Raw genomic sequence first — 56,460 nt, 5'->3', positions numbered from 1 at the left:
CGGCGAACGGCATCACTACGTCATCACCGTCAAGCGCGAAGCGCAAGGACGCGGAGGCTCGATCAGCCTGGTCGACGAGGCTAGAGAGGGGCAAATCCTTTCGGCGACGATGCCCGATAACGCATTTGCGCTGGTCGACAATCCCGACAGTCTGATTTTCATTGCTGGGGGAATCGGCATCACGCCTATCCTGTCGATGATTCGCTCTTTCGGCGAGCTCGCCCCGTGTCCTTGGAAGCTTTATTACCTGAGCCAGGCACCCGAGACCACCGCATACTTGGACGAGTTGACTCACCCCGACATCAAGGCGCACGTCAAGATTCACCACGATTACGGTGATCCCGCGAATTCGTTTGACTTGTGGCCCGTCCTGGAAAAGCCCAATCGGGGGCACGTCTACTGCTGTGGTCCACGCGGCCTGATGGAAGGCGTGCGGGACATGTCGGGGCACTGGTCACCCGCGCGCATCCATTTTGAAAGTTTCCTGGAGGGTGGCGGAAAAAAACCCGACGATCAGCCATTTCGCGTCGAACTGGCCAAGTCCGGTCGAGAGTTCGAAATCCCGGTGGGCAAGTCGATTCTCTCGGTCTTGCTCGAGGCCGGCGTCAAGGTCAGTTATTCATGCGAGAGCGGCACCTGTGGTTCATGCCGGACCCGGATGCTGCAAGGATCGGCCGATCACCGCGATATGGTACTGATGCCTGAAGAGCAGGAAGCGGAAATCATGGTGTGTGTCTCGCGTGCCACTTGTGAAAAACTGGTGCTGGACCTTTAACCAACAGAAAGCCTGGACATGAATACACCAACATTGAGATTAGGCGTGGCCGGGCTGGGACGGGCGTTTTCACTGATGCTCCCCACCTTCCTGAACGACAGTCGCGTGCAGTTGGTTGCGGCAAGCGACCCTCGACCAGAAGCGAGAGCGCGATTCGAACGAGATTTCGCCGCGCCCACCTATTCGGATGTCGATGCGTTGGTCGCCAATCCCGACGTTCAGGTGGTCTACATCGCCAGCCCGCACCAGTTGCATGCCGAACACACGCGCATCGCCGCCGCTCACGGAAAACACGTCCTGGTGGAAAAGCCGATGGCACTGTCTTTGGACGAGTGCGACAGCATGATCCAGGCTTGCAAAGCATCGGGTGTCACGTTGCTGATCGGACACTGTCACAGCTTTGATACCCCGTACCTGAGGACGCACGAATTGATCTCGGGTGGAGAATTCGGATCGGTACGAATGGTGCACGCCTTGAACTACACCGACTACCTATTTCGTCCCAGACGTCCGGAAGAGCTCTCGACCCAGGACGGTGGCGGCGCCGTGTTCAGCCAGGCCGCTCATCAGGTGGACATTGTCCGCATGCTCGTGGGCGCGCGACCGGTACGGCTGCGCAGCGCGCTCGGACGTTGGAACACATCCCGGCCAACCGAGGGAGCGTATAGCGCCCTGCTTTGGTTTGCGTCAGGCGCGTATGCGTCGTTGAACTACAGCGGGTATGCCCATTTTGATTCAGACGAATGGATGGATTGGGTGGGAGAAATGGGCAATCCCAAGTCGGCACAGGATTATGGAGCCGCCCGGAAAAAATTAGCCGCGATCGCCAGCCCCGCTGCAGAAGCGACCCTGAAGGCAGCAGGAACCTACGGGGGAAGCGCATACGCCAGAGCGGCCGCACAGACCGCATTTGCGGAACCATCGCATCAGCATTTTGGCTCCCTCATTGTGTCATGTGACCATGCCGACCTGCGGCCCATGCCCAACGGAATCCTCATTTATGGCGACACGGGGCGCGAATTCCGGGCGCTGCCCGCACCGGTGATTCCGCGTTTTGAGGTCATCGATGAATTGCATGGGGCCATTTATAACGATCGCCCTTGCCTGCACGACGGCGCGTGGGCCAAAGCCACGCTCGAAATTTGTCTGGCCATGCTGAAATCGGACGATCACGCCGAGGACGTCTTGCTCAACAATCAGGTCTAGGCGGCCGCCACGGTCACCGGAGGGGTTGCCACCCGGTGGGAGTATCATTTCGGGCGATTTCGTGACTTTCTAATCTGCACCGATGACTAGCAAAGAAACCCTGAATGTGCTGGATCACTGGCGTGAGGCCGTGCCTGACGATCGTCTCGCGCACCTGATCAAGGACGCCACCCGAGCACTGGTACGAGGCCTGCAAATGCGGCTCGCCGAGCACAACGTGTCATTTGGCCACTGGACCTTTTTACGCATCCTTTGGGAACAAGATGGGCTGACTCAGCGCGAGCTGAGCGAGCAGGCCGGCGTCATGGAGCCCACGACCTTTGCGGCGATGCGGGCGATGGAGCAACTCGGCTATATCGAGCGCAAACACTTGCCCGGCAACAAAAAGAACATCCACGTGTTCTTGACACGCACTGGGCGCGCCCTGAAGAAAAAACTGGTTCCACTGGCCGAAGAGGTCAATGCTATCGGCACGCGTGGTCTCAAGGCGACGGAAATCAAGACCGCGCGCAAGGTGCTGCTGGCGATCATCACCAACATGGCAGAGGACGAGGCCTCGGAAGAAGGCGCCGAACGACGGATTCCGTCCACCCGCGAGCTATCTCGACGGATTAACGAAACATCTTGACCGGTTAAGGCGTCGGTACCCCGCTCATTAGGACCGCCGACAGCCCCAAAAGGGTGCAAGGGCCTACACTATCGGTTAATTCAGCTATTTGCGGTTTTTACCACCCGCCCTATTGTGACTAACACGCCCTTCTCTACCCTGCCCCTCTTGCCCGCCTTGCTGGAAAATCTGCAAAGCCTGGGTTTCGAAAAAATGACGCCGATCCAGGCGCAGAGCCTGCCACTGATCCTGGAAGGCCGCGATCTGATCGCGCAAGCCAAGACCGGCAGCGGCAAGACCGCGGCCTTTGGCCTGGGGGTGCTGCAGAATCTGGACGTGAACCGTCTGGTCCCGCAAGCGCTACTGGTCTGCCCTACCCGTGAACTAGCGGACCAAGTCGCCCAAGAACTGCGTCGGCTGGCTCGTCTGATTCCCAACGTCAAGATACTGACGCTGTGCGGGGGGGCCGCCGCACGCCCTCAAGTGGAATCGCTGGCACGTGGGGCACATTTGGTCGTGGGCACACCGGGTCGCCTGCAAGACCATCTAGAGCGCGGCAGCCTGGACTTGTCGGGCCTGAATACACTGGTGCTAGACGAGGCCGACCGCATGGTGGACATGGGGTTCTATGACGATATCGTCGCCATCGCCTCGCACTGTCCCACCAAGCGCCAAACCTTGCTGTTCTCGGCCACCTACCCCGACAACATTCGCAAGCTCAGTGCGCGCTTTCTGCGCAACCCGGCCGAGGTGAAGGTCGAGGCCCAACATGACGCCAGCCGCATTGAGCAGATTTTCTACGAAATCGACGACGCAGACAGGCTAAACGCCGTGGTCACGCTGCTGGCCCATTTCCGCCCGGCATCGACGCTGGCCTTCTGCAATACCAAAATCCGCAGTCACAATCTGGTCGAGCGCCTGCAGGCCGAGGGCATCAGTGCCCAGGCCCTCAATGGCGACCTGGAACAGCGCGAGCGCGACGAAATCCTGATCCAGTTCGCCAATCAAAGCTGCGCCGTACTGGTCGCCACCGACGTCGCCGCTCGCGGTCTGGATATCCAGAACCTGGGTGCGGTGATCAATGTCGACGTGACCAAGGACACCGAGGTCCACGTGCACCGCATCGGCCGCAGCGGTCGCGGCGACCAAAAAGGGTTGGCGCTGAGCCTGTGTTCGCCCAACGAAACGCGCTGGGCCAACCTGATCGAGGAATATCAAGGCACCCCATTGAAATGGGCCGATATCAAATCGCTGCGCCCCAAGGCCGACCGCCCCCTGCGCGCGCCGATGATTACCTTGTGCATACAAGGCGGCAAAAAGGACAAGCTGCGCCCCGGCGACCTGCTGGGCGCCCTGACCGGCGATGGCGGCCTGACATTCGAGCAGGTCGGCAAGATCAATATCACCGAATTCAACGCGTATGTGGCGTTGGACCGCCAGATTGCCAAACAGGCGTTTTCACGCTTGTCCAACAGCAACATCAAGGGACGCCGGTTCCGTATGCGCTTTCTGGAAGAGTTCTGATCGGCTGCTGGTCCATATCCATACTGGTGGTGCTTGAATCAACGTCCGTGCTTCGCCAGGGGTGATCAGACGGCCGAAGGGGTGAAATTGTTGGCCATCCAGTCGTGGCGTGAAAGGCCAGTAAGGCCCACCGTGCTGTTCGCTAGCGGCATGAGCGTTCGAAGAACGCCAGCACCTGTTCACCCAGCCACTGCTCGGGCGTATTGAAATGAGCCACGATCGATACATGATTGTGATCTGGCAAAGCGATGTGCAAAGGCGCTGATGCGCTAGCTTTGCCTAGCGCCAAGGCGAACTCAAGGCCATAGATGTCCAGCAACGGGTTTTCATATTCGGCGTTCACCACGAGCACCGGCACGCGCGCACGCGCGGCATGGGTTAGCGGCGACCCGCTTTCGTAGTGCGAGGGGTCATTGCCAAAATACGCCCTGACACCCGCTGCGTTGGGATTCACTGCAAGGATGTCTGCCTTGAGCCGTGCGGAAATCAGCACGACACCCTGCACATTGAGCGGCGCCGATCCGTAAAGCGGATCACAAGCCAATGTCGCGACATGTGTGCCCCCGGCGGAATGACCAATCAGGCAGATTCTATCGGGATCGCCATCAAACTCGTGGACATGGCGGGCGACCCATTCGCATGCCTGTGCTACGTCAGCAGCACCGCCGGGATAGGGAGCATCCTGCGCAAGCCGGTATTCCACATTGATGCCGATGTAACCCTGGCGCGCGAACCATGTCAGCACATTGCCGTACATCTCTGCGTTGATATTCTTCGCGCCCCTGATAAAGGCACCTCCATGCACGAAGAGAACCACTGGTGCGCGATGCGCGCCTGTAGGCCTATACACGTCCAGAATTTGTCGTGGGTGATCGCCATAAGCCAGGTTATCGATGATATCGACGCCTGCCTTGGGCGCCTGCGCCAGCAAGGGCACGTAGAGCGCCTTAGTCTCATCGCCGCCTTTGCGTATATCGTGCTGCCATCGCACACCTAGTTCGCGCAGTCGCTGCGTAAGCCGTTCAGGACGTTGGGACATCGTGCAGTCCGGATCAGGCGGATGCGGGCAGGAAGGCGATGCCCTCGATTTCTACCAACCATTCAGGTCGGGCCAGTGCTTGCACGACCACGACGGTGGATGCCGGCCGTGATTCACCGATGAATTCGGCCCGAACTGGGCCCAACTGCGGCAGATCCGACTGTCGGGTCAGGAACGTGCTGACTTTTACCAGATGCTCAACCCGCATACCGGCGCCCGACAAGACAGCCACCAGGTTAGCCCACGTCTGGCGCGCCTGTGCCTCAAAGCCATCCATCAGTTGGCCGCTTGGATCCACACCGACCTGGCCGGCGATATGCAGCCACGTTCCAGAACCCACCGAGGCGATAGCCAAGCTGTATGGACCTAATGGAGGGGCCACCTCGTTGGTAGCAATGATGCGATTCGACATGGAGTGGCTCACGATATGCAGTCGTCGATTTCGGACACACGGGGAATCTCGACCCCATACACACCCACATCCTCACGGATCTGGTTCAAACCCTTGCGAATAATGGCGATCTCGTCGTCCGGATGCGTCGCACCTAGACCGTATTCCGCGGCCAACGCACGGTTGCGCCCCGACCGGGCACGCTCTTCGTCCGGCAGATTAACGACCGCGTAGACGCCATTGAGCAGGCTGCCCTTGAGTTTCTTCGCTACCTTTTCCCCGATGGTGCGTTTCTCTGTCGCCGGTAGTTCGGAAAAAAAACGGCGCATGATAATGCGGCCAAATTGAATATGGCGTGCCTCATCGCGCAGGATGAGCCGACAGGCTTCGCGAATCGATGCGAACTTTGCATTTTCGTAGCGTGCTTGAAGCAGTTCGCCCGAAAGCTGTTCAAACAAGGTATTGACCGACAAGCTTGCATAGAAGCTCATTTCCTTTTCGTCTTTCTCGTCGTGAAAGCGCGGGATAATGTCTTTGAAGTAATCTGCCCGCGGGATGGCCTCATAGCCATGCAAATGGTCCGCGATTCGGAAACTGGCCTCGTGATGCCTCAACTCTTCGGCAATGAAGTTGGTGATGTGCTGCTTTATCTCGAAAGGTTGATGCGAAAAAATCGCTTCGCGCAGGCGTTCGGCGCCATACGGCGTTGCGCCGTGTTCCATCCAGGCACGCAAGCTCCACCATTCCGCTCCCGCGACGCGCACCTCATCGGGAATATCAGCGTCCTTCAATTCCGAATAATCAATGTCCACAACGGGATCCCAGGCCAACTCCCGCGCTTGCGTGCACAGGCGCCAAACTTCTGGATACTCAATCTTCGCAACCACCGGATACGGATTGGGAACTTGGGGGATTTCTTCGAGTAAGGACGGTTGCATCTGATCGGATCCTCAAGTTAGAACAAAGAAAGGGATTGAATATGTTCATGCTAGGGGCGCCACCTTGATACATCCAATACTATTTACATAGCCCCGTGATTCGTGTCAGATATTGCCAATCTGACTTCGCATAGTGGGTGACGCTCATGTTTGAACTCCGTCTGGTCCGCCAGTTTGTCGTGGTCGCTGAAGAATTGAATTTCCGCCGCGCGGCCGAGCGATTGCACATGTCGCAGCCGCCACTATCGACCGCAGTAAGGAATCTCGAGACCGATATCGGCACGACGCTGCTCGATCGAAGCAAGCATCACGTCAGGCTGACACCGGCCGGACAGGTCTTCTATAAAGATGCGGTACGACTACTACGGTTCATTGAACAGGCGCGCGAACGCGCCCGTCGAACGAATTGCGGCCTTGAAGGCACGTTGCGCCTATCTTTCGTACCCAGCGCGGCACTCGACGTACTGCCGGAAATCTTCAAACGATTCCAGCACAATTACCCGACCGTGCACCTAACGCTGACAGCGGAAACCACGCGACGGCAACTCGAAGATCTCCAGAATGGGCATACCGATCTGGCGCTGTTGGTCGGACCGGTTTATGACTCGCGCGGGCTGGAGCTTGTCGAGCTACGCCCCCAACGCTTCGTGCTTGCCGTTCCGAGCGGACATCCACTGGCCAAGCGCGAGAAAGTGAAAATGAAAGAACTGGCGGCAGAATCGTTTGTCTCGTTTCCCGCGGCCGAAGGAATGGGCTTTGTCAACGCGCTGCTGAGGGCTTGTCAGACGGCGGGTTTCATGCCCAGAGTCGTCCAGGAAGCCTCGCAGATGCAAGCCATCTTGACTCTGGTCGCAGGGGGACTAGGTATCGCCCTGGTTCCATCCGCCATGCGCCGCCTGCATATGGAAGACGTGTGCTTCCTCGACATTTCCGATACGAAGAACCCACCCACCTATCAACTGGTATTTGCCTATGCAAGTGGAAATGACAACCCTGTCATTCCCGCTTTCTTGGCAAACGCGTTGGGCTCAGCCCACCCCTTACATGACCGGAATGAACGCACTAAGTCAGTGCGAAAAATGCCCGAAACGGTGTGATTCGTCGGACGTATCAACACCTACATTGAACGGTATTAGACAAGCAGGTATTAACTTGGGAGCATCTGGAACGAACGACGGTCCTCGCCCAGCAATGGAAGCCCACCCATGATGGATAAATTGCATGCACCCACTGTGCCGACTCATTGCTCCTGTGGCGTCCTGTATCCTGCTCGCCGCGGCGGGACAGGCAACAGCTCAGGACTTTCCCACCCACTCTGTCACCCTGGTGGTTCCTTATCCAGCCGGGGGCTCCGCTGATATCCTGGCTCGCGCCATCGGGAAAATGCTGGGGGAAAAACTTGGCCAGCCAGTTGTCGTCGAAAATAAGAGCGGCGCAGGAACGGCCATTGGTTCGCGCTTCGTTGCAAAAGCACCCGCCGACGGCTACACCCTACTCTTGGGCACCGTCAGCTCGCACGCCATCAATCCGGCGATTACAAACGTCGGCTACGACCCGCTCAACGACTTCGCGCTGGTGGCGCCCGTGGCATCGACCCCCTTCGTTCTGGTGACACCCGTCGGGTCATCCCTTCGCACCTTAGCGGACGTCATCGAGGCAGCGCGTCAACAGCCGAACACGCTGGATTACGCCTCTGCCGGCCCTGGAACATCCAACCATCTGGCGGGTGAGATGCTAGCCAACGCCGCCAAGATCCAACTGGTGCACGTTCCGTATCGCGGCAGCGCACCCGCACTGGTCGATGTCATGGCCGGCCATGTGCCACTGATGTTCGACCTGCAAACCACGTCGGTTCCAAACATCCGCCAAGGTACCCTGCGCGCTTTGGCTGTCACCAGCCTGCAGCGCAGCACGCTGCTGCCCGATATACCCACGGTGGCGGAAAGCGGTATACCCAACTTCGAAGTCAGCGCCTGGTTTGCCGTGTTCGCGCCAGCGAAAGTTCCTCCACCGGTATTGAAACGCTTGCAAGACACGATGATCGCCGTCATGGAATCAGCGGACTTCAAGCAGCAACTTCGCCAGATCGGCGCAGAGCCAGACTCACGATCTCCGGAGGAGTTTTCCGTCTATGTGGAACAAGAAGTCAAAAAATACACAGGGGTCGTAAAAGCGGCTGGCTTGGCCGCCCAGAAATAGTTTTACTCCCTTGCGGCGCACCCATTTGCGAGCACCGAACGACGCAGTCAATGACGTAACAAAATCTGCAATTTTTGTTCCATTTTGTATGTCGAAATTGCGTTGCCCTGGGCGTCGGCGCTAGGATTAGGCACTTGGTTCAACCGCGGAACATCATGGCATCTGGCATCAGCAACGATCATCGAATTGACATGCATTTGAACAACGGCATGCTCAATGGACGCCCGCTTTATATTCATTACACGTCGCATAACGGCCACGCCAACATCATGATGCATCGGTGCATTATGGCCAGACCCAACGCGGACCGCCGGGGCACCAATGCCAAACCGGGCGTCTATCTCGCCTTAGCCAAAGACGCCATGAACAGCACGCTAGCGCATTACACGCTGTTTCTAGGCGAAGAGCGGTACGCTCAGAGCGCGACCCATTGCATCATTTTCACTTTCCACACGCATCCCTTCCTGGAACAGCAACTCGTTACCGAGGGCGGCATCGTGCATGAAGCCATTCATCGTGGAAACATCCCCTTTCACAGCATTGACGTGCTGTTCGATGGCCCGAACCCGTTTATTTGAACGCACAAACGGATATGACGTCAGTCCTGCATCGGGGCTGAGACAACCATAGACCTCGCGGTTACGCCGCTCGATCTATAGCGATCACTTGCTCATAGATCCATCAGCCCGGCTCGATCAGATCCAGCACGACGCCATGCACTCAGTCCGCCGCCACATCATCCTCGGCGATCACCAGCAGAACCGAGGCGGGCCGCGTGCCGATCGAGGTGATCTTGTGTGGAATGCTGGAGTTGAAATGCGCACTGTCGCCAGCGCGTAGAGTTTCGTTGCGCCGGGCAAGCTGCAAATTGACACTCCCCTTGAGCACGAACAGGATTTCTTCCCCCTTGTGGTGACTCATGGGATGGTTGCGGACCGGTTCGCTCGTAGGGGTCATCACGAACGCGACCATCTTGTGTCCCGGCAAGGTACCTGAGACGAGGCGCGGCATGTGGCCGGTGCTTCGATTACCGGGCGGCGCACGATTGATCACAATGGGATCGCCGTCGTGCGACTCGGAGAACAACTCCTCCACTTTGACGTCCAGGGCTTTCGCAATCCGCAATGCGGCGCCGATCGAGGGCGTGGAAACACCGCGTTCCAGCTTAGACACGTAGCTACGTGTGAGGTCTGCTTGCTGGGCAAGCTCCTCCAGCGTCAACCCCGCCTGCACACGCAACAATTTCAGTTTTACAGCCATTGCTTCCCTTTAGGACACTTGTGTCCTAGAATAAACTTGTTTCCTAACTCGAATCAAAACCTGAATGGGCTGCCACCCGTTCTTCACGTGGAGATCTGCTATGTCTTTGAGAGGACGCGTCCGCGCATTTTTCGCTATTGCTCTATGTAGCATCACCGCCGCCGCCCCGCAAATGGCATTGTCCGCTGATGCCGACTATCCGAACAAACCGATTCGCTTGATCATCCCCTTCGGGGCGGGCGGCATCACTGACGTAGCTGGGCGATTAATTGGACAGTATCTGGGCGAAGCACTTTCCCAGCAGATTATCGTGGAAAATCGGCCAGGCGCTGGCGGCTCCATTGCGGCCCAGACCCTGGTAAGTGCAAAGCCAGACGGCTACACGCTATTGCTGGGAACCGTCGGCACGCAAGTCGTCAACAAGATGCTTTATCGAAAGCTCAGCTACGATCCGGCGGTAATGACGCCTGTGTCGCTGGTCAGTAATTCTCCTTATGTCCTGGCGATCAACGGCATCGAAGGCGTCGAAGACCTCCAGGGGCTGGCCGCCTATGCCAAGCAGCATCCAGGAAAATTGAACTTTGGGTCAGCAGGCAATGGTAGTTCTCCTCACCTTGGCATGGAACTATTCAAGCTCTCTACCCAGACTGACATTGTTCACATCCCGTTCAAGAGCGGTGCCGAAGCCGTGAATGCGGCGGTCGGCGGCCAGGTAAATATTGTGATTGACGCATTACCCGTCATCAAGCCTCAAGCCCAGGCGCAACGTCTGAAAATGCTTGCCATCGCGGCACAGACGCGCAGCCCCGCCGCCCCGGATCTGAAAACCAGCACGGAACAAGGTCTGCCAAAATTTCAGATAGGCTCATGGAATGCGCTGGTCGCCCCGCCCGACACTCCCACCGCCTATATCGACGTGCTGAACAAGGCGCTGGCCCAGGCCATGGCTCGGCCCGAACTGCTGTCCCGACTGGCCGAGATGGGGATTCAGCCGCTGCCAACCGGTGTCGCGGCCTACCAGCAACATATCGCCAGCGAAAGCGAAAAATGGGGCCAGGTCATCCAGGCCGCAGGAACCCAACTCGATTGATTTTCGGTGCCAACATGTTGAAACTGTACGATACCCTGCGCTCGGGCAATGCTTGGAAGGTACGGCTGCTGGCCAGCCTGCTGGGCATTCCCCTGGAACGCCAAACACTGTCGATTGATCGCGGCGACTTGAAGCAACCTGAATTTTTGCGAATCGCGCCGATGGGCCATGTCCCGGTGTTGCAGTTGCCCGATGGCAATCATCTTGCCGAATCGCTGGCCATTCTTCATTACCTCGCCCAAGGCAGTGACTGGTGGCCGCAAGACACCTTGGCACAGGCGCAGGTATTAAGCTGGATGTCATTTGAACAAGATCGACACATGAAGCCGCTGGCGCAACTACGGCTGCACCTGGCGCTGCACGGGCATGGCAACCCTGACAGTGAACCCTTTGTCGGCCATGCCGCGGCGGCCCGGGCAGCACTACAGGTGCTGGACTCGCAGTTGGAGCGCCAGGGCGCGCGGGGATGGGTGGCAACGCTCGCCAAGCCCAGCATCGCGGACGTTGCGCTATATCCCTATACGCGCATGGCGCCCATGGGAGGCATCGGCTTGCAGCCCTATCCCGCTATCCGTGCCTGGCTCGAACGCATCGAGTCCTTGCCTGGATATCAATCACTTTTCCCGGGACAACCGGAACGTAATCTATCTACCGCTGAACTCGCGTGAGGCCCAGTCATGACTCAACCTGATACTTTTCAACTCGACAAAGCCACTCTGGTGTCGCAATCCACCAGCCAAATGGACCGCCAATTCCAGGACAGCGCCTACTCATTGCGCCAAAAGCTGGCGCTGACCTGCCGAATTCTGTTCGATAACGGCCACGATTCCGGATTGGCCGGCCAAATCACCAGCCGCACCGATACACCGGGGCAATTTCTGACGCAGCGGCTGGGTATGGGATTTGATGAAATATCCGAAGACAACCTGCTGCTGGTGGACGAGGACCTGAACGTCGTGGCGGGATCTGGCATACCCAATCCCGCCAACCGGTTCCACTCCTGGGTCTACCGTGCTCGGCCAGACGTGAATTGCATTATTCACACGCATGCCGCTCACACCGCGGCCCTGGGTATGCTCGAGCAGCCGCTCGTCGTCTCGCACATGGACAACTGCGTCCTCTACGACGATGTCGCTTTCGTGGCCAAATGGCCCGGCATCCCGGTCGGCAACGAAGAGGGGGAATTCATCGCCAGCGCACTAGGCAAGAAACGCGCGCTGATGCTGTCGCACCACGGCCTGTTGATCGCCGGCTCCACAGTTGAAGAAGCCTGCGTACTCGCCATTGCCTTCGAGCGGGCCGCGAAAATGCAACTACTGGCAATGGGGGCCGGGGAAATTCAGCCTATCGACCCGGTACTCGGTTCTGAAGCGCATGACTGGGTGCTCCGACCCAAGCGCAATACGATCGCGTTCGAATACTATGCTCGCCGTTCGCTCAAGAATCCGAAGAACGATGATTGTCTTACGCAGAAAGCGTAACGGCTAGCATACAGGGGCCAACGTCCATTGCGGCTAGTTCGGCCCCTGTACGCCTGCCGCCTCTGCTCGATCCACTACGAATTTCCCGTTATCTATGGCCCAACGCTCGAATTCGCCAGAGGATTTCATCGGGGACACTTCATTGCCCGCCGCCAAGAGCTTGGCTTGGACCTTTGGATTATCCAGGGATTCCGACACAGCCTCGAACAGCTTCTCCTGCACGTCTTTGGGGAGATTTCCCGGGCCGAAAAGACCATACCAAAAGCTGAATTCATAGCCTGGTATTCCAGTATCGGAGATCGTTGGCAGTTCGGGGGCAACAGGACTTTTTTGCTTGGTGGAGACACCCAGCATCCGCACAGCGCCCGCCGTGCCGAGCGGAAGCACCGATGCAGCTGTGCCAAACGAGAAGTCGACCTGCGCCGCCGCCACTGCCTGCAGCGCAGGCGCACCGCCTTTATACGGGATGTGGGTAACCTTGACCCCCGTCGCTTTCTCGAAGATCAGCCCGCTCATGTGTGGTGAACCACCGATACCGGACGACGAGTAATTCAGCTCTCCTGGACGAGCCTTCGCATAGGCAGCCAGCTCCGCAGCGGACTTGATAGGTAACTTTGGGTTGACCGCCAGTATCAGCGGCGAGATGGTCAATCGGTTGATGGGAGTAAAGTCTGTTCCCTTGTATTTCACCTTATAAAGATACTGATCAATACCGAATAAGGTACCGGATGCGAGCCCCAGCGTGTAGCCATCGGCTGGCGCATTCGCCAGCAGGTTCGACGCCAGCGTGCTTCCGGCGCCAGGCTTGTTTTGCACAATGATCGGCTGACCCAGCCTCGGGCCCAGATCGTCGGCCAGGATTCGCGCTATCAAATCTGCCGCTCCCGCGGGGCTATAGCCCACGAGCAGTTCAATAGGCCGATTGGGATACCCTTCGGCAAAAGCGCTGACCGCACCCGAGCTGGCACATACACAGGCGGTCAACAGAGCAAGTGTTCTACGGTTCATCTTTGTTTCCTTAAAGAGAAAACTCAACGGCCGACAAAGTTGGGGGCTCGCTTTTCTTGCCAGGCCGCGCGGCCCTCTTGCAAGTCTGCAGATGCGGCGGCCGCGGCAATATCGCGCTGTAGATCGGCCATATCGACGGTGCCACGAGCGATACGATTCAGGTGCTTCTTCATGGCCAGCAGCGGCAGTGGCGCCATCCCGGCAATCATTGCAGTGAGTTGCTCATCCGTCGCAGTCAACTCGTCCGCTGTCCCCAGATGGGTCAGGTAGCCGATGCGGAACATTTCAACGGCATCGATGTGCTCGGCCGTCAGAAAAAGCCGCAGCGCCGCGTTGATCCCCAAGCGAGCCACATACCGCTCCATACCACTCACGTAGTAGTGCAGCCCTAGACGCGCGGCGGGCATAAACATGTTCGTTGCCGGCGTGCCAATGCGGAAATCACACGCCAACGCCATATCCGTCGCGCCACCATACACACCACCATGAACCAGTGCAATCGTGACAGGTCGTGCGGCCTCTAGCGCATCGACGGTGCTCTCGAAACTGACGGCCCGGCCCGCGCCGATGCGACTGATGTCATAACCGCTGCAGAAATACTTCCCAGACGATTTCAGCTTCAAAACCAGAACCTCTGGCATGGCATTGACCGTCTCGATGTGGTCATAGATCGCGGCCAGATCATCGGGGCCAAGGCGATTGGCCTGCTCCGGGCGCTGTAGCGTGATGGTAGCCACCCGCTCCTGCACGCTGAGTTCTGGAATGGTCCCGGGCTTGTTTGCTGTCGAACTCATGCCACCACCTCCTCAGCCTTCATCCTATCGATCTCGTCATCGCCGTATCCCAGTTCGCGCAGCAGCTCAGCACTGTGCTCCCCAGGATCCGGACCCGCATATTGAAAATGCTCCGGATGCGGAAACGCCGATAGATTGATCGGCGAACGCACCAACTCCATATCGCCCATCACCGCGTGGCGGGCCGTCCGCGTCATGCGCAGATGCCGGGTCTGAGGATCCTCAAAGGCCTGTCCTATGTCATAGACCGGACCACAAGGTACGCCGACCGGGTTCAGGCGAGCGACCAGTTCCTCGACAGTAAAACCAGAGGTCAGCGTATTGATTTCGGCGTTCAACTGATGCCTATTTTCAAAGCGCGCAGTGCGGTCAAGGTATTCCCGCCTTTGCATCATGTGTGGCGCACCTAGCGCCTGGCAAAGGTTTTGCCACATGCGTTCTGTGCTGGCTGATAGATTCACCATGCCGTTGTTCGCGTCATAGGTCCCCATCGGCGCCAACGTGGGATGAAAATTGCCTTCTTGCACCGCCACTTCGCCCCGAGCGGTGTAGCGCGCCGCCTGGAAATCGAGCTTGTTCAGCATAGACTCCAGCAGCGAGGTGTGCACCCATTGGCCTCGCCCCGTATTCGTCCGGTGCAGCAGCGCCAGCAAAATACCTTGACCCAAGAACATTCCGGCAGAGGTATCCGAGATAGCGATGCCCACACGTGTTGGCTTGGTGCCTGGTTCGCCGGTCACCGACATCAGACCGCTCATGCCCTGCATGATCTGATCCACGCCAGGCCGTTCGCTATAGGGGCCACTCTGCCCAAACCCCGAAATACTGGCCAGGATAATGTCCGGCTTGACCTGACACAGTTGCTCGTAATCAAGCCCCAGGCGTCGTTTGACGACCGACCGAAAATTTTCCACCACCACATCGGATTGCATGACCAGTCGGCGTAGTACCTCGGCACCCGTCGGGGTCTTGAGATCCACGCATAGACTGCGCTTGTTGCGGTGCATGTTTTGCTCGTCGGGCGCGCGCCGCTTTCCCGTGACTGATCCTCGATCTTTCTTGGGAGGAGGCTCAATGCGAATGACGCGTGCTCCCCAATCTGAAAGCAATCGCACCGCGACGGGACCCGCTCTCGCGATAGACAGATCGAGAACGGTGTAGCGAGAAAGCGGTGCGGGTGGCGTATCGACGGTGCAAGCCATGCTACTCCTTGGAAGCAGGTTATAGGACACATGCGTTCAAAATCAGCTGTTCAGGCAGCCGTAGCCTTAACCCTTGACCGAGGCTACGCTCGAAATTGTCTCCAATCAGATATATTTATTTAAACAACTGATATTTTATGTAGATGCAGCACTACCTCGAACGCGAGGCATTTTATGCTGACGTGAGCAAGTGTAGTAGCGCGTCAGTCATATAGGAAATTGATTGTTTTGATCTACTTATAAATTTTCCGACCGTTGCCCGTTGCTGGAAACCAGTCGTGCCTTCAGTAGAAAGATGAAGCGTTGAGCCGCTATCGAAAGCGCCCGACAGCGTAGTGAGGCTGCATAGATTCGTCGTTCGACGACAGGCTCCATCAACCTTGAGGCGCGCAACGTTTGGGTCTGATGCAACTCGAGGGCATAGTGCGGTACCACGCAAACGCCCCTCATCGCGTGGGTCATCGAGACAACAGTCAGCCAGTGATGAGAACGCATCAGCGGTTGTAAACGCGTTTGGCATACCGACCACAACGTATCTTCCACCAACCGCCCGACGCTGCTCTCGCTAGCCATGCTGATAGGCCGGTGCTTGGCGAGTTCGGCCCATGTCATCTCGCCCGCCAGTCCCAGTGAGGGATGAGACAACGCAATCAGAGCATCGTCAAACAATGGTTCCAAAGCGATGTCTGGAGCCTTGCTGTCGAACGTTCCGATGGCTATCTCGATATCCCGTAACGACAACAGAGACAACAATTTTGTTGTCGATGCGTCTTCGAGGCGCAAGTCGATCTCGGGATAGTCGTCGTGAAATTGCGCAATCAGATCCGGGATCAGTATGCTGCCCAAGAGGGGCGTCACACCGATCGACAACTGCCCTCTTTCCAGCCGACCGACCGCCTGAACGTTGTGCACGGTCGCATCAAGCTCGTCGAGCAGCCGCCCGACGGTCTCAGAAAACTCCGTGCCAACCTCAGTCAGAGTGACCGTCTTGGTACTGCGATCAAAAAGGCGTACGCCCAGCAGCTTTTCGGCCTCTCGAATCGTAATGCTGAGGTTCGATTGCGTCGTGTTCAGCCGAGCCGCTGCAATCGTGAAGCTCTGAGCACCTGCCAATGTCTTGATCGCGGACAGTTGCTTGATCGTGAGCTTCGTCATCAGCGCACCCAGTCAACGATCAACCGACTATTCCAAACCATCCTCCAAGCTCCTATGCGGGCCATCTCGCGCTCTGCTGGGCTCAGGGCACCAGAATGCAGGCACCCGTCGTGCGGCGCCCTTCCAGCGCCTCGTGTGCGGCCCTCGTCTCGGCTAGCGCGAAACGCTGACTCACTTCGGGTGTGATCGCGCCACTGCGCACCGCGGCGGCAAAGGTGGCCACCGAGCCATGTAGCTCGTCGGTGCTAGCAATAAAACTCTTGAGCGTTGGACGGCAGACGGACAACGACTTGGCGTGCAAGCGTTGCAAGTCCACCCCTTCGACATCGCCAGACGCCGTGCCATAGCTGATCACTACGCCGCGCGTGGCCATGCAATCCAACGTCGGAAAAAATACGTCGCGGCCCACAGCGTCGTAGGCGACGTGCACGCCCGCAGCCCCGGTGATATCCAACACCTGCTGCGCGAAGTCGTCCTGTCGATAGTCAATGACATGGTGGCAACCATGGGACAGTGCCGCCGCGCGCTTGGCCTCGGATCCCACGGTGCCGATAACCTCGGCGCCCAGCGCACGTGCCCAGGCCGAAAGGATTTGTCCCATTCCCCCTGCAGCGGCATGTACCAGCACTCTGTGGCCGCGTTGCACGGCAAACAGGCGGTGCAATAGGTATTCGGCCGTCATGCCGCGCAGCAACGTGGCAGCCGCGGTCTCCAGAGTCAACCCCTCGGGCAGCGGCACCAAGCGTGCGGCAGGTACCAACCGTGCCTGCGCATAAGCACCGGGGTGCACATAGGCCACCGGCTGGCCTACGGAAAAACCCTGCACTTGCGGCCCTAACGACTCAACCACGCCCGCGCCCTGCGAGCCCAGAATGATCGGAAAAGGCTGCGCGGCATGCGGCCCGTGCGATCCACGCCGCTGATACACGTCGGCGAAATTCAGGCCGATGGCCTGTTGCACGATGCGCACCTCTCCGGGCCCGGGATCGGGAACCTCGATTTCGCCGTAATCCAGCACCTCGGGACCACCATGACGATGAATGAGAACGGCCGATGTGCGCAAAGCTGCCATATTCAGTACCCGAAAGTAAGGATGAAACGAATGAGTGTTTGTACGCCGTCAGTTGAATATTAATACCTAGAATTGATATATTAACGCGATGGATCTGGACCTGTCTCGCGAACCCTCCGCGCCTGCCTCGAGCAGTATGCAAGACCGAATACGCCTCTCGCTCGAGAAAGAAATACTCTCCGGCAAGCGGCCGCCGGGCAGCGCAATCGACGAAAAGGCACTCGCCGCCCGCTTTCAGGCCTCGCGCACTCCTGTACGCGAAGCACTGCTGGTGCTGGCCACTCAGGGATTGATCAGTATCGTGCCGCGCTCCGGTATCTTCGTACGGCGCGCCACCGCGGGCGAACTCATCGCGACGCTGGAAACGCTGTGCGAACTAGAGGCGGCCCTGGCGCGTTTGGCCGCCCGTCGAGCCACGCCCACACAGCACCGGGAACTGAAGGCCGCACTAGCCAAAGCCTCTGACCGCGCCGTCGCCGCCGATCGCCCCGGCTATCAGAAAGCCAACGCCGTCTTGCACGAAGCCATCTACCGCGCCAGCGGCAATAGCGTGTTGGTGGAACATGTGCGTAACGTGCGCCGCGCGTTGGCCGCCTACCGGCAGCGCGGCTTTGACCAGCCAGGCCGACTGGCAGCGTCCAATGCCGAACACCGCGAGATCGTCGCGGCAATCTGCGCCGGCAACCAGACCCGCGTGGATGAGGCGATGCGCCGGCACATCAACGTGGGCGGCGACGCCATGACCGCGCTGGTCATGGCGGCGGAGGCTGGAGCAGTCGCCTCGACATCCGGCGGCGCCCGTCGGCAAAAAAAGCCCGCCTATTGAAAGTATGAAGGCGTATCGTCACCGCAACGACAATACGCCTTTCCTTACGAACCGGCAGGACGCTGCGCAATACCGCTATATTTCTTCGCCGCCTGCTCCAGATAGCTCCCGAATGCTTCGGGACTATCGCTGACTTTCACTTCGATCCCCTGCCCGCTTAATTGGTCGCGAAGCGCGGGCTGCGACAGCACTTTGGCGATGGCCTTGTGCAACTGCGCCACGATAGGCTCAGGCGTTCCAGCCGGTGCCAGAATGGCATTGAAAGTCACATCCTCGTAGCCCGGTAGACCCGACTCCGCCACCGTGGGTACGTCCGGCAGCGACACCGCGCGGGTGGAAGTCGTCACGGCAAGAGCACGCAACTTGTTCGCCTTGATATAGGGGCCAGACGTACTGACCTGATCGAAAATCATCATCACCTGCCCGCCGACCACATCGGTCAGTGCCTGGGCATTCCCTTTGTAGGAAACGCTCAGCATCTTGATACCCGCTTGCCGGCTGAACAACTCTGCCGCGATGTAACCCGTAGAACCCACCCCGGACGATCCAAACGAGACCTCGCCAGGATGAGCGCGAGCATACTCAATCAGCGCCTTGACCGTATGCTGCGGCACCGAAGGATTCGCCACCAGCACCATGGGGATCTGGCATGTCTGCGTCACGGGCGCAAAATCTTTCAATGGATCATAGCCAGCATTCGGCACAAAGGCAGGCGCCGATACAAAGGTATTCGCCACCGCCAGCAGCGTGTATCCGTCGGGGTTGGCCTTCGCCACGTCACGCGTTCCGATCAGCCCGCTCGCGCCGGGCTTGTTCTCGACGATGACGGACTGCCCCAACTCTTCAGCGAGCCCTTTTGCAATCAGTCGCGACACCATATCTACCGTTCCGCCTGCGGCCAAAGGCACCACGATGCGAATCGATTTCTCTGGATAAGCCGCGGTGGCCTGCAATGGACCCACGGCACAAGCTGTACCCACAACCAAGGCTCCCAACACGCGTAGACGCATGATCATGATTTTCTCTCCTTGATGTTATAGATTTTTAATACGACGCCTATCGATGATCAGAAGCCATACAACCGCTCAGGGTTATCCGTCATGATCTTGCGCACGCGTTCTGGCGTTTCTGCCCACTCCAGGCAACGAGACAGCGCACGACGATTGTCTTCCTGACGAAAAGGCGTAATGCCATCAACGGATAGCGGGCCGCCTGCGGCCGAACCGGGATGCGGCCAATCTGTTCCCCACAGCACGCGATCAGGATTTGCATCAATGAGTGCACGAGCCAGCGGCGTCACGTCGGCATAATCCGGCTCGCGCGAGATGCGATAGGGAGCCGACAATTTCACGTACACATGGCCAGCGGCCACGGCGTCGAGCAAGCGATCCATGCCAGACTGAGCCGGGCCCAGACTCGCCTGCGCCCGGCCAAAGTGATCAACGACCAGCGCGGTGGGCAATTCGGACAAGCTATCGGCCAGCGCGGCGAAGGTAGCCAGGTTGGTAAAGGTTTGCACGTGCCAGCCCAGCGGCGCCACACGCTCTGCCGCCTGCCGCAGCTTTCGTCGCGCCACCGCCGGGTCGTGTTCACCCGCTGTTTCCAGATTGACACGCACGCCCCGTACACCGGCACGGTGCATGTCAGCCAACGCGGCATCGCTGATCGTGTCATCGATCACGGCCACGCCTCTGCCGGCATCACCCAATTCAGCTAACGCGTCCAGCAAGCAGCTATTGTCGGCGCCGTAGGGGCTCGGTTGCACGATGACGGTACGACTGATGCCCAATTCGCGGTGCCGCGAGACCAACTCCGTCAAGCTTGCATCCGCAGGGGTATAGGTGCGCGCAGGATCGAAGGCATACTGCCGTGCAGGGCCAAACACATGCACATGGCAGTCGCACGCGCCTGCCGGGATATCTAAAGGCATAAGCATCGTCTCTGGAAAGTCGTTAATGCAGGTTATCAACGGGTATATGGCGGATAGCCACCCGGCTCGGCATCCAGCAGACGCAACATGGCGTGCCATTCCAGCTCGCCATACGGTCGGCGTGTACCCGGCTGGTACAGATGAGCAGAGCGCTCCAGCACCCGCTCATCAGGCAACCGGACCTGATCGATGCCGGCCGCCATCGCGTCTACCTGTGTGCGGCAGGCCATTTCAAGTTGGTACATCAGGTTGAAAGCCTGCGCGATCGATGCACCGCACACCAGCAGTCCGTGATTGCGCAAAATCATGGCATTGTGTGTGCCTAGATCCGCGACCAGGCGCTCCTGTTCGGCCAAGTCGACGGCAGGCCCCTCGAACTCGTGATAGGCAATGTGACCATGAAAGCGCGAAGCGGTTTGCGTGATCGGCAGCAGCCCCTCGCGCATGGCCGACACCGCCATGCCCGCGCGCGTGTGCGTATGGATGACACAATGCACGTCTGGGCGGGCTCGGTGAATGCAGCCATGAATGACATAACCCGATTTATTGATGCCGTAGTCGGTGTCTGGCTTGCGGCAGACATTGCCGTCATAGTCGATATCGACCAGGCTGGATGCCGTGATTTCTTTGTACAACAGACCGTACAAGTTGATCAGCAGATGGTTGGGCTTGCCCGGAATCTGGGCGGTGATGTGGTTGTAGATCATGTCCGTCATGCCATAGCGGTCCATGAGCCGATAGCATGCCGCCAAGTCTTTGCGCGCCTGCCATTCGGCTTCGTCCACGTGGCTCTGCAACGATGGAAACTGAGTGCTGTATCGCATATTCACCTGCATACTCCTCGTCAGGCATAATTAAAAAAACAATCCATGAAACAACCTGCGTCTGTGCGGGAGTACGGTCATGAATCCGCAATTGCCTCCCCTGAATCCCCTACGTGTATTTGAAAGTGCCGCCCGACACCTGAGTTTCACTCGAGCCTCCCAAGAGCTGCACATTACGCAGGGCGCGGTCAGCCACCAGATCAAGGCGCTGGAATCGTGGCTCGGTTTCAACCTATTCGAGCGACGAGCAGGCCAATTGCAGCTCACTCGCGGCGGCGAACTGTATGGCGCGGCACTCAGTGGCGCCTTTGCGCAGATCGTGCGCGCCACGCAAGACTTGGTATCGACAGGTTCCAAGCAGGTGCTTACCGTGCGTGGGCATACCACGCTGTTTCTGCGTTGGCTGATCCCGCTACTACCCGCCTTCCAATCAGCGTATCCCGACATCAACGTGCGGCTGACCGCCAGCGTCGAGGGGGTCGACTTCAAACGCGACAACGCCGACATCGGCATTGTGTACGGCGACGGTCCCTGGGATGGCCTACGCGATGATCTGTTGTTCAGTGACGAGCTGACACCGGTGATGGCGCCCGAACTCGCCGGACGCCTGCCACGCCCCTGTACTACCGAGGCACTATTAGAACTGCCCTTATTGCACTCGAATCGGCGACCGCAACATTGGCCCGACTGGATCCAGTTGGCGGGTGCCTCGCGAAAATTAGCGGTGGGAGACATGTTCTACGAAGACCTCAGTGTCATCTATCAATGCGCGACCGAAGGCCTGGGTGTCGCGCTAGGCCAACTGCGGTACCTGGAAAAAGACTTGATCCAAGGCCGGCTGGTAGCACCACATCCGCTGGTGCTGCGCCGACGCCGGGGCTACCACCTGGTTTGCCCCGAGCCGCGCGCGGACGACGGCAAGATTGTCTGTTTTCGTCAATGGCTGCTAGCGCGCGCTACTGTGCCCGTACCCCTCGTTCCTGGATGATCCTGCCCCATTTGGTTCGCTCGTCTCGAATGAGTTGACCGAAAGCTGCTGGCGTCATCCCCGCCGGTACCGCCCCCATATCCGCCAAGCGTTCGCGCAGCGCAGGATCCTGCAACACCTGCTGCACCGCCGCATTGAGCTTGTCAATACGATCGGCGGGCGTACCCGCAGGTGCGGCCAAGCCGAACCAGTTGGTAAAGTTGTAGCCCGGCACCCCAGCCTCGGCCAGCGTAGGCACATCGGGCAGTAGTTCCGATCGCTGATTAGCCAGCACGGCCAGGGCACGCAGCTTGCCATTCTGTATATACGGCAGTGACTGCACCAGACTGTCAAACGTCAGTGACACCTGCCCGCCAAGCAGATCCGTGAAACTGGGGCCGCTACCCTTGTACGGAATATGCATGAGTTTCACGTCAGCCATATCATTGAATAACTCTCCCGCCAGATGCGGTGCCCCACCGACCCCCGACGATGAGTAGTTAATTTGATTCGGCTTCTGTTTGGCCAGCGCGATCAGCTCTTTGACGTTGCGCGCTGGAAACTTGGGATTGGCGACCAACACGAAATTCACGTCGACCACGTTCGATATGGGTGCCAAATCCGTAGCCGGATCCACACCCATCTTGTACAAATGGGGATTGATCGACAGGTTACCGAGCGTCGCCATAAAAATGGTATGGCCATCTGGCGCCGAACGTGCGGCGATCTCAGTACCTATCACGCCACCTGCCCCGCCGCGGTTGTCGACGATAACCTGCTGACCCCATAGCGTCGTCAACTTCTCAGCCAGCAAACGCGCCACAATGTCAGTCCCACCGCCAGCCGGAAACGCCACAATCATCCGTACCGGTTTTTCCGGAAAAACGGCTTCGGCCTGTACTACCGAAGCACAGGTCCAAACGCACGCGGCAAAGACCAGTTGCCCCATTCGCCGCAGTAAGAAACGGCGGCTGGCAGTCATGCCGCCCCCTCTGACTGAGTGGCCAGGAACGCCTTGGCAGAATCCTCATCCAGCAAGGGATAAACATCGAAATGCGCGGGAATGATGTCCGACCATTCGTTCATGAAACGATGCAAAGTCAGGTTTGAGTCGACATCGAATAACGCGACGGCGCCGCGACCCGCACGGGCATAAACGGATTTAGCCTGACCCGACTGCAACAATGGACGCATCCAGTCCCAATAACGACTACGTGAATCGACGAGAGAGGACGGATGATCGGGACGCGGGGTGCTGATGACGAGAAATAACATGGTGTCTCCTACTGTTGTTTTGCACAATAGTAGGAGCATGCTGCCTTTTGAGACAGCGACGATATCTCAAGTCGTCATGAAGAAAAATAATAGGGTCAACAACCCCCTCGGTTGATCATGTCGCTTCCGATTCTCACGGTTGCAGAAGCAGCGATACATCCAGATGGGTACTGCGATCCAGGTCCGCGGGCGCAATCACATATTCTGTGGATTGCGCCAGAGCGCGTTCAAGTTTGGATGCAGACAATTGCTCGGAAGCATCGGCCAGCAGCAACGACAATGATGAGCAAGGCCCGTGTTTACCGCCGGAATCCAGGTTGTATCTCATTGATGGGGCGGCACCCGCATAGGCCCCTATGCTGATAACGCGGCCCGTTTCTCCGCGCAGCAGTAAACGTGAGTCGACCGCGTACAGACGATAGATGCGCCACGGCGACTGCATGGGGTCTCTATGGCGTGACGAGGGCGACGACGCCGAGCCCCTACTATCCCGTGGGGGGTCATTGGCGTGCGGCAGCAGCTTCACGAAAACGTTCAGCACGCTTGCTAAGAAGCGCTTCAGGATTTTCATGACTATTCCCGCCTTGATGTATGTAGTCTGGCAACAAAAAGTGCACCGTACCGTGCACGCTTGCACTCAGCTTACTCCTGCGGCGCAGAAACAACGATAACTACCGGCGATGCAAAAAAGGCCGGATCCACATAAGCGGTTCCGGCCTTGCGACTCGCTACCAAATTGCTTGCCGATAAAGCAAGCAGCCTGGCTATTAAATCGGCTTAATCATTGTTGCCTGAGGACCTTTTTGTCCTTGACCAGCGACGTAGGAAACGCGCTGATTCTCTTCAAGGGACTTGTGCCCGTCGCCCTGAATTTCAGAGTAATGCGCGAAGAGGTCTTTGCCACCTAGCTCCGGCGAAATAAAGCCGTAGCCCTTGTCGTTGTTAAACCACTTCACAATACCAGTTTCGATCTTCAATGTAAGTCCTAGATAAACAGGGAAAAAGATATCCCGATCGCGACTATGGGCGCTTGGGCAGGATAAAGATACTGCTGTTTCAAAATAATACATTTATCAATGGGTGCATCGCTGGGCAACGGGCCGCTATAGTTTTTCCATATTGTTCTTTTCCACCACCTCAGTCCATTTCTGAACCTCGTCGGTAATCAGCTTGGAAAACTGCTCAGGCGTGTTCGGCGTATGCATCGCGCCCATGGTGGCCAGTTGCTTCTGGATGTCGGCATCGTCGGTGATGATGTCGGAAATGCTCTTATTCAATTTATTCACAATATCCGTGGGCGTACCGGCGGGCGCCAGAATACCGAACCACGCTTGTACCTCGTAGCCCGGCACCCCCGATTCGGCAATCGTGGGGACGTCCTTGAAAGAAGGCCACCGCTGCGGCGTCGTCACACCCAATGCCTTCAGATTGCCTGACTGGATATGCCCCGCGGATGAGGGCAGATTGTCGAAAGCCACGGGAATCTGTCCGCCAATCACCGCATTCAGCATAGGGCCTCCACCCTGAAATGGGACGTGCACGATATCAATACCGGCCTGCGCCTTTAGCAACTCACCCGACATGTGAGGGCTGCCGCCCATGCTGGTCGACCCAAAGTTGACTTCGCCGGGATGCTTGCGCGCGTATTCCAGAAACTCCGCAACCGTGTTGTAGGGCGCATTTTTATTCGCCACCATGACATTGGGTGTGGAGGCGATGATGACGACCGGATTGAAATCCTTGACGGTGTCGTACAACACGTTTTTGTACACGGCCGCATTGGTGCCATGGGTGCCGATGGTCCCCATCATGATGGTGTAGCCATCGGGCTTGGCTCTCGCCACGGCCTGCGTACCTATCATGCCTGACGCGCCAGGCTTGTTCTCGACGACAAACGTCTGACCTAACTTTCCGGTGAGTTTGGCCGACACGATACGGGCCAGAATATCGGTAGTTCCCCCTGGAGGATAGGGCACCACCACCGTGACCGCGCGATCGGGATAAGCCGCATGCGCAGCACCCGCGAACGCAATCAACAAACCAGCGCCCATCAAGCTCAGCGTCATTCTTTTTTTCATGTCCCCGTACTCCACTTTTAGAAAAATATTATCGGGCCTTGAACCTATGCGGAATAGCAACGCAGACACTCAAAGCAAGGGTTTTCCGTGCAATTTTTCGGTCAAATGATCCGGGACTTCCAGTTCGAATCCCAGAATGGCAGCAGAGAGTGCCTTGCCATAGTTGTCCAGGCACAAACTGCGCGATACTCCCCCGCCCAAAGCCCCATGCGCCACAAAATTCAGCGCATGAATGTTGTCGACCTCATACCTTTCGACTTTTCCCTGGATGGCCTTTCGATAAAACGCCTTGAAAGCATCGGCGGTCAATTGCTCTTTGATCAAGCCATAGAATTCAGGCTCGTAGGCAAAAACCGAGATATTGGATGTATTGCCTTTGTCGCCCGAACGGGTATGGGCAACATGCTGTAGTCGTACTTTCATCTCACGCCTCCAGATAGGTGATCGTGGCAGGCACATGCTCGCGCGGCACCAATGAAGACCACACACCGATGATCTCGCGTGTACGCTCCTGATGGGGCACACGTTTTCCGGTATGGCCGACACCCGATACCGCCATGCCGTCAACCTCCCGCCCTACCTTGGCCGCCTCTTCTCGCGTCGCGGTCCGCGCCGCCACGCGTACAGCAATCTCGTAGGGTTCTGGTGCATTATCCGGGGTGGCATCACCATGAATCGCATTCAATCCCAGAAAGTCGATACGAATCTCTTCGGCATCAAGTTTGACGATTTTGAATCGCTCTTCAAGAATACGTTTGGCCAACTGCGCGCGACGCAACGCGCCCGGTCCGGCATAGAAAAACATATCCTCGCCGATAAAACCCTCGGTACAACCGATCGAGACTTTCAGGGTAGGCGTGCGGGGCTTTCCCGTCAGGCCAGTCACACGCACGCGGTCAGGTCCGACTTGTTCGAGCTGGGCCTGGGTAAAGTCAACCACCACATCGGGCGTGATGTAGTTCGCCGGATCATGCACCTCGTAGAGCATTTGCTCTTTGACCGTCCGGATATTGATCGCCCCGCCAGTCCCCTCCACTTTGCATAGCACCGCCGAGCCATCGGCCTGTACCTCAGCAATGGGGAACCCAAAATTCCATGGATCGGGTACGTCTTTAAACCCGGGGTCCGTAAAGTATCCGCCGGTCACCTGGGCGCCACACTCAAGCAGATGCCCCAAGCCATTGCCGCTGCCCAACAAATGATGATCCAGCGGATCCCAGCCAAACTCATACATCATGGGTGCCATGAAAATAGAAGGATCCGCCACACGGCCTGTCATGACAATTTGCGCGCCCTGCCGTAATGCCTCGACAATCGGCTCAGCCCCCATATAGGCCTCGGCCGAAATCATGGTCGACTTCAGCGTATGGGTGGGTTCGTCATTCTCCAGAATCCGATCCGTCAGCTCCAGGACGTGTTCCGTAATGAGGCTGCCGTTGACAGCGGCCACCTTGACCCCGCTGATGCCCATTTCGCCCAGCAACTCCACAACGCGTTGCGCTGCCCCCTGGGGATTGATCCACCCCTGATTCGAAATGATTTTGACGCCCTGCTTCATGCAATGCGGCAACACGGCGCGCATGCGGTCGTCCAGGTAGGTGTCGTACCCCGGAAAGGACGGATCGCGGCGACTACGCACCTGTGCCGCCGATACGGTGGCTTCGGCCATGGTTTCGAAACATAAATAATCAAGCTGGCCTTTTTCGGCATTCAGCGCAGCCGGCTCTACACGATCGCCCCACCACGCTGAACCCGACCCCACGCGGATCGTTTTATTCATGGATTTCGTCTCCAGTTAGTCAAATTATTTTCCGTCTTCTAGTCTATTGACGCTTTCCTTGTATGCCCATACCCTGCCAGGAACAGGGGATGTGAATTTCATTCACAATCAGACACCATGGACAAGTACACCCAAATACAGGTCTTTCTGGCCGTCGTAGAAAATGGCAGCTTCTCGGCCGCGGCCCGTAAGCTGGGGCTCACTCCCTCGGCGGTCAGCAAGCTCATTTCCCGGCTAGAGACCCGTCTTGCGACACGCTTGTTCGATCGCATCGGCACGACCATCCGGCTCACCCAGGAAGGCAAGGCCCTGCAAATACGTGCCCAGCGCGTCGTCGATGCCATGCAGGAAGTCGAAAATGCGGTGATCCCCGAAGAAGACCAAATAGCAGGCCTGATCCGGGTACATACCAGCCTGACCTTCGCAAAGTATCAGCTTGCGCCCCTGCTTTCAGAGTTGCTGAATCATTTTCCAAAGCTGCGTATCGAATTTGTCATCGGCACAGATCGGGGCAGCTTTCTGGAGAGCGACATTGACGTCGCCATCCACAGCGGCAACCCCACGGAAATGTCGCTGATTGCAAAGCCCTTGTTTCTTCGCAGATGGGCGATCGCTGCATCACCAGCGTACTTGAAGCAGCATGGCACGCCACGATCGCCGGATGATCTGCTTCATCACCATTGCTTGAATTTCACAGTACGCACGCACTGGAATACGTGGTCATTTACCGAGCAAGGCACAAGCCGCGTGCTCACGATTCCCGAGGGCCCGGTGGGCGCCAACCAGGGCGAGCTCCTGCACAGTCTGGCCTTGCATGGCCTGGGTATCGTTCGCTTGGCCGAATTTCATATCGGTGCGGATATTCGGCAGGGAAAACTGGTGGAACTACTTAAAGCGTTCGAACCCAAAACCCAAGACACCATGTATGTGCTGTATCCGAAGGGGCGCTCTCTTGCCCCTCGTATTCGCGCGTTTTTATCGTTTATTGAAGCGCACTTTTCCAACTGCTAGTTTTTATCGTTCGCCGCTCGCCCAAGACTAAGGTAATAGTCCAGCATGGCAACGATGTCCTGCCCTCTGCGCCCACCCGCCATTCCCACCGAAATCATCTCCCGGACCAATGACGCGGCGGGCGTGGGTTGCGAGAGCTTGCGCCCCAGTTCGATACCCAGCGCGACATCCTTCTCGCCCAACTCGATCTTGAAACCTGGCGCGTAGTCTCCCGCGACAGCTTTGGGAAAGCGCTTGAGAAAATGGTGAGATCGGCCACCGCTCTGTGAGAGCACATTGAACAAGGTATTCGGGTCCACGCCTGCCGCGGTTCCTAAGGCAAAGGCTTCAGCGGCAATCACGATGTTCCCCATCGACATCATGTTGTTAACCAGCTTAACGGTTTTACCGGTGCCCACAGCACCCGTCATATGGCGCGAACTCGAGAGTGCGTCCAGGACGTCGCCAACCGAATCTATGTCCTCTTGCGTTCCGCCCGTCATCAAAACAAGCTGGCCGCAAGCCGACTCGACCGGCCCCCCACTCACTGGCGCGTCCACCATGCGCACGCCCTTTTTCTCTGCCTCGGAGGCAATCCTGCACATGGTGTCGGGATCGATCGAGCTCAGCTCAATACCGACGGCGCCTTTGGCCATATAGGTCAAAATACCGTTCTCGCCTAGCCAGGCCTCTAGCGCAATTGCCGAGTTCGGCAGACTGGTCAGCACGACGTTCCGCCCATGGACGGCGTCCCGCAGACTCTCGGTAACCTGAACACCCTCTTTGGCCGCCAGGCTACGACTAAGCTCGCTGGGGTCATAGCCCGTTACCGAAAAACCCGACCGCACGAGGTGAGCTGCCATCGCCCCACCCATTTGACCAATACCTACGAATCCTAGCTGCTGTTTCATAATGAGTTCCTAGTTGATTTCAGCGCAGCTGTAGACAGTCGCGCGTGATTGCATGCAACATGCGATCGCCAAAGCACAAACAAAACGGCCCGACCCGATTAGACTCGCTGCAGCGCTACGCCCTTGTTTCGATAAGCTCAGGTCTTCGCGGCGAACGGGTCTCGGTCTTCTCCCGAAAAATCCACCATAACGTTCTTGAGTACGCTGAATTCGAGCAACCCTTCGTCGCCTCTCTCTTTTCCGTACCCGCTGCCCTTACGACCGCCGAATGGCGCTTGCGCCGAGACCATGCGATAGGTGTTTACCCACACCACCCCCGAGTCCATGGCACGGATCATTCTCATCGCTCGCGAAATATCCTGCGTCCAGACGCCCGCTGCGAGGCCAAGTTTGGTTCCATTGGCGATGGCAATGGCCTCCTCCTCGGATTCGAAAGGGATGACGGACAGTACCGGGCCGAATATCTCGCTTTGCGCGACGCTCATGTCCGGATGCACATCACTGAAAATTGTCGGTTTTATGAAGAGGCCATTTTTGAGCGTGGGGTCCGTGGCGCCCCCTCCCCCTGCCTTTAAATTGGCCCCCTGCGCTTTCGCCTCGTCGATCGCGGCGATAATCCGCTCAAATTGAGGGCGATTCGCAGCCGTTCCCATCTCGGTGGCAGCATCCAGAGGGTTACCCAGTACGATTTTGTTCGCACGTTCCACCAATTGCGTCACAACCGTGTCGTAGACAGAACGTTGCACCAGCAGGCGCGATCCCGCGATACAGGTTTGCCCGGTCGCCGCGAAAATTCCAGCCAGTGCGCCGACGATAGCCCGCGGCAAATCGGCATCGCCAAAAATGATATTTGGCGACTTTCCTCCCAACTCGAGCGTCACGGGGATCAGCCTTTGCGCGGCAGCAGTCGCGACGCGCCTTCCCACACCCGGGCTACCCGTAAAACTTATCTTATCCACGCCCTCCAGTTCGGTCATGGCCGCGCCCACCTTGGCATCGCCGGTGACCACATTGATGACGCCCGGTGGAAAACCCGCCTCCTCGACATATCGGCAGAACTCCAGCGTGCTCGCGGAGGCGTGCTCGGAAGGTTTGATTACCACGCAATTGCCTGCGGCCAGAGCGGCCGGCAATTTGTTGGCCAGGAGCGCGATGGGCGAGTTCCAAGCCGTGATCAAAGCGACAACACCGTATGGTTCACGAAGGGTAAAGTCAAGAATATCAGGATTGTCCAGCGGAATGGTGCTGCCACGCAGTTTGTCCGCCAGGCCCGCAAAATACCGGAACACGCGCGCGGCATAAATCATCTGGGCACTCGTTTCCCGAATGACTTTTCCATTATCCGTCGATTCGATCACTGCAAGTGGCTGCGCCTCACGTTCGATGATTTCGGCCAGCCGTGTCATCAGAGCAGCGCGTTTCAAACCCGGCATACGACGCCATACCGAGTCGAACGCACCCCGTGCCGCCGCAATCGCGCCGCGCACGTCCTCTATCGAGGCCTGAGGAATAGACGCCCACGCCGTCTGCGTATAGGGGTTGAGCGTGTCGAATCGCTGCCGGTCGGACCCGGACGTCCAAGTGCCATTGATGAACATCTCATAGGATTTCATACTCGTCCTCTCTAATTATCGGTGGCGACAACTTGTACGTGGCTGCGGCCGTTCCATAGAACAGCGCCGAGCGCTCGGTCGGCGTCGCGGCCGCTGCGATACGTTTGAACGCATTCCAGAGCACGACATATTGCCCGACGCTTCGGTCCACAGGAAAATTGCTCTCGAACATGCAACGGTCAGCGCCAAAAGCGTCTATGCACGGCTCGATGTAGGGACGCCAAAGATCCGCGAGTTCCTCCGAGGTAGGCGGTCGAGCTGCTTTGGAAAAATCGAATCCGAATGTCGCGGTGCCGAGACCGCCCAGTTTGACCTTAACGTTCGGGCAACGAGCCAGAAGCCTCATGGCCGGTAACCACTCGCGACGCGCGGCCGCATCATCATGCGCATAAGGGCCAACGCCCAACACGCCACCGACGTGATCCAGAATCAGGGGAATATCAGGGAACGCCTGAGCCAACGCCACGACTTCCGCAATCTGCGTATGATAAATCCACGCATCGAACGAAAGCCCATACTTTGCCAGCCGGGCATAACCCTTCCGAAACGCCGGGTCGCGATATAAGCCCAGCGGCGGCCGCGGAAGAACGCCATGTTTGAATGCTTCATGGCGCGCGGCCGCATGCCGGATACCCTTGAACCGGCCCGATCCCGCGGCCACATGAGCCGAGAGAACGTCGTCGACCCCATCGCCCAGCGTCAAATCTGCGAAGCCAACGATGCCCGCAACCGCAGCGCCGTCCGTCTCCCCCAACGAACTCGCTTGGGCGACGACATATTCCGTCTCACCCACCGGCTTTAAATGATCAGGCCCGGTATTCCTGTACTCGTGTCCGCATTGGATATAGACGGTGGACAGGACCGCGTGGCCCGCATGCATGTCCTTGCAGAGATCCTTGATGAAGTACCCGCCCCAGTGCGCTGAGAAATGATGGTGCGGATCGATGATGGGCAGATCTGGATCGATAGCGACTTCGGCATACGACGCTCCGTTAGCAGGAAGACCCGCGTGCGGAATGACAAGCAAATCTTCTTCCGGGATTTCAGGCATTGCGACACTCCATTTCGGTCTGCTGGTCTCTCTACATACACGCACGTCTGCGGCTGTTCGAGGTGTTCATGGCCTGATGCGCTAGACAGGTTTTGTCCCGCGTATCTGGACCCTATGCATAAGGCGACGCTGGCCTTGATAATCATCTAGCGCTAGATGTTGCAAGCACCGGTTATCCCAGAACGCCACTGAACCCGGCGCCCAACGAAAGCGACACGTGAATTCTGGACGCGTGGAATGATCGTATAGGTACCGCAATAACGGGGCGCTTTCGGCAATCGTCATATGTTCAAAGCGCTCGGTATGCATCTCATTGACGAACAACGCTTTGCGGCCCGTCTCGGGATGCGTGCGGACAACCGGATGTATGGCGGACAGGGTCGTTTTATTGCTACCGACACCTTGCCCCTGCGCCAAGACATCATCGGCCTCGAGCGAAGAAAGAATGCGGCCATTGGAGTGAATGGCGTTCAACCCATTGAGCATGTTCTTCATACCGTCCGAAAGCGTTTCATAGGCAAGATACTGATTGGCAAAAAGCGTGTCTCCTCCTACCGTCGGCAATAACTTTGCCGCTAGCACTGAACCGAGTGGTGGAATTTCGAGATGAGTCGTGTCTGAATGCCACTCCCATCCGAACACGAGTTTTGTCTCTGGCTTCTTGTCGATGACCAATAATTCGGGCAGCGATCCGGGATGTTGACGATGCGGCGGCAAGACCGCCAATTCGCCGAAGTATTTGGCAAAACGCGCCAGGTCAAGATCCGACACTTGCTGATCCCGAAAGAAGATCACACCGAATCGATGATAGGCCCGTTTCACCTCTTCGAGTGTCTCATCGTTTATCTGTTCAGACAGATTGACCCCGAATACCTCCGCGCCTGCCGCTCCCGACAAGGGCAGGACATGAATGATTTTGAAATCCAGATGTTCACAGGATGGTTGAGTCATTTGTCGATCCATAATTTCGTTCACATAAGTGTTCGGGTTCAACGACCTTGATCGCCAAGGCGGCGCACTCACTAGAAAACGCGGCCCATGACAGGCCGCTGTCGCGGCCCGACCGCGAACAAGCGTGCAGATCAACGCGCCGCAATGCCCTCCCGCGCAATAATCTCCTTGTTTATCGCCGTTTCTTTCTTGATCTTCTCGGCGAATGCCTTGGGTCCGTTGATCTCGACACGGCCGATCGCCTCCAGTTTCTTGCGCAGCTCTACATTCGTAGATAGCCCACTGAGCGCATCATTCAGCTTGCTCAACACGTCAGGTGGTGTGCCCTTCGGTGCGAATACGCCAAACCACGGACTGATGTAAATCGACGGCAATCCCACTTCATCCATTGTCGGCACGTCAGGCAAATCTCGCCACCGCTCATGCTCAGTGACGGCCAAGGCGCGAACTCTGCCATCCTTTACGAGAGGTACGGTATCCAATGTATTAAAGGCGAAATCGATCTCGCCCGACAACAAGGCAACCCGCATAGGCGTGCCGCCACGATAGGGAATATGCGTTGCTTCTATGCCCGCTTCCTTAACAAACAGAGCCCCCGCAATATGAAATAAATTACCGATTCCCGCCGACCCATACGTCAATGGCTCTTTTTGCGATTTGGCCAGTTCCACGAGGTCTTTGACTGTCCGTACGTTTTTTGTTTTTTCAGCCGTTGCATTGATAGTCAGCACCAGCGGATAGCCCAGGAGAGTCGTGATGGGTTCGAGGTCCCGCTCCGGATCATAGGCAATATCCTTGTTAATCAAGGGGTTTACCGTAATTGAACTGGTATTCGATACCAGCAGGGTATATCCATCCGGCTTGGCCTTCGCAACCGTTTGTACGGCAAGCGAGCCGTTGGCTCCCGTTTTATTCTCCACAACGGCGGGTTGTCCGAGCTGCTCAGTCAGAATTTCACCCACAATGCGTCCGGCGGTGTCATTGCCGCTGCCGGCAGAGAATCCGACCAAAAGTTTAATGGGGTGATCGGGATAGTTTTCGGCGTACGCGTAAGCCCCCACTGTCGTCGATATTGCCAGCAAAGCCAACGAGCACACATACGTCATTTTGCGAGTTGATGCGCCAATCATTTTGTGTCTCCTAGTGTATTTACTTATATTCCCACTGCACCAATGTGTAGGGGACCGGCCCTTCATCATGCGGTTCGAACACGGCCTTGACCTCGGCACCCATTCTCACCTCCTGCAGTGGATCCCCCAGCAAGTTGCCCACCATTCGGACGCCACCGGCATGAGGCAAATCCACCAGGACGGTCAAATAAGGAACGCTCTCCTTTAACGTGGCCATGGGGGGATGCCACGTTCGTTCCCAGCTGTAAATGCGTCCTTGCGATGTGACTTCCTCCCACGCCACGTCGAATTTCCGGCAACGATGGCAGATCCATTCGGGGCCCCATTGCCATGTCTCGCAGTGCTTGCATCGTTGGATCATTAGGCGACCCTCGCGCGTACCCTTCCAGTAAGGTGCGTCCAGTCCGTCCGCCTCCGGCACAGGAGCAGGCAGATCGGTCGAAAGATAAAAGCGTTTGTCCGTCATAACGTTGCCGCCGTACCCAGTATCATGTTGGAGACGGGATTCACCATGGGTCCCGAGATAACGATGCCAAGGTCTGCACCGGCAACCTGAGCGGTCGACTGATTCCGAAGCTGCCGCACGGTCTCTATTTGCAGCTCCAAACCGTGCATATAGCATTCTGCCAAGTTACCGCCGCTGGTGTTCAATGGCAGCTTTCCCGTTGGCGCGATCAGATTGTCCAGAACCAGAAAATCGTTGGCTTCGTCCGGCTCGAAGAATCCATGCTCTGCCAAGCTCATGACCACCCCGCCCGTAAAGTTTTCGTAGGCTTGTACGACCTTGATATCTTTCGGCTTGACCCCGGCGTGTTCAAATAGACGCGGCGCCAATGTGCTGAACCCGGACGTCGCGTAAAGCGGTGCGTTGTGACACCGTGCGGCACCTCGATAGTCGCCCCCCTGCTCCGCCGCCAATATATAGACAGGCGATGCCGAGATATCTGCCGCACGCTCGGCTGGCATCAGGATCAATGCGGCCGCGCCATCGTTTTCCATGCAACAGTCAAATAGCCGAAACGGCTCGACGATCCAACGCGATTCGTCGTAGGCCTGAGGCGTCAGCGGTTTGCCGTGCATGACAGCTCGCGGATTCATTTGTGCGTGGTGATACGAAGCAAGCGAAATCGCCCGCAGCGCATCGCGCTCGATACCGTGGTCGTACATATAGCGCGTCACTTTCATCGCGAACTGCTGAGCCGGCGTAATCATCCCATAGGGCACCGTCAGCGCGTTTGCCCCGTCGACGGTGGACTGCATGGACCCCTGGCCGATTCGGCGAGACGCGCTCTGCACAAGCGAGCGATACACGACCACACACTCTGCCGTGCCCGCGGCAATAGCGGCAGCGGCATTCCCGATTGCCGCTGCACCGCCACCACCGCCGCCTCCCCACACAAGATTCGAGAAACGCAGCTCTTTGACGCCAAGTGCGCTCGCAAGCCGAATGGGTGTACTGCGCTCATCGTGAAAACTTGCAAAACCGTCGATCTCGGAGGGATCGACGCCGGCGTCTGCGGCAGCAGCCAGTATTGCCTCAAGCCCCATGCAGAACTCCGGATCGGGAGACGTCCCCCGTTTGTAATAGCGGGTTTCACCCACCCCGACAATAGCGACCTTTCCTCGTAGCGTGCGTGCGTTCATGTTGATGATTTCCAGTGTGCTGCGCCTATCATCCAGAGCATTGACGATCTACATCGACTTACGCGACGCGTTCGAATAGGTCATTGCTGATAATCTGCTTCATGATTTCTATCGTGCCCCCGCCTATACGCGTCAAGCGAGCATCGATGAACGCACGCGCGATGGGATACTCGAGCATGTATCCATAGCCACCAAAGAATTGCAGACACTGGTCCAGCACCTTTCCTTGCAGTTCAGTCGAAATCAGCTTGGCCTTGGCTGCCTCGATGGGGCTCAGCTCGCCCTCCATGAACCGCCTGATGCACCAATCGGTAAAGATGCGCGCCGACGTGGTCTCTGCATCAAGCTGGGCCAGTACGAATCGGGTGTTCTGGAAATCGGCGATGGTTTTACCGAACGCCTTGCGGTCACGGGTATAGCGCACCGTCCATTCAATCGCCGCTTCGCAGACTGTCGTGCTCCTGACGGCCTGGCACAAGCGTTCCTGAGCGAGCTTGGTCATCAGCATCTTGAAGCCACGATTTTCCTCGCCCAGCCGGTTGCTGATCGGCACATGCAAATCCGCGAAGAACAGTTCCGCAGTGTCCTGCGCATGGGTGCCCACTTTCCGAAGCGCCCTTGCCTTCTGGAACCCCGGTCGATCTGCCTCGACCAGAATCAGGCTGATGCCTTTTTTTCCCGCTGTAGAGTCGGTTTTTGCGGCCAAGATCAATAGGTCGCACTGGACCCCATTCGTGATGAAGATCTTCTGGCCATTGATCACGTATTCATCGCCGACCCGCTCGGCGCGAGTCGTCATGTTTTGTAGATCGCTTCCGCCACTGGGCTCTGACATGCCGATAGCGCCGATGACTTCTCCGCGAGCCATCTTTGGTAGCCAAGTTTTCTTTTGCTCGTCGGAACCCCAAGCGTAAATATACGAGGCGACCATTTCCGCATGAACCATGAAGGCACTGCCTGGGCCACTCATACCCGCGTGCCATAGTTCTTCGATCACAATCACATCGAATAGCCAATCCGCGCCAGAACCACCATATTCTTCCGGCAGGCTCGGGCACAGAATGCCGAGCTCGCCCGCGCGTTGCCATAGTTCGCGGGGCACCTTGCCGTCAATCTCCCATTGCGCATGATGCGGCGCAATCTCCTTCTCGATGAAGCGCCTGACTGTGTCACGGAACGCATCATGGGCTTCGGTAAAAAACGGTCTGGCTATAGTCATTTGATCTCCAATTGACCTCTGTCAATGACGATGATTTCACGAGCGGGGACACGGGCACGCCACTGCAACCCAATGTCAGATTTGAAAAATTCGAATTGAAGGCTGTCCCCTGGATAGACCGGGCTGACAAATCGGCCGGACATCGCCTTGATACGCAGCGGATCGCCATCGCAGACCGCGTCAATCGCCGCGCGGCATCCCATTCCAAAGGAGCAGAATCCGTGAAGAATGGGTTCTTTAAGGCCCATGGCTTGCGCGGTTTGCGGGTCGGCATGCAGCGGGTGGTAGTCACCGCTAAGCCGGTACAACAGCGCCGAATTACGCGCGGCGTCGAGTACCACTATCTGATCGGGGTCCCGGTCCGGCACAAGGGGTGCGACGGCCGGTGCTTCACCAAAGCCGCCTTGACCGCCGTCATTTCGCAGCATGACCGTTTGTGCAATGGTGGCGAGCCGCTCGCCAGCAGCCCCCATCAACACCCGCTCTGAATGAATCGTGGCGCCTTTTTCACGTCCCTTATCCTGCACCGCGACGATGCGGCTCGTGGACGTGACATTTCCCTCTGCGGGAACGGGTGCGTGGATCTCGAAGGAAACTTCACCGTTGAAGATATGTGACCAATCGATATCTAACGATGGATCACGAAGCCACAGCCCCGGGTAGGCCAATGCCAGGCAGTAGGATGGGACCACCTTCTGCTCTTTCTCATATACATAAGCCAGTTGTGCCGGGTCCACTGGATCCGCGCCGTAACCCAGTCCCAGGCTATACAACATCGAATCCCTTCGCGAGAAAGACTGGCTACCTGCCGGAATTGAAAACGCTTTGACACTTTTCAGGTTCATTATTTTTCCAAATCGGAACCAAAAACAGACTCAAGCAGTCCTGAGGAATCCGTCCCGCCAGCCATAGAGGACAGATCATTTAATGGACAGACCATTCTAAAATAGAATATTAGGCGTTAAATTGGGAGAAACCCTCACAGAATTGCCCTAGGTCGTATTGGCTCGCGTTGCCGTCGTAATCTGTTTTTTGAGCCAACCCTAGTCGTGATGTTCAGGCCCAGATTGCGCCTTGTATCGAGCGCTCATTTCCGAAAAACCGAAAATCCTGGCCGAGTTTTCTCCCAGTACCTTGCGCCGGCTGGACTCCGAGAGTCCTCCCATATGCCGCTCGATAGCCTGGGCAGAGTGAGGCCAGGTTCCCTCGTGGTGGGGATAATCATTGGCCCAAATGCAGTTGTCTTGAAGGTTGAACGTTTCCATGAGAGCCAAACCGGTCCTGTCTTCTCCAAAAGAAGCAAACCCGTTTGATCGGAAATAGTCACTTGGCATCCGCTTGAGCTTTGGCCTGACCCAAAAGTGATGCTTCAAGTAGGCTTCATCCATGGCATCAAGCGCCCAGGGCAGCCAGCCGATACCAGCCTCGACACTGCCGAACTTCAGATGGGGAAACCGTTCAATAACACCCGACGCACAAAGAGTGATCAACGGTTCAGCGGTGGGAGAGAGAGAATGAACGACATAGTTCACAACGGCGCCGCCCAAACCTCGCGTGGTCCGGGGGTCTTTGCCGGTGGAGACATGAAAGGTGATTGGAACGTTTGCCTCTTGAAACCTTGCCCACATTGGATCAAAAGCGACGTCGTTGTAATTAATATGGCCCGTTTTCGGTGGGCCGAACATCGGCTTGCAGGGAAGTGTGAAATGGCGAAAGCCCAATTTCAGGCAGCGATCAATCTCGCCTAATACACCCTCTATATCCCCTGTCGATAGCGCGGCCGCCGGCGAGAGTCGATCGACATACTGTCCAAACGTTTCCCAGGCCCAAGTGTTGTAGACCTCACATTGCGCGGCAGCAAAGATGGGATCAAACGTGTACCACATCCCCATCCCTTTGTTGGGGAAGATGACCTCGCCATCGATACCATCGAGCGCATGATCTTTCAGCCTGTCAAGAGGATCAGCACCGGACTTCGAGCGTAGGAAGTCTTCCCCCGTCAACCGAGAAAGCACTAATCGATCGGCTTGTTCGGACGCCTCCATCTTTCGCCACTGAACGCCCTTATCATCAATCCACACCTTTGGCAGGCGATCGCGGTATTTTTCATCAATGCGTTCCGCCCATAAATTCGCCGGCTCATTTGCATGGCAGTCCGCCGAAATCATTAGATATTTATTAGACGCCCCAGGTTGAACACTGCTCGCCCATCCGTTTGAACCAGGCGTAACGAGACGCCATTTATTCTCTTCGTTTACAGTCATTTCAGTCATGGCATATCTCCAGAGTCTTTACGGAATAAACAAACGACATATCCAGGCAGTTGATCTAAACAACGTCCGACGCACCTTAGGCAATTTGTCATCAAATTTGCGCAGCGCCATCTACGAGAGATTCGCCAAACGTACCTTCTTGGCGTAACTGCTCCACCACGTCATTCCCGTATCCCAAGACGGATTTCAGGACAATATCCGTGTGTTCTCCTACCGATGGAGATACTTGAGGATCAGCAGTCGGTGTCAATGAAAAACTAACTGGTGGTGCGAAATTGGGAATCCATCCTGCCTGGGGGTGTGGTATTCGAGAATGAATATTCAATTCCCTCGACTCTTTCGCCACAATTTGATCGGAGATTCGGCGAACCTCACCACATGGCACTCCCGATTTGCGGATCCTCGGCCCCCAATAGGACCAAGGTTGTTTTTCGAAATCCTGCTGCAAGATGCTCATTAATTCGTCTCTTCTCGCCAGCCGGTCCGATCCACGCTCATAATTCTTGTTTGTAGCCAGATCCTCACGGCCCATGACGTGCCCGACCAACTTTTTAAATTGGGCGTCATTGCCGCAATTGATATAGAAGGAACGGTCCTTGCACTTGAAAACCGCCGCGGGACAAATGTCGGGACTCACATTCGCATTCCGGCCAATATCTTTTCCTGTGAATAGATATTGCATTCCGGAGTAGCCAGTCATTTGCACCGCACTCTCGTACAAAGACATCTCGATATATTGGCCCTCGCCCGATCGCTCTCGGTGATATAGGGCGGCCAAAATAGAGCCATAGGCTAACGTACCTGTGTGGACATCGATGACGGGCGTCGTGGTTCTCACGCCGTCCCGATCACCGTATCCGTTAGTGGACATAAATCCACTTTCCGCTTGCGTAACGGGGTCGTAGCCGTTTCTGTCGGCGAACTCCCCTTTTCTGCCATATGCCGAGATCGAACAGTAAATGACAGCGGGATTCATTTTCTTGCACGCCTCGTAATCGAAGCCGAGTCTCTGAGTCACGCCCGTAGAAAAATTCTCTACAACGACATCTGCCTTGGCGATCAGATTTTCGATTATTTCCTTTGCTCCCCGAGCCTTCATGTTGAGCGCGATACTTTTCTTGTTCCGATTGCACCAGACAAAAGGAGCGCCCTGTTGCTGCAAGTCAGGATGCATCGGCGGGTAGTGCCTGAAATCGTCTCCTCGCCCCGGCTTCTCCAACTTGATCACCGTCGCGCCCAAGTCGGCCAGCATCATTGTCGCCAGTGGACCTGCTAGATAATGCGTAAAGTCGACTACCAGCACCCCCTCAAGAATATGTGGTGCCCCCACAGCGCGGGCTTTATGAGGTGGGAGAAGAGCTTCTATGTCTATCACTGGTTGCCTCTCTACTTATTGATATTCAAGCGGGTACTCGAATGCAATAGCACTTATCTTTTAAATGTCTTACCATTCTATGGTAATCATCAATCCGTGCAGTAGTAGGGTATACCCTTGTTCAACGTAGTAAAGAGGAGCTTGGCACCCTCGTGGTCACTAGGTGCCGTAGGTGCTGCCGGAGACAGCACACTGCCTGATTCGTGCGTAGAATTCGCACAGGGCGGGGTATTCTCGAGAACTTTCAGCGCTTGAACCGCAGATAATTTTCCACAATTGTGGGTCTATTCAATGCAGAACTTTGACTTTAGAGAGATCCGGACTTCACGAGTGTTCGAGGACATTTGCGAACAAATTCGCGGCCAGTTAGCGTCGGGGCAGTTGAAACCTGGCGCTAAACTGCCAGGCGAGCGCGATCTCGCCGCGGCCTTTGGCGTTGGACGGCCGGCTGTCCGCGAGGCGCTTAGAACCCTGGAGATTTCCGGCATCGTTTCCATTCAAAAGGGCGCGCACGGCGGCGCATTTATTTGCGAAGGCGACACGCAAATAATGACGAAGGCCCTTAGGGATTTCATGCTGCTGGGTCGAATCTCGATCGACAACTTGAAAGAAGCGCGCATCCAAATATGGAGCGTCGTCGTAAAACTTGCCTGCCAGCGTGGAACTCCTGAAGACTTCGACGCTATAGAACGGCATCTCGAATACATTGAGAGCCTAAGCGACCTGAAGCCACGCGCGGTGGCAGCCCTCGAAATGTTCAGTCTCATCGCGGCCGCCTCCCACAATGAAATTTTCGTCCTGTTAATGGATTCGCTTGGGAATATTATTTTCCAAGTTGTCGAGGAAGCCGGCCGCGTGCATTTCCCGGAACTCCCGGCGATTCGTATGCGCATTCTGCAATCATTGCGAGCAAAGGATGAGGCAGGCGCAACCCAGGCAATGGAAGAGTACTTGACCATCGTGCACGGAGTGTTGGATACCCCCACGTCCGCGTGAGACGCGCTGACCAGCGCACAACTACCACCCATGAATCCTTATCAGGGGAACGACAGCTCTTGTTATTTCGGGATCGGATAACTGTTAGCCGAATATTGTATTAGCCACCCTATTGTTAATTCTCTAGAGTGACGTGCCATAGAGCAGACAGCAATTTCATTTCGAACATCGCGCAGGAGCAATCATGGAGCCAGTTCCCTATTCCCCGTCTTCGGTAGACGGCACGGATGCCTTATGCAGCCCTGCCCCGGAGACGAAACGCTATAAGGTAAGGCGACCGAATGGGGTGGAACTGGAGGTCTATGCACAGGGCAGCGGCGATCTGATTGTGATGTTGCCCTCACTGGGACGCGGCGCGCAAGACCTGGCTGAAATTGCGGACCCACTGGCCCACGCCGGCTACCGGGTGTTGTGCCCCGAGCCACGAGGCAATGGCCAGAGTACTGGCCCCCTGGAAGGAAAAACGTTGCATGACTGGGCCGAGGATATCGCCTCGGTCATTGAGCATGATGCAAGCGGCCCCGCCTTCATCATCGGGCATGCCCATGGAAACTGGATCGCGAGAACACTCGCGTCCGATCGGCCCGAATTGGTACGCGCGCTGCTGCTCTTGGCGGGCTCTGCCGGCAAAGTTCCGGCAGGCGACGAGGGCATCCCTATCAGTCATGAAACCCGGGCACTGATCGAAGTATGCGGGAACATGGCGCTTTCCGAAGCGACGCGGCTGGAGAGTCTGCGGAAAGTTTTTTTCGCGCCGGGCAATGATGCGAGTGTCTGGCTCGGTGGATGGAATACCGAACTCATGACGATGCAAACGCTAGCGCAAAAAAGGACGCCCGTTGATGATTTTTTCGCGGGTGGTACAGCGCCGATACTGAATCTTCAGGCCGAATACGACGTGATTGCGCCCGCGCGCTTCGCGAACGTACTCAGGGATCATTTGGGTGAGCGGGTCACCAACAAGACGATCAAGAATGCGGCCCACGCGCTGTTGCCCGAGCAACCGGAAGCCGTCATACGGGAAATCCTCACCTACCTGGCTGCGCAAACGCACCACCAGCCCTAAACCGACGAGATCGCGACACGCAGCCTATGACTCAATCCAGCCCTTCTCTATTAGACAATGCCACGCGCGACCTGGCCATATTTGCCTCCAGCCTGCAATACCGTCAAATTCCAGCGAGCGTCATTGAAAGAATCAAGACCAGCGTATTGGACAGTATTGGATGCTGCCTGTTTGGCATGACATTGCCTTGGACACAGAAGGTCCAGGCGATGGTAGAAGAACAAGGCTGCCTCCCGGTAGCATCGCTATTCGGTTCCGAACGGAAAACCTCCGTGGCCGATGCGGTTCTCGTCAACGCCACCGCAGGTCATGCGTTCGAACTGGACGATATTCACAAAGAGTCAATCGTCCATCCCGGCTCGATTGCTCTGCCTGTCGCAATCGCTCTGTCAGAGAAAACAGGCAAGCGCCGTGGCCGAGATCTGTTGACGGCGATCGTGGCCGGCTATGAAATCGGCACGCGTGTTGGCAACGCGGCAACCATGGATCTGTTCTTCAGGGGCTTTCATCCCCAGGGAACGTCCGGCGTTTTCGTGGCGACGACGACGGCAGCCCGCATGCTCGAACTGGACGCGCATGCTATGCAGCATGCGCTAGGTATCGCCGGTTCGCAGGCCGGCGGACTGATGGCGGCGCAAGAAGGCGCAATGGTCAAACGGTTCCATTCCGGTCGCGCCGCACAAAGCGGGGTGTATGCCGCGCTGCTGGCTGACAAGGGCTTCACGGGCATCACGGATGTACTCGAAGCGCCCTACGGCGGCTATCTAAGTACTTATTCGGGCAAGCCCAATGCCGCTCGACTGACCGATGGCCTGGGCAGCATCTGGGAAACAGAAAAGATCGGCTACAAGCCACATGCCAGCGTCACCAGCATTCATGCGGCGCTCGATGCACTGGCACAACTGATGAAAGAACACCATCTACAGCCGGACGATCTGGTCGGGGTCGACATTGGCATCAGTCATATGACTTATGTGCACTGCGCCTGGGAATACAAGGCGCAGGGTGTCACCGCCGCACAAATGAACCTGTTCTACAGTCTGGCAGTGATGGCTTACGATGGCATGGCTTTCGTGGAACAGTATCACCAAGACCGCCTGAATGATCCCCGGGTCCTGGCGCTTATTGCACGCATGACGGCTCGTGTCGATTCCAAGATCGACGCCATGGGGCCTGCATTCCGGCACGCAGCCGTCGTAACAGTAACGTCGACATCCGGCTCCGTGTTCACTAAAGAAATACTACATCGTCGCGGAAGCCCCGAAAGTCCGCTCAGTCCGGCGGAGATCGAGTACAAGTTCCGCCATATCGTGAAGCCCTGCTTGTCGGCGGATAACGCCGACGCCGTAGTTGCGTTGACACGCAACCTCGATCAATTGGATGACATCCAGCCTCTGCTGGATATCCTGGCAATGTCACGAGTCTAATCGCCGGGTCGGACCGATGGTCCGGCGGTGATCACCGGTCGACCCAAGCTTTTTTGCATTATCCGCGCTCGACAAATGGCTCGTACATCACCTGCCGTATGACCTTCTTGATCAGCTCTGATGAAATCTCGTCTCTCCATACTGCGTAGAGATGCAGGTGACCAGCACTATTGTCGACGTCCTTAAAGACGATGCCGGGAAAAGGCAGACGCGCATAGGGCTTGGGAACGATGGAAATACCCAGTCCAGAACGGATCAACTGGAAAACGGTGAATGGTGTCCTTGCCTGGTGCACGAGGGTAGGCCGAAAACCCTTCGCCAGACAGCATGCCAATTGTGCGTCATAGAGCGACGGGGAGTGCTCGCGCGAAAATCCGATAATGCGGTATTTCTCAAGATCTGCTGCGGTAATTTTCTCTTCTTTCTCGAGCTCATGACCCTCTGGAATGGCCAGGATGAAAGGCTCGGAATAAATCGGCAGTTTGTTGAACGCAGCAATGGCCGGGATAGAATGAACGATTCCGATATCCAGGCGCTCTTGCATAAGCGCCTCGACCTGGTCTCGTGATGACATGTCGTAGACACTCAATTCGATTTCGGGAAAGCTCTTCGACATGCGGGCCAACAGGCTGGGCAGCACATCCAAGAGCGCCGATGTCACAAACCCGATTTTTACATTGCCGCCGTCAGCCTCGGCAGCCCTGATCGTGGCACCGACTGCGCTGCGTAAGCTCGCGAGAATCGTTCGGCTTTCATTCAGGAAGATCTTGCCCGCCTCGGTTAACCGAACCTCACGCCGGCTACGCTCAAGCAACTGTACACCCAGATCGTCTTCCAGCGCCTTTATTTGTTGCGACAACGGCGGCTGGGACATATGCAGACGCACCGCCGCCTTGCTGAAACTCAGTTCTTCCGCGACGGCCACAAAGTAGCGCAGATGTCTGATTTCCGGACCGTGCATGACTCACTCCCCTTGACAGTACCAATCATGCCAGCCCGGCATGGTATGCCGATCATAGCGTCGTTGGTTATATCCAAGACAAATAACTCGAGTATCGAAACAATATTGGACCGGCGGTACGATGAAGCCTAGATTGTCAGCGACGAATAAAGCGGTGCCGGGGAGTTATTTTCCGCGCCCCATTATCCCTACGGAGACAAAAATGAATCAGCTGAATCGATCACGACGCGTGTTGCCAATCGTTGCCATGGCAATGACCTCATTGATGGTAGCCCATGCGCACGGCGCCCCAGAGGCCTTTCCCTCTCGGCCCATTACGGTCATCGTGCCCTACACGCCGGGAGGCTCGGTCGACACGGTGGCACGTCTCGTTACGGCCCAACTGCAGAAACAATTAGGTCAGCCTATTGTGATCGAAAACAAGCCTGGCGCTTCGGGCATGATCGGGTCGGAACAGGTCGCGCGGGCCAAGCCCGACGGCTATACCCTGCTCTTGCACGCGTCCAGCCAAGTCTATCTTCCTTTGGTTAATGCAAACGCTAAATATGATGCGCTGAAAGACTTTACGCCGGTCGCACGCATCGGCACCGTGCCACTGCTGATCGTCACCGCAACGACGTCGCCGCTTAATTCACTAAAGGATATGCAAACGCAGGCTCAAGCGAATAAGAATTCCCTTACCTGGGCCACCTCGGGATACGGTACGTCTAGCCACTTGGTGGAAGAAATGCTGAATCGCGACCTGAAGCTCGGCATGCAGATCGTGGCCTATCGGGGTGCTGCGCCTCAACTGACTGATGTGATGGCCGGACACGTATCGGCCGCCGCCTCTCCCATGCCCGGAGCCTATCCCTACGTCGCGTCTGGCAAGCTCAAAGCAATTGCAGTGACCAGTGCGTCACGGATTGCCAAGCTGCCCGATGTCCCCACTGTAGCGGAAAGCGGCGTAAAAGGTTTTGAGTTCTCATCGTGGTATGGCGTCTGGGGCCCGGCGGGCTTGCCGGCCAATATCGCGAACCAGTTGGCCAGCGAAATCAACAAGGCGACTCACGCGCCCGAGGTGACCAAGGTTTTCGAGACGATGATGTTCCAGCCTGCCGACACTTCGCCACAGGACTTGGCAAAGGTGCAGCAAGATGAGCACGACAAAATAAGCCAGCTCGCGAAAGAAGCCAACATTGTCATCAAGTGATATCAAAAGGGACTTTGGCATGATTACCCGTAGTTTGGCGGCATGGCTCGCGAATTTGTCGCGAGATCAGATCCCTGGCTCTGTCCACAAAGAACTGCGTCATCTGGCGCTGGATACGTTCAGTGTGGGACTCAGAGGCAGGCATACCCCCTGGTCCGAAGCTATCCGCGACTGGGCCACCCAAGACAGCCACTTGCCACACGGCGCCTCGCTTTGGGGTGAAAATGGCTTACGGCTCAGGCCATCAGACGCTGCTCTGGTCAATGGCACGGCGGCCCATTCGCTGGAACTCGACGACTTTCATAATGCAAAGGTGCATCCGGGCGCCGTCATTGTTCCGACGGTATTCGCGGTGGCCGAGCACTACGGTGTCGACCCCGCGCGACTGGATATCGCCTTGGCAGCCGGCTACGAGGTAATGATACGTACCTCGCTGGCGCTATCGCCCGCCGAGACCCGTCTGCGAGGCTGGCATCTGACCCCCGTATGTGGTCCATTGGGGGCCGCGGCGGCTACGGCCGTCATGCTGGAATTGCAGCCGCACCAGATCCAATCCGCTCTAGGGCTGGCGGCGACGCAGTCCAGCGGTTTGTTCGCCTTTACCCTGGACGGCGCCGATTCGAAACGACTGCATGCGGGCATGGCTGCGCGGGCCGGAGTGGTATCCGCAGAGCTGGCCCGCAAGGGCGTGACGGGCCCCGCCTACGCCATCGAGGCGGAAGACGGAGGCATGATGAAGGCGTTTTCCGATCACTCGGATGCCTCACGCATGCTGCACGCACTGGGCGACACTTGGCACGCCGCCAAAACCAATTTCAAGCCCTACAGCTGCTGCGGCAGCGCGCATGCAAATGTGGACGCGGCGATTGAACTGCGCGCTGAATGGCCGCAGAACGGCCCTGTGCGAGTGGGCGTGCCAACACTCGTGGACATCCAGTGCGGCTATCAATACGAGCCCGGCTCCGAACTGCAGGCACAGATGAGCGTGCGATACGCCGTAGCCAGCGCGCTCCTGCATGGTTCTGTACTGCCCCAGGATTTCGAAGCGGCCCGGCGCCATGATCCCGCTATGGTTCGCCTCGCCAACGCCATCGAAATCGTCAGGGATACGGATCTGGATCAACGCTATCCCAAGGATTTCTGCGGCTGGGTCGAAATCATCGATCGATCCGGGGTGCCCCGCAAGGTCTTGAACATGAACCCGTCGGGGTCTGCCGACAATGCGGAACGCCATAAAAGACTGCGGGAAAAATCCAGTCTGCTGTTGAACCAGGATTGCGGCCCGGAAGCGTCCGAGGAAATCTGCGATTTGTTCTTGAAACCGGCGCAGCTGGATATTCAGAGGATTATCGCGACAAGTGTCTGAACATCAGCGCTCCTGCGGCATCGGACGCCAAGTCCGGCCGCAGACGCTGGCCTCTGCAAATCAAGATCAGCCCTCTACTTTCTCAAGGTAGGCATGAAACAACCCGACATGTACCTCTGCGGAATCACTTCCGTCTTCCCATAGGTCACTGGCCAGAAAACAGACGTCAAACGAGACCTGCCGGGCGCTTTCAAGACCATGTGCGGCGGCATCGGGATAGGGATAGGCGGGAGAAACGCCGACGATCGTCCCGACTTTGCCTCGAACATATCCAGGCATGCGAATGTGGCCGGGTGCAAACAGGTTGCGTACGCGAACCGTATCGCCGATCTTCAGATCCGGCAACGAACCCTGATGTGCACGCCCCGATTTGCTCGGCACGGATAAAGGGACCGCCTCCCCGATCGCTTGCTCGAGCTCCTGAGGCGTAATGACGCCTTTTTCGATACAGAGACTCGCAACGCCGGTAAAGACGCGCTCAAAATACGATGCCGAAAGGTAATGCGCAGGTGCCATTCGCTCAATGGCGTGGCGGTATTCATCCATATTGAAAACGCGCTGCCCCACCATCTGTCCCATTAACGAACCGGCTTTGATTTCCCAGTCCGCCTTGAAAGCGGTGCGCTTGCCTTCCTTATTGATGGGGCTAAAGCCTTGTTTCCCGCCCAAATCATGCATGCCGTCCATGTCGTCTCCCCTAAGCCATGATTAAACAGATGCCGCCGATGCACCGAACGGTGGCTCCAGGCGCTGGACACCGATCAGGCAATCTTGCGTAATCAGGCCGGCAAGCTGATCCTCCGTCCAGCCGTCGGTACCGGGGGGACGCATCGGCAAGATCATATAGCGCGTGTCCGTCGTGGTGTCCCAGATACGCAGCTTCATGTTTGCAGGAAGCGTCAATCCCATCTCGGCAAGCACGGTGCGCCCTTCTCGGACGATCCGGGCGCGATAGTTCACGTCCTTGTACCAGCCCGGCGCCATCCCGATGATGGTAAAGGCTGTACAGGAACACAAAGTGCAACAAATCACATTGTGAATCTCGTCGGTATTTTCTTTGACGACGAGACTGGCGTGGTGCTCCGGCATGGGGTAACCCAGCGAAGCAGCGACTGCCCTGCCATCCGTCAACAGGGCTTGCTTGAATTCTGGATCGAGCCAGGCTTTTGCGCAGAGCCTGGCGCCAATAGCAGGCGACCACTCCTCTGTAACCTTGTGCTCATAGTTCGACACGGTGTGTTCGTCGAACAGCCCTTTGGTTTGAAGCAAATCGATCAGCGCATCCACACGCCGACTCATATCTGGTGATGACATTTGGACCTCCCCTCCTATAGGCAGCACTGGCCGAACGGCCACCCGCACATTTAGTAGTACTGTACGCCAATTCGCCATTCGCCCGGTGTTTTACCTATACGTACACCCACGGTCGTCCACTAACGGAGACTCCCTGCTGTACGACTGGCGGGGCCGCATCTTGCGGCAAGCGCGTAATATTGCACACTGCCTCCAACCCTACCGTAGCCCTTGCACTCTCACATGGCGTACAAGGGCAGTACAAGACTCTGCCGATCAATGCCCGGATTCTCCTTTGTTCTACGTCTGATGGCCGTCTTGGCGGCGGCGCATGTCTATGTCGGTCTGCGCTTGATTCCCGATCTTGCCTTGACCGATAGCCAGCATGTGTTCGCCGTGGCGGCCCTGGTGCTTTCCTGCATCCTGATGCCCATGGCCCTGTTGGTCCGCCCCTTTTCCGCTCGCGCCTGGTCCGACTGGGTAGCCGGTATCGGGCTTGTGGTGATGGGCCTGTTCTCTTCGGTCTTCGTGCTGACCCTGCTGCGCGACGCAGTGCTGGCTGCGGTGCTGACAGTCAGTACGCTCTTTTCCATCACGCTATCGTTGCCTGCTCTGAAGGCCGACAGCGCGCTTGCGGTGTTGGTGCTGGCTTTGGGCGCCACGCTGCTGGGCGCGTTCAACGCCAGGCGACTGGCGCGCGTGGTGCGTGTCGACGTACCCATTGCCGGCCTGCCACCTGCGCTGCACGGGTTCACCATCGTCCAGATCAGCGATATCCATGTAGGCCCCACCATCAAGCGGGGCTATGTCGAGCATATCGTCAAGGCCGTTAATGCCCTGAAACCCGATCTGATCGCTATCACCGGAGATGTGGTCGACGGTCCGGTCGCCCGATTGGCGACCCACACGCAGCCGCTGGGTCAACTGACCGCACGTCATGGCGCGTTTCTGGTGACGGGTAACCACGAATACTATTCCGGCGTCGACCACTGGGTCGCCGAGTTTCGTCGTATAGGCCTGAGCGTATTGATGAACGAGCACGTGCTGCTGCACCACGACGACACACCACTGGTGGTGGCCGGCGTCACCGACTACAGTGCTGGCGTGTTCAATCCGGCACAAACCAGCAACCCCGCAGCGGCCCTGGACGGTGCACCAGCCAATGCCATCAGCCTACTCCTGGCACACCAGCCTCGCAGCGCCGCTGCCGCCGCCCCGGCCGGCTACAAGCTGCAGTTGTCGGGCCATACGCACGGCGGCCAATTTCTACCCTGGAATCTCTTCGTGCGCTTGCAGCAACCGTTTACCGCCGGCCTGCACCGCTTTGAGGATATGTGGGTCTACACCAGCCGGGGTACCGGTTATTGGGGGCCACCCAACCGGTTGGGCGCGCCGTCAGAAATCACCTTGCTGACATTGGTTGCCGGCTAATCTGGACGCAAGACCCCCCACCCGATAGTGGGGCGAGGTACTGAAGGCAGCGCTTCGGTCATTAGCTGCCGGGTATCGCGAATCGCTTGTCGTATAGTTCGCGCACCCAGTCTATGAAGACGCGCACTCTCGGCGAGAGCTGACGGTGAAATGGATAGAGGGCGCAGATCGGCAAGTCCGGACACTTCCATTGCGTCAGAACCTGGACCAGCCTACCGGCGTTCAGGTGCTCTTCCAGCCGAAAACGCGGCACCTGGATCAGCCCGCAGCCGGCAAGCGCAGCGCTCGTATAGCATTCCGCATCACTGACCGAAATCCAGCCCGTGGCCGGGAACTCTTGTACGTCCCCGTCCACGATCACGGAGAACGGATAGCGGGAGTCATTGCCTCGAGAGAAAAAACCAATTGCGTGATGCTGCGCCAACTCGCGCGGATGCTTCGGCGTTCCGTATCGGGCCAAGTATGCCGGGCTGGCACAGATGATCTCTGGCAGGTCCGCCAACTTTCTGGCGATCAACGACGAGTCGCGCGGCTGACCTGCCCTCACCACGCAATCGATGCCTTCTTTGACTAAGTCGACCAGCCGATCGCCGCTGCTGAGAATCACGTCGATATTGGGGTAGCGCTCCCGAAAGTCGGTGATATGAGGCAGGAGGATCGTCGTCGCATGTACCCCATGTACATCCAATCGCAGGGTTCCACGCGGATTGACGACTTGCGTACTTACCGAGGACTCGGCATCTTCGAGATCGGCCACAACACGCCTGCTGCGTTCGTAGAATGCCTGTCCGTCCAAGGTGGGCTTTACCTGACGTGTCGTGCGATCAAGTAGTCGAGCGCCTAACCGGCTCTCCATCTGCTTGATGGCGTGCGTCGCCGTCGCGCGCGGCACATTCAGCATTTCCGCAGCCTCAGTGAAGCTACCCAGTTCGACAATGCGGTTGAACAATTGCAACGCAAGAAAGCGATCCATGGAGAGCCAATATTTAGTTTTACGTGAATAAAAAAATTTTGCAGCACCTACCTGTTGTGTGCACTGTCGACGTCAATAGCGTACAACGGTACCCCACACAGGTTCCGTGCAGGGGCAGCGCATTTATGCGAACCCGCCATTCGCGCGCACGACTTGGCCGTTGACCCACTCGCCATCGGCACTCAACAGGAACGACACGACGCGCGCGATATCTTCGGGTTGTCCCAAGCGTTCCAATGGCGTCATTTTTGTTATCTGCGAGATCTGCTCTTCGGTCTTGCCGTCGAAAAACAATTCGGTGGCAACGGGGCCCGGCGCCACCGCATTGACCGTGATCCGCCGACCGCGCAACTCGTTGGCCAGCACACGTACCAGGCCCTCAACCCCCGCCTTGGATGCAATGTAGGCCCCGTACTGGGGAAAAGATCTAGCGATCACGCTTGTGGAAACGGCCACGATGCGTCCGCCGGCCTGCAAGTGCTGGGCGGCATGGCCCAACACCAAGAACGCGCCCCGCAAGTTGGTCGAAATGGTACGGTCAAAGGCGTCGATGTTTTCCGGCGCGATCGGTGCCAGCGACATGATTCCAGCGCTATGCACAACGGCGCCGATGGCTCCATAGGCTTGCAGCACCGTGGCGAAAAGCCGCTGTACGTCTTCGGTTTTGGACACATCTGCCTGCACCGCAATAGCTGTTCCGCCCGCGGCATGGATTGCGGCGACGACCTCATCAGCCTTGGCGGAATTGCCCGAATAATTGACGGCGATCTTGAAGCCATCGGCGGCCAAGCGCAAGGAAATGGCCCGACCGATGCCTCGGGAGGCCCCGGTAACGATCGCCGTCTGGGGCATCAATGATGCTAGGGAAGAATTGCTGGTGTTCATGATGATTTCCTTTAGGTAGATCGGTGACGACCAGCGTTCGCGCGTGTCGAGCACGCGGACGGACTGAGCCGTTTGCACCCGGAAAACATGATGACATTTGCTTCAGAATGAATAAATAGGGAAAAATTTACTTGTTAATTCAAAAATCATCAACAATCGTAGCGCAAAACCATCAACTCGTCGTGTGGCAACGCTGAATCAGTTGCGAATCCATTAGCGCCTCGCGTGCCATGTCGGCAATGGTTTCGAACACGCGCAAGTCGCCAATAAGCGGAAATGACGCATAGATGGCAAGTGGCGGCACCGGTCGGTCCACCTCGAGAATATCGATGCTGTCGTCGTCCAGCTCGCGCTGCAAAATGGCCCTCGGCAGGATCGCCACAGCCGTACCTGACGTCACCAGACGCAGCATGACTGCCAGCGAGTTGCACGAATTGATTCGGGGAGGCGATACACGTGCGCCGGCGAACCAGGACATATTCAGAGCATGCAACGCCGATGGCGCCGGCACCGTCAATACCGGCATGCCGGCAATGTCCCCTGCCGTCAATGGCGCGTTCTGTTTGATCTTCCCTTTGGCACTCACCCAGCTCATTGCCGAGTCGCCAAGTAGGACATCGCGAATATGCGGATGTGCGCCGGGATCCGTCGAAATAGCAAAGTCCAGCCCACCGGCACACAATCTGCCACGCAAAATCGATCCGACATCCACACTCAACTCGACTTGCAGCGAGGGATAGTGCTCGCTCAGGCTCGCAAGAAATGTCGCCAGACCGGAAAGGGCCGCAGACTCATTCGTGCCCAACCTCAGCAGACCGCGCATAGGCGTCGCGTCATCGGTCAGGACATCATCGGTCAGGTCAAGCAGCCGTGTGGCCTTATTCAGGAATGACGCGCCTTTCGGGGTCAGTGCCGCGCCTTTTGCATCGCGCTCGAGAAGCCGATAACCCAGCGCATTTTCCAGCTCGTGTATCCGCGCCGACACCGTGGGCTGCGTCAGGTGCAGGTGCCGGGACGCAGCGTGGAAACTTTTCAGCCGGGCTACCCAGTAAAACGTCTCTATCTGGGTTAGGGAAAGCCTCATGATAGAAATTGACCACAGTCCGCTTGAGAATTTTGATTACCTTCCCCTGGGATATGCCATATAGGATGGGGACGCATGTTGCATGAAAGTGTACCAAAGCGTTCATAGACGCCCAGAATCGCACAAAGAGAGAAGATATGAGCCCCAAGCGTATCGGCATCCTGATTCCCTCGACCAACACCTCGGTCGAAGCGGACTTTCAGCGCCTTCTTTTCGATGCCGTCACGGTGCATAGCGAGCGTCTGTACATTCCAGATGGCACGATGACCGAAGCGTCCCTCGACCTGATGAATGCAGACTTGCAGGAAAAGGCGGCGTTGCTGGCCACGGCCAAGATCGACGTGATTGCCTACGCCTGCACTTCCGGCAGTTTTTATCGCGGGACGGCCTGGGATGAGCAGGTCAGAGATACGATCGAACAGCGCACCGGCGTCCCCTGTGTAACCACGAGTACGGCGGTTTCGAAGGCATTCCAGGCATTGGATGTGCACACGATCTCTGTGATGACCCCCTATCCGGACTGGACGAATCAGAAGCTCGCTCAGTACTACGCCGCACAGGGATTGAGCGTCAAGGGAGTTCATGGCGACGCACGCGCCGCCGCGGATGGCCATCGCGCCATCAATGACCAGGACCCGGCGCAGATCGAGCAATTCGCCCATGAGCATTTCGATCGCGATGCGCAAGCCCTGTTTTGCTCGTGTACCGCGTGGCGATCATTAGAGTGCGTACAAGCGCTCGAGACATCATTGAACGTGCCGGTCGTCACGTCGAACCAGGCGACGATCTGGGCAGCTTTGCACACCATCGACAGTCTGGACAAGGCAAAACCAGTGGGACGCTTATTTAGCGTGCTGCCGGCGCAATAATGCAACGCAGTACGCACGCCAATGGTGCGCAAGCGCCATGGATTGCACCAAGCTTGACCGAGCGTACCGACCCGGGACACCGCATTCTCTTCATCAACAGAAGGCCCAAATCATGAACTCGCATGAGCATGTCGTTCCACTTCCGCAATGGGCCGCCACGCCCGCCGGCGTTCGAGCGCAGGCCCGCCTGGGTCTGTTCAACGGTAATACCAGTGGGATGGCACCTGGCTACGGTCAGGGCAATTTGGTGATTCTGCCCAAGAGCTGGGCCGAGGATTTCTACGGCTACTGCCAGGCCAACCCCACCCCATGCCCCTTGCTCGGCATGAGCGAACCGGGCAGCCCAATGGTTCCCATGTTGGGTAACGATATCGATCTCAGAACCGATTTGCCGCGCTATCGCCTGTGGCGCGACGGCGAACTGGTGGATGAAATCGACGATGTCGCCGCACTATGGCGTGACGACTTTGTGGGCTTTGTGCTGGGGTGCTCTCTCTCATTCGAGTACGCGCTTGAACAAGCGGGCTTACGCGTGCGGCATGTGGATGAAGGAAAAATCGTACCCATGTATCGCAGCTCGATCCAGACCCAGCGCGTGGGCGCCTTCCATGGCCCTATGGTGGTGTCGATGCGACCCTATACGCCTGAGCAAGCCAAGATCGCCTACGACGTATGTGCCCGTCTACCGGGCGCACATGGGGCACCCGTACACATCGGCGACCCTGCTCAAATCGGAATATCCGATGTCAGCCGCCCCGACGAAGGCGAACCCACGGAAATCCGATCTGGCGAAGTACCGGTGTTCTGGGGTTGCGGCGTAACACCCCAAGCAGCGGCCATCCTTGCCAAACCTCCGATTCTCATCACCCACGCCCCGGGACACATGCTGATCAGTGATGTCCCGGTCGAACAGTTGCGCCTGATTTAGGCGGTACGCGGGGCTCGTCGGCCCCCATTGTTATCCGTTTAATTTCGCCGCGATGCGCCCGGCACGTGGCTATACAACAGGGGAATAGAAATGAAGCAGACAAACAAACAACTTCTTTGCGCCATCGTGATGGCGACGGCTGCGCTGGCAACTGCCACCACGCATGCGCAAACTGACGCCAAGTCCGAATTGATTACCCTTGCGCAAGGAATGGAGCCGTTCTCGATGCGCGTGCTTGGCCCGCCAGTGGGCACCGCGGAATGGTTATTCGTCGTCAAGCCTTTCTGGAGCGAAACGGTCAAGGAGCTCGGGGCCGGCAAAGTGACGGCCACCTTGAACAGCGTGACCGACATCAATGCGCAACCCTCGGATGCTCTGCAACTGACTTCCCAGGGCACCTTCGATATGACCAACATGGTCGCCAACTACGGGTCGGGCGATATTCCGACCCTGGACGGCTTCGATCTGGCCGGTGTGGCCACCTCTGTCGACAGCATCAAGAAAGTGCTTGCCGCCTACGAGCCGGCGGCAGAAGCGGCCCTACAGAAGCGTTATCGCGTCAACCTGCTTGGCGCCGGCATGTCAGGCGCGCAGACGTTCTTCTGCAAGGGAGATATCAAGACCGTCGATGACCTCAAGGGCAAGAAGGTACGCGTCAGCTCGAGTACGCTTTCCGAACTGGTGCAGGGCCTGGGGGCTGCCCCCGTCACCATGGCGTTTGGAGAACTGGTTCCGGCCTTGCAACGCGGCGTGATTGATTGCGTGATCACGGGCACGATGTCCGGCAACACCGCCAAGCTCTACGAGGTATCCGACACGATGTTTACCCTGATTGCAGGCTGGGCGCCGACCATCCAGGTCATCAACAGCAAGAGCCTGGCCAAGCTGGATGATACCCAGCGAAAATGGCTGACCAAGGCGATCGATTATTACTACCGCGACATCAGCGACACAATCCAGACCAAGAACGTCAATGAGGGAATCTGGTGCAACACCGCCGACAAACGTTGCACCATGATCGGTAAAGCGGGTGTAACCGCGGGCAACATGAAGCTGGTCGAGCCCAGCACCGAAGATTTGGCCAAAGTCCGCCAGGTGGTCCAGCAGAACGTCCTGCCCCAATACGGCAAGGCATGCGGCAAAGACTGCGCCGCCGCATGGAACGATAGCGTCGGCAAGGTCGTAGATATGCAGATTCCCGTCAAGTAATTCAACACCACACTGGGTCAGGCCCAGCAACGCGCTGGGTCGGGCTCGGAACGGGAGCCATCATGCCTTTTATCACCAAAGCAAGAATTCGGTTCGAACGCCTCTCACGAAATGTCGCGTTAACCGGTTTGTATGTACTGTTTGTCACGGCACTACTCGTTAGCACCGATGTGGTGGTACGCAAAGTCTTCGGCATTGCGTT

At 57.3% G+C, this 56,460-nt stretch carries 59 protein-coding genes (1 of these 59 only partly in view); 23 read left to right on the top strand and 36 right to left on the bottom strand.

The window, feature by feature from the left end; translation table 11 throughout:
• The 4 genes from ACNAZS_RS15405 to dbpA form a co-directional block, all read left to right on the top strand.
• Positions 1-775, top strand: the 3' portion of a protein-coding gene (locus ACNAZS_RS15405; protein ID WP_415790797.1) for a PDR/VanB family oxidoreductase. It extends 197 nt beyond the left edge of the window; only the last 775 of its 972 coding nucleotides appear in the window; its start codon lies off the left edge, out of view; its stop codon occupies positions 773-775.
• 18 nt (positions 776-793) lie between these two features.
• Positions 794-1,981: a Gfo/Idh/MocA family protein gene (locus ACNAZS_RS15400; protein WP_415790795.1), complete on the top strand. Its 1,188-nt coding sequence runs from the start codon at positions 794-796 to the stop codon at positions 1,979-1,981.
• 82 nt (positions 1,982-2,063) lie between these two features.
• A complete protein-coding gene (locus ACNAZS_RS15395) occupies positions 2,064-2,609 on the top strand; it encodes a MarR family winged helix-turn-helix transcriptional regulator (protein WP_415790793.1) in 546 nt (181 codons plus the stop codon).
• 114 nt (positions 2,610-2,723) lie between these two features.
• Positions 2,724-4,112 carry an ATP-dependent RNA helicase DbpA gene (gene dbpA / locus ACNAZS_RS15390; RefSeq protein ID WP_415790792.1) on the top strand — a complete coding sequence of 463 codons (1,389 nt, stop codon included), beginning with the start codon at positions 2,724-2,726 and terminating at the stop codon, positions 4,110-4,112.
• 142 nt (positions 4,113-4,254) lie between these two features.
• On the opposite strand, the gene ACNAZS_RS15385 is transcribed toward dbpA, so the two are convergent.
• From ACNAZS_RS15385 to ACNAZS_RS15375, 3 genes are read right to left on the bottom strand one after another with little or no spacing between them, the layout of a single operon-like run.
• Positions 4,255-5,151, bottom strand: a complete 897-nt coding sequence (locus tag ACNAZS_RS15385; protein WP_415790791.1) for an alpha/beta hydrolase — start codon at positions 5,149-5,151, stop codon at positions 4,255-4,257.
• 13 nt (positions 5,152-5,164) lie between these two features.
• The gene (locus ACNAZS_RS15380) at positions 5,165-5,563 is read right to left on the bottom strand and encodes a RidA family protein (RefSeq protein WP_415790789.1); all 399 of its coding nucleotides are present in this window, start codon (positions 5,561-5,563) and stop codon (positions 5,165-5,167) included.
• Positions 5,564-5,571: 8 nt separating this feature from the next.
• A complete protein-coding gene (locus ACNAZS_RS15375) occupies positions 5,572-6,480 on the bottom strand; it encodes a ferritin family protein (RefSeq protein ID WP_415790787.1) in 909 nt (302 codons plus the stop codon).
• Between the two features lie 146 nt (positions 6,481-6,626).
• Between ACNAZS_RS15375 and ACNAZS_RS15370 the strand changes: the two genes are divergently transcribed.
• From ACNAZS_RS15370 to ACNAZS_RS15360, 3 genes are all read left to right on the top strand, one after another.
• Positions 6,627-7,577 carry a LysR family transcriptional regulator gene (locus ACNAZS_RS15370; protein WP_415790785.1) on the top strand — a complete coding sequence of 317 codons (951 nt, stop codon included), beginning with the start codon at positions 6,627-6,629 and terminating at the stop codon, positions 7,575-7,577.
• 124 nt (positions 7,578-7,701) lie between these two features.
• Positions 7,702-8,679: a Bug family tripartite tricarboxylate transporter substrate binding protein gene (locus ACNAZS_RS15365; RefSeq protein ID WP_415790783.1), complete on the top strand. Its 978-nt coding sequence runs from the start codon at positions 7,702-7,704 to the stop codon at positions 8,677-8,679.
• 155 nt (positions 8,680-8,834) lie between these two features.
• A complete protein-coding gene (locus ACNAZS_RS15360; protein WP_415790781.1) occupies positions 8,835-9,257 on the top strand; it encodes a hypothetical protein in 423 nt (140 codons plus the stop codon).
• A gap of 142 nt (positions 9,258-9,399) precedes the next feature.
• Here the strand turns inward: ACNAZS_RS15360 and ACNAZS_RS15355 are convergent, their stop codons facing one another.
• Positions 9,400-9,939 carry a helix-turn-helix domain-containing protein gene (locus ACNAZS_RS15355; RefSeq protein ID WP_415790779.1) on the bottom strand — a complete coding sequence of 180 codons (540 nt, stop codon included), beginning with the start codon at positions 9,937-9,939 and terminating at the stop codon, positions 9,400-9,402.
• Between the two features lie 100 nt (positions 9,940-10,039).
• Here ACNAZS_RS15355 and ACNAZS_RS15350 point away from each other — a divergent pair, with 100 nt between their 5' ends.
• From ACNAZS_RS15350 to ACNAZS_RS15340, 3 genes are read left to right on the top strand one after another with little or no spacing between them, the layout of a single operon-like run.
• Entirely contained in the window at positions 10,040-11,029 is a 990-nt protein-coding gene (locus ACNAZS_RS15350; protein WP_415790777.1) for a Bug family tripartite tricarboxylate transporter substrate binding protein, read from the top strand.
• A gap of 14 nt (positions 11,030-11,043) precedes the next feature.
• Positions 11,044-11,697 (top strand): glutathione S-transferase family protein, encoded by a 654-nt coding sequence (locus ACNAZS_RS15345; protein WP_415790775.1) that lies wholly within the window; start codon positions 11,044-11,046, stop codon positions 11,695-11,697.
• Between the two features lie 9 nt (positions 11,698-11,706).
• Complete coding sequence (locus ACNAZS_RS15340; protein WP_415790774.1) at positions 11,707-12,510, top strand: aldolase; 804 nt, start codon at positions 11,707-11,709, stop codon at positions 12,508-12,510.
• Positions 12,511-12,543: 33 nt separating this feature from the next.
• On the opposite strand, the gene ACNAZS_RS15335 is transcribed toward ACNAZS_RS15340, so the two are convergent.
• The 5 genes from ACNAZS_RS15335 to ACNAZS_RS15315 form a co-directional block, all read right to left on the bottom strand.
• Entirely contained in the window at positions 12,544-13,518 is a 975-nt protein-coding gene (locus tag ACNAZS_RS15335; RefSeq protein WP_415790772.1) for a Bug family tripartite tricarboxylate transporter substrate binding protein, read from the bottom strand.
• A gap of 23 nt (positions 13,519-13,541) precedes the next feature.
• A complete protein-coding gene (locus ACNAZS_RS15330) occupies positions 13,542-14,312 on the bottom strand; it encodes an enoyl-CoA hydratase/isomerase family protein (protein WP_415790770.1) in 771 nt (256 codons plus the stop codon).
• Positions 14,309-15,514 carry a CaiB/BaiF CoA transferase family protein gene (locus tag ACNAZS_RS15325; protein ID WP_415790768.1) on the bottom strand — a complete coding sequence of 402 codons (1,206 nt, stop codon included), beginning with the start codon at positions 15,512-15,514 and terminating at the stop codon, positions 14,309-14,311. The genes ACNAZS_RS15330 and ACNAZS_RS15325 overlap by 4 nt, the downstream gene beginning before the upstream one ends.
• A 237-nt stretch (positions 15,515-15,751) precedes the next feature.
• Positions 15,752-16,669, bottom strand: coding sequence for a LysR family transcriptional regulator (locus ACNAZS_RS15320; protein ID WP_415790766.1), 918 nt, complete (start codon positions 16,667-16,669; stop codon positions 15,752-15,754).
• Between the two features lie 82 nt (positions 16,670-16,751).
• On the bottom strand, positions 16,752-17,741 hold the full coding sequence (locus tag ACNAZS_RS15315) for a quinone oxidoreductase family protein (RefSeq protein WP_415790764.1): 990 nt from the start codon (positions 17,739-17,741) through the stop codon (positions 16,752-16,754).
• Between the two features lie 88 nt (positions 17,742-17,829).
• Here ACNAZS_RS15315 and ACNAZS_RS15310 point away from each other — a divergent pair, with 88 nt between their 5' ends.
• The gene (locus ACNAZS_RS15310) at positions 17,830-18,567 is read left to right on the top strand and encodes a GntR family transcriptional regulator (protein ID WP_415790762.1); all 738 of its coding nucleotides are present in this window, start codon (positions 17,830-17,832) and stop codon (positions 18,565-18,567) included.
• 44 nt (positions 18,568-18,611) lie between these two features.
• Here the strand turns inward: ACNAZS_RS15310 and ACNAZS_RS15305 are convergent, their stop codons facing one another.
• The 3 genes from ACNAZS_RS15305 to ACNAZS_RS15295 are packed head-to-tail and all read right to left on the bottom strand — an operon-like array spanning position 18,612 to position 21,321.
• Positions 18,612-19,583: a Bug family tripartite tricarboxylate transporter substrate binding protein gene (locus ACNAZS_RS15305; RefSeq protein ID WP_415790760.1), complete on the bottom strand. Its 972-nt coding sequence runs from the start codon at positions 19,581-19,583 to the stop codon at positions 18,612-18,614.
• Positions 19,584-19,633: 50 nt separating this feature from the next.
• On the bottom strand, positions 19,634-20,497 hold the full coding sequence (locus ACNAZS_RS15300; protein WP_415790758.1) for an amidohydrolase family protein: 864 nt from the start codon (positions 20,495-20,497) through the stop codon (positions 19,634-19,636).
• 35 nt (positions 20,498-20,532) lie between these two features.
• A complete protein-coding gene (locus ACNAZS_RS15295; protein ID WP_415790756.1) occupies positions 20,533-21,321 on the bottom strand; it encodes a class II aldolase/adducin family protein in 789 nt (262 codons plus the stop codon).
• A gap of 79 nt (positions 21,322-21,400) precedes the next feature.
• Between ACNAZS_RS15295 and gcvA the strand changes: the two genes are divergently transcribed.
• Positions 21,401-22,309: a transcriptional regulator GcvA gene (gene gcvA / locus ACNAZS_RS15290; protein ID WP_415790754.1), complete on the top strand. Its 909-nt coding sequence runs from the start codon at positions 21,401-21,403 to the stop codon at positions 22,307-22,309.
• Here the strand turns inward: gcvA and ACNAZS_RS15285 are convergent.
• The 7 genes from ACNAZS_RS15285 to ACNAZS_RS15255 form a co-directional block, all read right to left on the bottom strand.
• Positions 22,278-23,270: a Bug family tripartite tricarboxylate transporter substrate binding protein gene (locus ACNAZS_RS15285; RefSeq protein ID WP_415790752.1), complete on the bottom strand. Its 993-nt coding sequence runs from the start codon at positions 23,268-23,270 to the stop codon at positions 22,278-22,280. The two genes, gcvA and ACNAZS_RS15285, sit on opposite strands and share 32 nt — an antisense overlap.
• Complete coding sequence (locus ACNAZS_RS15280) at positions 23,267-23,563, bottom strand: DUF3303 domain-containing protein (protein ID WP_415790750.1); 297 nt, start codon at positions 23,561-23,563, stop codon at positions 23,267-23,269. Before ACNAZS_RS15280 ends, ACNAZS_RS15285 begins: the two co-directional genes overlap by 4 nt.
• 133 nt (positions 23,564-23,696) lie before the next feature.
• Positions 23,697-24,005 carry a hypothetical protein gene (locus ACNAZS_RS15275; RefSeq protein WP_415790748.1) on the bottom strand — a complete coding sequence of 103 codons (309 nt, stop codon included), beginning with the start codon at positions 24,003-24,005 and terminating at the stop codon, positions 23,697-23,699.
• 325 nt (positions 24,006-24,330) lie between these two features.
• A complete protein-coding gene (locus tag ACNAZS_RS15270) occupies positions 24,331-24,534 on the bottom strand; it encodes a cold-shock protein (protein WP_415790932.1) in 204 nt (67 codons plus the stop codon).
• Positions 24,535-24,666: 132 nt separating this feature from the next.
• Positions 24,667-25,641, bottom strand: a complete 975-nt coding sequence (locus ACNAZS_RS15265; protein WP_415790746.1) for a Bug family tripartite tricarboxylate transporter substrate binding protein — start codon at positions 25,639-25,641, stop codon at positions 24,667-24,669.
• Between the two features lie 69 nt (positions 25,642-25,710).
• Positions 25,711-26,064 (bottom strand): AtuA-related protein, encoded by a 354-nt coding sequence (locus tag ACNAZS_RS15260; RefSeq protein ID WP_415790744.1) that lies wholly within the window; start codon positions 26,062-26,064, stop codon positions 25,711-25,713.
• Position 26,065: 1 nt separating this feature from the next.
• A complete protein-coding gene (locus ACNAZS_RS15255; RefSeq protein WP_415790742.1) occupies positions 26,066-27,421 on the bottom strand; it encodes an acyclic terpene utilization AtuA family protein in 1,356 nt (451 codons plus the stop codon).
• Between the two features lie 117 nt (positions 27,422-27,538).
• Here ACNAZS_RS15255 and ACNAZS_RS15250 point away from each other — a divergent pair, with 117 nt between their 5' ends.
• Positions 27,539-28,432, top strand: coding sequence for a LysR substrate-binding domain-containing protein (locus tag ACNAZS_RS15250; RefSeq protein WP_415790740.1), 894 nt, complete (start codon positions 27,539-27,541; stop codon positions 28,430-28,432).
• On the opposite strand, the gene ACNAZS_RS15245 is transcribed toward ACNAZS_RS15250, so the two are convergent.
• The 11 genes from ACNAZS_RS15245 to ACNAZS_RS15195 form a co-directional block, all read right to left on the bottom strand.
• Positions 28,429-29,322, bottom strand: coding sequence for an NAD(P)-dependent oxidoreductase (locus ACNAZS_RS15245; RefSeq protein ID WP_415790738.1), 894 nt, complete (start codon positions 29,320-29,322; stop codon positions 28,429-28,431). The two genes, ACNAZS_RS15250 and ACNAZS_RS15245, sit on opposite strands and share 4 nt — an antisense overlap.
• A gap of 137 nt (positions 29,323-29,459) precedes the next feature.
• Complete coding sequence (locus ACNAZS_RS15240) at positions 29,460-30,935, bottom strand: aldehyde dehydrogenase (protein ID WP_415790736.1); 1,476 nt, start codon at positions 30,933-30,935, stop codon at positions 29,460-29,462.
• Positions 30,922-31,986 carry an amidohydrolase family protein gene (locus ACNAZS_RS15235; protein WP_415790734.1) on the bottom strand — a complete coding sequence of 355 codons (1,065 nt, stop codon included), beginning with the start codon at positions 31,984-31,986 and terminating at the stop codon, positions 30,922-30,924. Before ACNAZS_RS15235 ends, ACNAZS_RS15240 begins: the two co-directional genes overlap by 14 nt.
• Before the next feature lie 81 nt (positions 31,987-32,067).
• Positions 32,068-32,979: a TauD/TfdA dioxygenase family protein gene (locus tag ACNAZS_RS15230; RefSeq protein ID WP_415790732.1), complete on the bottom strand. Its 912-nt coding sequence runs from the start codon at positions 32,977-32,979 to the stop codon at positions 32,068-32,070.
• 89 nt (positions 32,980-33,068) lie between these two features.
• On the bottom strand, positions 33,069-34,025 hold the full coding sequence (locus tag ACNAZS_RS15225) for a Bug family tripartite tricarboxylate transporter substrate binding protein (protein WP_415790730.1): 957 nt from the start codon (positions 34,023-34,025) through the stop codon (positions 33,069-33,071).
• A gap of 61 nt (positions 34,026-34,086) precedes the next feature.
• The gene (locus ACNAZS_RS15220; protein WP_415790728.1) at positions 34,087-34,533 is read right to left on the bottom strand and encodes a Zn-ribbon domain-containing OB-fold protein; all 447 of its coding nucleotides are present in this window, start codon (positions 34,531-34,533) and stop codon (positions 34,087-34,089) included.
• Positions 34,530-35,711, bottom strand: a complete 1,182-nt coding sequence (locus ACNAZS_RS15215; protein ID WP_415790726.1) for a thiolase C-terminal domain-containing protein — start codon at positions 35,709-35,711, stop codon at positions 34,530-34,532. The genes ACNAZS_RS15220 and ACNAZS_RS15215 overlap by 4 nt, the downstream gene beginning before the upstream one ends.
• 58 nt (positions 35,712-35,769) lie before the next feature.
• Positions 35,770-36,930, bottom strand: a complete 1,161-nt coding sequence (locus ACNAZS_RS15210; protein WP_415790724.1) for an acyl-CoA dehydrogenase family protein — start codon at positions 36,928-36,930, stop codon at positions 35,770-35,772.
• Positions 36,927-37,775, bottom strand: coding sequence for a MaoC/PaaZ C-terminal domain-containing protein (locus ACNAZS_RS15205; protein WP_415790722.1), 849 nt, complete (start codon positions 37,773-37,775; stop codon positions 36,927-36,929). The genes ACNAZS_RS15210 and ACNAZS_RS15205 overlap by 4 nt, the downstream gene beginning before the upstream one ends.
• Before the next feature lie 198 nt (positions 37,776-37,973).
• A complete protein-coding gene (locus ACNAZS_RS15200) occupies positions 37,974-39,203 on the bottom strand; it encodes an amidohydrolase family protein (RefSeq protein ID WP_415790720.1) in 1,230 nt (409 codons plus the stop codon).
• 91 nt (positions 39,204-39,294) lie between these two features.
• Complete coding sequence (locus tag ACNAZS_RS15195; protein WP_415790930.1) at positions 39,295-40,533, bottom strand: CaiB/BaiF CoA transferase family protein; 1,239 nt, start codon at positions 40,531-40,533, stop codon at positions 39,295-39,297.
• A gap of 336 nt (positions 40,534-40,869) precedes the next feature.
• Between ACNAZS_RS15195 and ACNAZS_RS15190 the strand changes: the two genes are divergently transcribed.
• The 3 genes from ACNAZS_RS15190 to ACNAZS_RS15180 all read left to right on the top strand — a co-directional run bounded on the left by ACNAZS_RS15190 (position 40,870) and on the right by ACNAZS_RS15180 (position 44,067).
• Positions 40,870-41,574: a FadR/GntR family transcriptional regulator gene (locus ACNAZS_RS15190; RefSeq protein ID WP_415790718.1), complete on the top strand. Its 705-nt coding sequence runs from the start codon at positions 40,870-40,872 to the stop codon at positions 41,572-41,574.
• A 184-nt stretch (positions 41,575-41,758) separates the two neighbouring features.
• Positions 41,759-42,640, top strand: coding sequence for an alpha/beta fold hydrolase (locus ACNAZS_RS15185; protein WP_415790716.1), 882 nt, complete (start codon positions 41,759-41,761; stop codon positions 42,638-42,640).
• A 26-nt stretch (positions 42,641-42,666) separates the two neighbouring features.
• On the top strand, positions 42,667-44,067 hold the full coding sequence (locus ACNAZS_RS15180) for an MmgE/PrpD family protein (RefSeq protein ID WP_415790714.1): 1,401 nt from the start codon (positions 42,667-42,669) through the stop codon (positions 44,065-44,067).
• 58 nt (positions 44,068-44,125) lie between these two features.
• Here the strand turns inward: ACNAZS_RS15180 and ACNAZS_RS15175 are convergent, their stop codons facing one another.
• A complete protein-coding gene (locus ACNAZS_RS15175; protein ID WP_415790712.1) occupies positions 44,126-45,028 on the bottom strand; it encodes a LysR substrate-binding domain-containing protein in 903 nt (300 codons plus the stop codon).
• A gap of 202 nt (positions 45,029-45,230) precedes the next feature.
• Between ACNAZS_RS15175 and ACNAZS_RS15170 the strand changes: the two genes are divergently transcribed.
• The gene (locus ACNAZS_RS15170; RefSeq protein ID WP_415790710.1) at positions 45,231-46,220 is read left to right on the top strand and encodes a Bug family tripartite tricarboxylate transporter substrate binding protein; all 990 of its coding nucleotides are present in this window, start codon (positions 45,231-45,233) and stop codon (positions 46,218-46,220) included.
• Between the two features lie 19 nt (positions 46,221-46,239).
• Positions 46,240-47,586 (top strand): MmgE/PrpD family protein, encoded by a 1,347-nt coding sequence (locus ACNAZS_RS15165; RefSeq protein WP_415790708.1) that lies wholly within the window; start codon positions 46,240-46,242, stop codon positions 47,584-47,586.
• A gap of 66 nt (positions 47,587-47,652) precedes the next feature.
• Here ACNAZS_RS15165 and nthB read toward each other — a convergent pair whose 3' ends face one another.
• Together nthB and ACNAZS_RS15155 are read right to left on the bottom strand one after the other, a co-directional pair.
• Positions 47,653-48,273 (bottom strand): nitrile hydratase subunit beta, encoded by a 621-nt coding sequence (gene nthB / locus ACNAZS_RS15160; RefSeq protein ID WP_415790706.1) that lies wholly within the window; start codon positions 48,271-48,273, stop codon positions 47,653-47,655.
• 21 nt (positions 48,274-48,294) lie between these two features.
• Positions 48,295-48,873 carry a nitrile hydratase subunit alpha gene (locus ACNAZS_RS15155; protein ID WP_415790704.1) on the bottom strand — a complete coding sequence of 193 codons (579 nt, stop codon included), beginning with the start codon at positions 48,871-48,873 and terminating at the stop codon, positions 48,295-48,297.
• A gap of 285 nt (positions 48,874-49,158) precedes the next feature.
• On the opposite strand from ACNAZS_RS15155, the gene ACNAZS_RS15150 reads away from it, so the two are divergent.
• Positions 49,159-50,310, top strand: a complete 1,152-nt coding sequence (locus ACNAZS_RS15150; RefSeq protein WP_415790702.1) for a metallophosphoesterase — start codon at positions 49,159-49,161, stop codon at positions 50,308-50,310.
• Positions 50,311-50,371: 61 nt separating this feature from the next.
• Here ACNAZS_RS15150 and ACNAZS_RS15145 read toward each other — a convergent pair whose 3' ends face one another.
• The 3 genes from ACNAZS_RS15145 to ACNAZS_RS15135 form a co-directional block, all read right to left on the bottom strand.
• Positions 50,372-51,283, bottom strand: a complete 912-nt coding sequence (locus ACNAZS_RS15145; protein ID WP_415790700.1) for a LysR family transcriptional regulator — start codon at positions 51,281-51,283, stop codon at positions 50,372-50,374.
• Positions 51,284-51,406: 123 nt separating this feature from the next.
• Positions 51,407-52,168, bottom strand: coding sequence for an SDR family oxidoreductase (locus ACNAZS_RS15140; protein ID WP_415790698.1), 762 nt, complete (start codon positions 52,166-52,168; stop codon positions 51,407-51,409).
• A 172-nt stretch (positions 52,169-52,340) separates the two neighbouring features.
• Positions 52,341-53,252, bottom strand: coding sequence for a LysR family transcriptional regulator (locus ACNAZS_RS15135; protein ID WP_415790696.1), 912 nt, complete (start codon positions 53,250-53,252; stop codon positions 52,341-52,343).
• A gap of 137 nt (positions 53,253-53,389) precedes the next feature.
• Here ACNAZS_RS15135 and ACNAZS_RS15130 point away from each other — a divergent pair, with 137 nt between their 5' ends.
• The 4 genes from ACNAZS_RS15130 to ACNAZS_RS15115 all read left to right on the top strand — a co-directional run.
• Entirely contained in the window at positions 53,390-54,121 is a 732-nt protein-coding gene (locus ACNAZS_RS15130) for a maleate cis-trans isomerase family protein (RefSeq protein ID WP_415790694.1), read from the top strand.
• Positions 54,122-54,233: 112 nt separating this feature from the next.
• Positions 54,234-55,049 (top strand): putative hydro-lyase, encoded by an 816-nt coding sequence (locus tag ACNAZS_RS15125; protein ID WP_415790692.1) that lies wholly within the window; start codon positions 54,234-54,236, stop codon positions 55,047-55,049.
• A gap of 90 nt (positions 55,050-55,139) precedes the next feature.
• Positions 55,140-56,258: a TRAP transporter substrate-binding protein DctP gene (gene dctP, locus ACNAZS_RS15120; protein ID WP_415790690.1), complete on the top strand. Its 1,119-nt coding sequence runs from the start codon at positions 55,140-55,142 to the stop codon at positions 56,256-56,258.
• 62 nt (positions 56,259-56,320) lie between these two features.
• On the top strand, positions 56,321-56,460 hold a 140-nt coding region (locus ACNAZS_RS15115; RefSeq protein ID WP_415790928.1), incomplete at its 3' end, for a hypothetical protein.

This window comes from Bordetella tumulicola, assembly GCF_965138755.1.
GTDB lineage: Bacteria > Pseudomonadota > Gammaproteobacteria > Burkholderiales > Burkholderiaceae_B > Bordetella_A > Bordetella_A tumulicola.
The sequence above is the reverse complement of the archived record's forward strand: the minus strand, read 5'-3'. Positions and strand labels throughout refer to the sequence as shown.

Bases quoted from the DNA above. Each gene is read 5' to 3' on its own strand.
- ACNAZS_RS15370 (WP_415790785.1), top strand. From the start codon at position 6,627: ATGTTTGAACTCCGTCTGGTCCGCCAGTTTGTCGTGGTCGCTGAAGAA.
- ACNAZS_RS15175 (WP_415790712.1), bottom strand. From the start codon at position 45,028: ATGCACGGTCCGGAAATCAGACATCTGCGCTACTTTGTGGCCGTCGCG.
- ACNAZS_RS15365 (WP_415790783.1), top strand. From the start codon at position 7,702: ATGCACCCACTGTGCCGACTCATTGCTCCTGTGGCGTCCTGTATCCTG.
- ACNAZS_RS15165 (WP_415790708.1), top strand. From the start codon at position 46,240: ATGATTACCCGTAGTTTGGCGGCATGGCTCGCGAATTTGTCGCGAGAT.
- ACNAZS_RS15180 (WP_415790714.1), top strand. From the start codon at position 42,667: ATGACTCAATCCAGCCCTTCTCTATTAGACAATGCCACGCGCGACCTG.
- ACNAZS_RS15380 (WP_415790789.1), bottom strand. From the start codon at position 5,563: ATGTCGAATCGCATCATTGCTACCAACGAGGTGGCCCCTCCATTAGGT.
- ACNAZS_RS15220 (WP_415790728.1), bottom strand. From the start codon at position 34,533: ATGACGGACAAACGCTTTTATCTTTCGACCGATCTGCCTGCTCCTGTG.
- ACNAZS_RS15235 (WP_415790734.1), bottom strand. From the start codon at position 31,986: ATGCCTGAAATCCCGGAAGAAGATTTGCTTGTCATTCCGCACGCGGGT.
- ACNAZS_RS15385 (WP_415790791.1), bottom strand. From the start codon at position 5,151: ATGTCCCAACGTCCTGAACGGCTTACGCAGCGACTGCGCGAACTAGGT.
- gcvA (WP_415790754.1), top strand. From the start codon at position 21,401: ATGAATCCGCAATTGCCTCCCCTGAATCCCCTACGTGTATTTGAAAGT.
- ACNAZS_RS15355 (WP_415790779.1), bottom strand. From the start codon at position 9,939: ATGGCTGTAAAACTGAAATTGTTGCGTGTGCAGGCGGGGTTGACGCTG.
- ACNAZS_RS15125 (WP_415790692.1), top strand. From the start codon at position 54,234: ATGAACTCGCATGAGCATGTCGTTCCACTTCCGCAATGGGCCGCCACG.
- dctP (WP_415790690.1), top strand. From the start codon at position 55,140: ATGAAGCAGACAAACAAACAACTTCTTTGCGCCATCGTGATGGCGACG.
- ACNAZS_RS15375 (WP_415790787.1), bottom strand. From the start codon at position 6,480: ATGCAACCGTCCTTACTCGAAGAAATCCCCCAAGTTCCCAATCCGTAT.
- ACNAZS_RS15295 (WP_415790756.1), bottom strand. From the start codon at position 21,321: ATGCGATACAGCACTCAGTTTCCATCGTTGCAGAGCCACGTGGACGAA.
- ACNAZS_RS15130 (WP_415790694.1), top strand. From the start codon at position 53,390: ATGAGCCCCAAGCGTATCGGCATCCTGATTCCCTCGACCAACACCTCG.
- nthB (WP_415790706.1), bottom strand. From the start codon at position 48,273: ATGGACGGCATGCATGATTTGGGCGGGAAACAAGGCTTTAGCCCCATC.
- ACNAZS_RS15190 (WP_415790718.1), top strand. From the start codon at position 40,870: ATGCAGAACTTTGACTTTAGAGAGATCCGGACTTCACGAGTGTTCGAG.
- ACNAZS_RS15395 (WP_415790793.1), top strand. From the start codon at position 2,064: ATGACTAGCAAAGAAACCCTGAATGTGCTGGATCACTGGCGTGAGGCC.
- ACNAZS_RS15275 (WP_415790748.1), bottom strand. From the start codon at position 24,005: ATGCAGTCGCCGTGGCGCATCTATCGTCTGTACGCGGTCGACTCACGT.
- ACNAZS_RS15245 (WP_415790738.1), bottom strand. From the start codon at position 29,322: ATGAAACAGCAGCTAGGATTCGTAGGTATTGGTCAAATGGGTGGGGCG.
- ACNAZS_RS15305 (WP_415790760.1), bottom strand. From the start codon at position 19,583: ATGATCATGCGTCTACGCGTGTTGGGAGCCTTGGTTGTGGGTACAGCT.
- ACNAZS_RS15310 (WP_415790762.1), top strand. From the start codon at position 17,830: ATGGATCTGGACCTGTCTCGCGAACCCTCCGCGCCTGCCTCGAGCAGT.
- ACNAZS_RS15300 (WP_415790758.1), bottom strand. From the start codon at position 20,497: ATGCCTTTAGATATCCCGGCAGGCGCGTGCGACTGCCATGTGCATGTG.
- ACNAZS_RS15260 (WP_415790744.1), bottom strand. From the start codon at position 26,064: ATGAAAGTACGACTACAGCATGTTGCCCATACCCGTTCGGGCGACAAA.
- ACNAZS_RS15340 (WP_415790774.1), top strand. From the start codon at position 11,707: ATGACTCAACCTGATACTTTTCAACTCGACAAAGCCACTCTGGTGTCG.
- ACNAZS_RS15145 (WP_415790700.1), bottom strand. From the start codon at position 51,283: ATGGATCGCTTTCTTGCGTTGCAATTGTTCAACCGCATTGTCGAACTG.
- ACNAZS_RS15285 (WP_415790752.1), bottom strand. From the start codon at position 23,270: ATGACTGCCAGCCGCCGTTTCTTACTGCGGCGAATGGGGCAACTGGTC.
- ACNAZS_RS15255 (WP_415790742.1), bottom strand. From the start codon at position 27,421: ATGAATAAAACGATCCGCGTGGGGTCGGGTTCAGCGTGGTGGGGCGAT.
- ACNAZS_RS15325 (WP_415790768.1), bottom strand. From the start codon at position 15,514: ATGGCTTGCACCGTCGATACGCCACCCGCACCGCTTTCTCGCTACACC.
- ACNAZS_RS15185 (WP_415790716.1), top strand. From the start codon at position 41,759: ATGGAGCCAGTTCCCTATTCCCCGTCTTCGGTAGACGGCACGGATGCC.
- ACNAZS_RS15250 (WP_415790740.1), top strand. From the start codon at position 27,539: ATGGACAAGTACACCCAAATACAGGTCTTTCTGGCCGTCGTAGAAAAT.
- ACNAZS_RS15150 (WP_415790702.1), top strand. From the start codon at position 49,159: ATGCCCGGATTCTCCTTTGTTCTACGTCTGATGGCCGTCTTGGCGGCG.
- ACNAZS_RS15360 (WP_415790781.1), top strand. From the start codon at position 8,835: ATGGCATCTGGCATCAGCAACGATCATCGAATTGACATGCATTTGAAC.
- ACNAZS_RS15330 (WP_415790770.1), bottom strand. From the start codon at position 14,312: ATGAGTTCGACAGCAAACAAGCCCGGGACCATTCCAGAACTCAGCGTG.
- ACNAZS_RS15205 (WP_415790722.1), bottom strand. From the start codon at position 37,775: ATGAACCTGAAAAGTGTCAAAGCGTTTTCAATTCCGGCAGGTAGCCAG.
- ACNAZS_RS15135 (WP_415790696.1), bottom strand. From the start codon at position 53,252: ATGAGGCTTTCCCTAACCCAGATAGAGACGTTTTACTGGGTAGCCCGG.
- ACNAZS_RS15320 (WP_415790766.1), bottom strand. From the start codon at position 16,669: ATGACGAAGCTCACGATCAAGCAACTGTCCGCGATCAAGACATTGGCA.
- ACNAZS_RS15200 (WP_415790720.1), bottom strand. From the start codon at position 39,203: ATGACTGAAATGACTGTAAACGAAGAGAATAAATGGCGTCTCGTTACG.
- ACNAZS_RS15210 (WP_415790724.1), bottom strand. From the start codon at position 36,930: ATGACTATAGCCAGACCGTTTTTTACCGAAGCCCATGATGCGTTCCGT.
- ACNAZS_RS15335 (WP_415790772.1), bottom strand. From the start codon at position 13,518: ATGAACCGTAGAACACTTGCTCTGTTGACCGCCTGTGTATGTGCCAGC.
- ACNAZS_RS15215 (WP_415790726.1), bottom strand. From the start codon at position 35,711: ATGAACGCACGCACGCTACGAGGAAAGGTCGCTATTGTCGGGGTGGGT.
- ACNAZS_RS15280 (WP_415790750.1), bottom strand. From the start codon at position 23,563: ATGTTATTTCTCGTCATCAGCACCCCGCGTCCCGATCATCCGTCCTCT.
- ACNAZS_RS15345 (WP_415790775.1), top strand. From the start codon at position 11,044: ATGTTGAAACTGTACGATACCCTGCGCTCGGGCAATGCTTGGAAGGTA.
- ACNAZS_RS15140 (WP_415790698.1), bottom strand. From the start codon at position 52,168: ATGAACACCAGCAATTCTTCCCTAGCATCATTGATGCCCCAGACGGCG.
- ACNAZS_RS15400 (WP_415790795.1), top strand. From the start codon at position 794: ATGAATACACCAACATTGAGATTAGGCGTGGCCGGGCTGGGACGGGCG.
- ACNAZS_RS15170 (WP_415790710.1), top strand. From the start codon at position 45,231: ATGAATCAGCTGAATCGATCACGACGCGTGTTGCCAATCGTTGCCATG.
- ACNAZS_RS15265 (WP_415790746.1), bottom strand. From the start codon at position 25,641: ATGAAAAAAAGAATGACGCTGAGCTTGATGGGCGCTGGTTTGTTGATT.
- ACNAZS_RS15350 (WP_415790777.1), top strand. From the start codon at position 10,040: ATGTCTTTGAGAGGACGCGTCCGCGCATTTTTCGCTATTGCTCTATGT.
- ACNAZS_RS15315 (WP_415790764.1), bottom strand. From the start codon at position 17,741: ATGGCAGCTTTGCGCACATCGGCCGTTCTCATTCATCGTCATGGTGGT.
- ACNAZS_RS15240 (WP_415790736.1), bottom strand. From the start codon at position 30,935: ATGAAATCCTATGAGATGTTCATCAATGGCACTTGGACGTCCGGGTCC.